We start from the raw sequence: 49,772 nt of genomic DNA, 5'->3' as shown, positions 1-49,772 counted from the left end.
GTCCGAGACCCGGCCCGAGACCCGACCCGAGGCCCGCCCGTGACCGACACCCCCATCCGCCTGCTGCTGGCCGACGACCACCCCGTCGTACGGGCCGGTCTGCGCGCCGTACTGGAAACCGAACCCGGCCTCGTCGTCATGGCTGAAGCCGCCACCGCCGAGGAAGCCGTCACCCGCGCCGCAGAAGGCGACATCGACGTCGTGCTGATGGACCTGCAGTTCGGCAAGGGCATGGGAGGTGCCGAAGCCACCGCCCGGATCACCGCCCGGCCGGGAGCCCCGCGCGTGCTGATCGTCACCACCTACGACTCCGACGCCGACACCCTGCCCGCCATCGAAGCCGGCGCCACCGGCTACCTCCTGAAGGACGCCCCGCCCGAGGACCTGGCCGCCGCCGTACGCACCGCGGCCACCGGACGCACCACGCTGGCGCCCACGGTCGCCGACCGGCTGATGAACCGGCTCCGCACCCCCGGCACCGCCCTGACCCGGCGAGAGACGGAAGTCCTCACCCTGGTCGCCGACGGCCTGTCCAATCAGGCCATCGGCGAGCGGCTCCACCTGACCGAAGGCACCGTCAAGTCCCACCTGGCCCGCGTCTACGCCAAACTCGACGTCGACTCCCGCACCGCCGCCGTCGCCACCGCCACCGACCTCGGCCTCATCCGCCGCTGACCGCGCCGGCCGACCGCCTCACCGCGCCTCGTCTCGGAGATGCTCGGCGGGCCCCTGCCCGGCATCCACGACCCCCACGGCAAGCGCAAGGTGCAGGACCCCAGCGTTGGGCTCGGCCGCCGACCCGATCGGCAGGTCCAGACAGAAGGCACGGACGGCCAGGAACGGACCGGCGATGCGCTTGCGGGACCTGCCGCTCCGGCGGACGAGCAATCACCCTTTCCAAGCTTGGACGATCTCTTCGCTCAGCCGCAGGTCGGCCCGATCCGGATTGATCTCTTCAGTGATCTTCCAGAAGTACCGGACCAGGTTGCCCACCAAGTTGTCCGGGGTGCCGTAGTCGACGTCGACGGCGCGGCGGCGGATGCGGTCGACCATCAGGTCGCGGATCTCGCGGATCTCGCGGATCTCGCGGTTGCGCAGCTGGCGCCGGTCGACCAGGCCGGCGCGGCCCGATGACGGTTCTCGACTCCGCTCCGCACGAGGTTCTGGACCCCTACCGGACCTGCGCGTTCGCCACCTTGGGCAAGGACGGGAACCCGCCGGCCCGGCCGACGGGCGTCGCACGCCGCGACGAGTTCGCCCCGCAGATCTTCGTCGGCGACCGCGCTCAGTGCACCGACACGGTCATGGCGCGTCGGCGAGGGGCCGAGGAGTACTGGCGCAGGCTCTACGCCGCTCGCCTCTTCGAAGCCCAAGAGGCCGGCGCCGGCGAACGCGGGCTCAGGAGATCGCGGCGGAGGCGCCCCAGGAGGTGCCATGTCGGCCCGGCCGTCGTGCAGCAACCGTGTCTGCTCGCCCGGCCCGCACAGTACGACGTCCACGGCGACGGCGCCGGGCTCGGTGGCGTAGGTGTCGAGGAGTTTGGCCAGCAGTTCACCGGAGGCGGCCGCCTTCGCGGCCAGGACCACGGCGGGGCGGCCGGTCGCCGCGAGGGCGGCACGGCGGGTGCGCCGTTCGGCGGCCTCGACGGCGTCCAGCGCCGCTCGCGCCTCCCGCAGCAGCACCGCCCCGGGACGGAGACCCGCGCCCTCACCCCGCCCCGAACTGGTCGGTGAGTGCTCCTGGCCTTACGCGGCGATGCAGTTGTGACTGAGCGCGGTAGTCGGCCCGTCCGGCCAAGTCCGCGCTCAGGGGGTTGCCTGCCGTCACAGGGCGGGTCTGTCGGTGACGTGCGTAGGTCAGGCGAGGCGAGCCACGATGGCGCGGCAGGTGTCCTGCAGGTCTTCGTCGTTCGCGGTGCTTCTGAAGCGGCCGCTGCGGCGGGTCAGCGTGAGTTCTGTTCGGATGCGGGGGAGGGCCGGTGCGGCAGCGTGGCCCATGCGGTTCAGGCAGGCCAGGACGTGGTTGGAGGTCGCGTCGTTGTTCTCCCAGGCTCCGAGCAGTGTCTGGACGACGGCAGGGTTCTCGGCATCACCGCCGATGTCCCACAGCGCGGCTGCGGCGTGGACGCGGGTCCACTCGTAGTTGGCAGTCAGCATCTGCCGGAGTCGCGGAAGCACTGTCGCGGCGGGCGGACCGATCCGACCGAGAACGTCGGCCGCCTCATGACGGCGATAGGTGTCGAGCAGGTCGTGGAGCCGAGGCACCACGTTCTCCGGGTCGGCTTCGAGTTCCCACAGAGCGGCCGTGGCAGCCATGCGGAGATCGACGTCCTGCGCGTCGGCCAGAGGGCGCACCACCTTCAGGGCGGATGCGGCCGCGACACCGAAGGAGGCGAGAGCGTCCAGGGTGGACGCGGCGATCCGCCACTCCTCGTGACGGACTGCGGCGGTGACGGCGTCTGTGATCGCGGGGACGGCTGCCGGGTCCCCTTGTTCGGCAAGGGCGGACACCAGGGCGCCGACGCCCGTCCCGGCCCACGGCTGGGAGAAGTCGACGTTCGCGAGACGCCCGGTCAACCGCGGTACGAGTTCACCGGCGGCCGGGCGCATGCAACCGGCGACCTGCACGGCACGCCAGGCGTCGACATCGCCGTCCAGAGCCGTCAGCAGGCCGGGCAGGGCCCGCGGGTCACCCAGGCGTGCCAATGCCAGCACGGCTTCCTGGTGGGCGCGACGCAGGAGCGGCTTCGGCGTCGCCCACACGTCCGGACCATGCGCCGCGCGGTGTTCGGCCACGTAGGAGGCGAGGGCTTCGCGGGCGGGCTCGGCGACAGGCGCCAAGGTTCCGAGGCTCTCGGCCGCCGCGGCGGCGGTGTACGGATCATCGGGAAGGAGGCACTGCGCGAGAGCCGTGACGAGTTCGCGGTGCTCACCGCGCCAGGCCAGGATCAGGTCCTGGGCCATGCGGATCGCGTCGTAGCGGGTGGCGGGGTCCGGGCTGCGGAGCTGCGCGGTGAGCAGGGTCGTGCGTTCGGGCACGCGGGAATCGAGCACCGCGTGGAAGGTGCGGAGCAAGGACGTGGTCGGAGCATGGATACGGTTGTGTCGCTCGAGGTCCTCGAAGGCAGCGGCCACGTGCGGCGGGACATTCTGGGCCGGCGGGGGTTCGGCGGCTGTCGTGCACGCGCATTCTGCGGAATCTGACCGGCGTGCTTCGTCGCCGGGCACGTTCTCTGGTGGCGCCGTGAGTCGGCGCAGGAGGGCGATCGCCGTCGGTACGGCGTCGCTTCCCATGTCCTGCGGGGCGCAGCGGGCCCGGTGGACGAGGGCGGCGAGCGGGATGTCGGGGGACAGCGTCGGATCGTCGGCCAGAGTGTCGAGCCAGGCCATGGCGGCGGCCTGCGCGGCGGGCAACCGGAGCGCGAGGTCAGCCATCGTCCGGACGACCAGCAGCCGTTCCACAATCCCGCTCTCGGCCGGCAGGCGGCCGCGCAGTATCCCCACCGCGCGGTCGCCGTCGTCGAGGAAGAGGCCGAGGCCCTCGATCGCCGCCCGGCGTACGGACGGTTCCGGGTCCGCTGCGTAGCGGACGAAGAGGTCGGTGCTTTCGCGCATCAGCGCCACGCTGTCCGCGTGGGCTGTCGACTCGGTTCCGTCCGGCGAGATGTAGACGGCGTCGACGTCGCGATCCATGGATTCGCGTCCGATGCTGACCAGGAGCTCGATGATCGAGGCACGGTCGGGGGTCGCGGCATCCTGGGCCATGTGGAACAGGAACGGCAGGCTCGCCACGGTGCACGGGTACACGTCGCCCTGGTGGTGAGCCGCGCTGTAGAAGTGGCTGAGGGCCTTGTCCCGGAGCTCAGGGCCGCCTGAGGTCATGTCCCTCAGCCACACGGGGACGTCGTCGGCCGGACCGTACGCATGGCTCATCGACGACCAGTCGACGCTGTCAAGTTCGTTGATCATGGACGGCACTATGACGGCCGGCACTGACATCGAGGCTCCCTGCCGCCTCGGAGCAGTCGAGCAGAGAGGGTCTCTCGCCTGGAGCGCAGACACGTACGAAGTTCCTGAAGGCCATCCGATGCGCTCACCTGAGTCAACGAGAACGCTCATGGACCAACTGCAGCGCTCCGTCCCAGGAGTACTTGCACACGCGGTCCGCGTATGAGCCCGTCCACGGTGAGGAGGGTGCACGACGACACGTTCCGGAAGGTCGAGATGTGGTGCAGGACCTGATCGACGCGGCTTCGGAGTCCCCACAGCCGTAACCGTGCCGAGCTGACAACGTCAGGCCCAGCGGGATAGGTGAGGCGCTGGCGGGTGTCGGAGTCACGGTTTAGGTCGGCCAAGGCATCGTGTGGAGATGCGGTGCGTCCGGATGATTCCTGCGGCGCGCGGCGGTCGTTGGTGGCGAGCCGGTCGCCAAGGAGGACCTCCACCTGGATACCCAGGACCATCGGCCAGGTGTGTCCTCAGCATGATCAGCCGTTCCGAGGCCAGCCGTCATAATCTTCGTTCAGGAAGTCCAGGACATCCTGCATCGACGGCCTCTCCGCGGGTTCAGGTCTCAGCGACCAGTGAATTAGCGCGGACACCGGAGGCGGGAAGATCGCGTCCCTGAAGGCGGGCGGGTCGGGCACGTTCGTCGCCAGGAAGCGCAGCACCTGATACTGGGTGTTGTCGAGAGTGCGTTCGTCGCTGCGTGTCAGGCCGCTCCCCGCCACGACAGCTGTGACGGCGAACGAGTACACGTCGTTCTTGGTCGTCACCGTGCCGCCGAATCTTTCCGGAGCCATGTACCCGATGGTTCCCTCCGGTTCGTGCGCTCCCGTCTTCTGGGTGAGTCCGAAGTCTCCGATCACCCATCGCTCGCCCAGACGCAGAATGTTCGCGGGTTTGATGTCTCCGTGGACGAGTCTCTGCTTGTGCAGCTCCAACAGGCCGACCGCTACGTCTCGCATCATGGAGACGAGTTCGGATCCTTGAAGCGGTTGCTCGTTGACCAGGTCGCGCAGCGAAAGCTCCGCGAGTGCCGTGCAGATGTAGTTCCATCCCGCGAGTTTCCCGTCGCGCTGGGTGCCTGCGCAGCGGTACGGGAGCAGGCTCGGAGAATCGAGCCGTGCCATGATGGCCGCCTCGCGCGAGAAGTACACGTACCGCTTGTCGGTCTGGGGTGGCTGTAGTTTCACAGCCACCCGTCCCAGCGAACCGCCGAATGCGAACTCTTCGGCTTCCCACACCACGTTGAGGGAACCGCGTCCTACCTCCCTCAGCAGGCGATACCGCCCGTCCACGACCTCCCCTACGAGGTCCAGTGCGGGGATGTCCTCCCGGCGCATCAGCGTCGCGGAGCCGTTCTTGGAGGGGAGGCCGACGAAGGTGTGCGGGTTCGGGGCGGCTCGTCTCACGCCTGGCGGCGCGGCGATGCGGCCCCACATCGCGTCCGCTTTGGGCCAGCAGTTTTCCAGCAGCTCCCATAGGAGGGCCATGGCATGGCGGCAGGCCGTCGGCTGCATCACGGCGTCCTGCCCCGGAGCCTTGTCGACCAGACGGTCCGACACCCCTCGTACCACCACGGCCTTCGTTCCAGCAGGCCAGAAAGTCGCACCGCTCAGGAATCCCAGGCCCTCCATCTCGACGGCGTGCGCGTCGTCGAAGGCCTGACGCAAGTAGTCGTACAGGGCGGAGCGATTTCCCGTGTGGATCTTCTCCCCGGCCGCGATCGGAGCGACATGCGCTTCGGGCGTCGGCCCTTCGAGACCGTTGTCGGGAACTTTCCGCAGCCAGGCGCGTTGGGCCGCCACTCTGAACGCCAGCTGCGTGGTGTGCGGGTCCGTCACCTCTATGGACGGCCGTCCCAGCAGGCCATGGTCCGTCTGCTTCCCGGACTCATATCCGTAGACTTTGGTCGCGTACACGACGTCGCCCAGCCGGACATCGGACTTGAGGCTTCCGGCCGTGCCCACGAATGCGATGAGCTCCGGGCGCAGCTCCTGGACGGCATGACTCGCCTGGAGCGCGGCCGCGATATTGCCCTGCCCGATACAGGTGACCCACACCTCCCACTCACCTGCCTCCACGCCCAAGTACCCGACCGTGTAAGGCGCGCCGGACGCCGAACTCTCGTTCTCCGGCCGGCTCAAGAACTCCTGCACGGTCCGGTATTCGACGAGTGCGGCAGTCAGAATGACAACGCGCGGGACACCCATTCCGTCTCGGGTGACCCAGAGATCGTCCTCGGGTCGTCCGACGACACTGCCACGGCCGTCTCGAAGCAACTCGGGGGCGCGGCCGAAGGGGAGAGAACGTTCGTCGTGGGCCAAAGAGAACCTCTCTCCCCTGGATACCTCAGGCATGGGTATGCGTCCGCGGCAGCGATCCAACCGAGGCTAACGGCTGCCCAAGGACATGTCCCGCTTTCGACCGGGAATGCCTCCTGGAGCTTCAGGCTCCGAGTTGGGCATGGGGCGGGGTGATCTGACTGATGCGGAGTGGGAACGGCCGCGGCTGTTCCTGCCGGTGAGCCATGGGCGTTGTGGCCGGTGGCGGTATCAGCGGCAGGTGATCGACAGGATTCTGCACCGGGTGCGGACCGGGGTGCACTGGCGGGGTCTTCCCGAGCGTTTCGGGCCGTGGAAGACCGTCCACGAACGCCACCGGCTGTGGTCGGCCGACGGCACGTGGGAGCGTCCGCTGGAACAGGTCCAGGCCGCTGCCGATGTCGCAGGCGAGATCGATTGGGAGATCTCGGTGTACTCCACCATCGTGCGAGCCCATCAGCACGCGGCCGGTGCCCGCACCGAGCATCCGCCGACACCTGCATCGAAGGGGGCCGAGACGGCAGAACATCAGGGCGAAACGCCGTGGCAGAGTCTGCTCGCCCGGCTGGTGGAGGTGGTGCAGGAGGTGAGGGACTGGGCCGCTCGCGGGGAGGGTTCACCTTCCCAGCAGAGTACTGGGTTCACCTGCGGATCACGAACCCCCGTTTCTCCTGCCGCGGACCGAGGCGGCTGATGCGGCCAGTTGCGCATCATCGAGTTGCCCGCGTCGATCCGCCGCAACGCCGAGCAGCTCTGCGTGCTCGACACCACGAAGAGGAAGGACCAGCGGTGCACCCTGGAACGCGCCAGGGCCCTGATCGTCCGCCCGTTCCATGTCAGTTGCTCGATCGCGGGAGTCTGGCGGCTGCTGCACCGCCACGGCTGGTCCTGGCAGAGCCCCTCCCGTCGAGCGCTCGAACGCGACGAACACGCAGTCGAGCTCTGGAAGAAGGACGTGTGGCCGCAGGTGGAAGCACCGCGGCGGCGCTCGGGGCCTGGATCGTCTTCGAAGACGAAGTTTTCGCCGTAGGTTTCGCGGCGCCCGGTGTACCGCTGGAATGGACGCCACTGGCGGTGCTCGGCATTGGCGTGCTCGACACAGATTCGCGCCGAGGACTGGCGGCGCTTGGCCTCGTGCCAGCCGTAATACTCGGTCAGGGGCCTGTTGCCGTCAGCGGTGCCTTCGGCTTCCTCGGCGGGGCCGAGACCTGGCCGGGGAACTCGCTGGCCAGGCCCCGATATCCCCTGTCGACCGCGGCTTTCACGCCGGGGTGCTGATGGAACTGCTCGGCGATGCCCTCGTTGCGCACCGCGGTCTGGTCGTGCATCCGGCCGGGCCGGAGGGCCCCGGAGAACAGGGTGCGGCCCTGGCCATCACTGAGCGTGGTGGTCTTGATCGTGTTCTGGTTGCGCTTGCCCGACACGAACGAGCGTCGGCTCGGTCTGCCCGCTTGTGGGCGGCGGACCTGGGTCTCGGTCCCGTCGATCCTGAGCGTGACCCGCTCCGCTTCGGCGTAGGCGAACACGTCCTCCAGTGTGCGCAGCCGCAGCCCCGGCTGGCCCGGGCCAGTGAATCCGCGCTCGGCGAGCAACGGACGGATCCCCACGATCGCCCGGCCGATCGTGGAGGAGCCGACCTCGTCGATCACCCCCAGGGCCGCGTGGGTGAGCCCGGTCCGCAGATGAACCAGCGTGACCAGCAGCCGGTCTACGAAAGCCAGCCCGTACTTGGGCCCGGCCCCCGCCTCTCGACGGCGCGAGGCCCCGCGTCGGTCACAGCGCTCGGACTCGCACCGCGCCTCCCAGCGTGATGCGAGCTCGACCGCGAGGGCACCCAGGTGCTCCGCCGACATACCGCAGAAGTCGTAGTCGGACATGGCTGCACGGGCCTGACCAACGTTCACGCCTGGACAACATAGTGGTCCAGCTGCGCATCACCGTCTGTCTGCGGGGCGCGATCAGGCGGACTGCCACAGCTCGACCCGGTTGCCCTCGGGATCGGTGACCCAGCCGAACCGGCCGACACCTTCCATGTCCTGGATGTCCTCGGACACGTCCGCTCCCTTGGCACGCAGTTGCGCGAGCATCGCATCCAGATCGCGGACCCGGAAGTTGAGCATGGTCTGCTGGGTCCGGGACCCGAAGTAGTCGGTCCCGGACTCGAACGTCGCGAACACCGTCGGCCCGGCTGCCTGACGCCACAGGCCGTGCTCGTCAGCGTCCAAGCCCAGGCAGTCGCGGTACCACGCGTTCAGGGCCTTCGGGTCGGCAGCCCGCACGAAGTAGCCACCAATTCCAAGTACACGTTCCATTTCCATGCCGCCATCCTGCCAGGACGGCGATTGGGCCCGGCCCCGCACCACACCATCACCCGCTTCAATCGCGGGGCAAGTCGTAAGCCGACAAGTTCAGTGGGCGCGGACCTCCCGCGCACCAGCAGCCGGCCGATTCTGCGTGAAGACTGAAAGCCGCATTGTTCTGTAGGCCACAATCACCGAAACAGAAGCCGGAGTGACCTCCCGAAGAGGGACTGCCAAACGAGCAGTACAACTGGGGTAGTTGAGGGTTACTGTCGGGCTACCGGGTCTATTCGCAGTGCACCGGGCCTTCAGCCCGGTGGTGAAGCGAATCTGAGAACTGCTCTGACTTCGGCTGTGTGCTCGGATCCGCACTGTTGACTTCAGCCCGGGTCGGAGTGGCCGGTTCTGCTGCTCGATGTACTGCTTCACGATGCTGAGAGGCGCGCCGCGGACCGAGCCGGCGAAGTACGAGCCGGACCAGAGGCGCTGTGCCCGCCAGTAGTGGCGGACGAGGTCGGGTAACTCCTGGCGGAGTCTGCGCGAGGACACGCCTTTGAGGGAGTTCACCAGTCTGGACACGGCGACCTTCGGCGGGAAGTTCACCAGCAGGTGGACATGGTTGGCCTCGCCGTTGAACTCGACCAGCTCCGACTCGAAGTCCTCGCACACGGCTTGCATGATCTCCTCGCAGCGCGTCAGGTGCCGGTCGGCGACATGCATGCGGAAGACAAGGAGTTCCGCAGCAGATGAAGCCGTAAGGATTCAACATGGTGTTTTGCTGTCTCCTATGACGGATGCGAGTACGTCGGCGGCCGTGGCGAAGCGTCGTTCGGCGAGATTCGGAACGTATGTGTCCTGTTCAAGGAGGGGGCGGACGTCCTTGATGGCGTTCCGGCTGGTGCGGCGACTGACACCGAACAAGTCCGCCACGGCTTGCTGATCGCATATCTCTCGCTGGGAAAGGAGCGTCGCCAGGATCCTGTCGGCGTCGGTGATCTTTTGACGGAAGACGCCACCACGGGTTCCCGGGCGTCGATCACCACCCCGTTGGTGATGCCTGCGTTGGTCGAGCGCGGCTTGGCAGGGCACGGTGATCCGGTCGATCAGCGCCTGGAAGTCCGATGGTGATCACGGCCGGTGCTCTGAGGCGGGCCCGATGCCAGCCTCAGAGCACCGCAGTGGCGCTGGGCGCGGAGGTTCAGGCTCGAAGCTGCATGTACTCGAAGACGGAGCCGTCCGGGTGACGAGCGACGACCCTGGTGCCGTTGGGGACTTCGTTGGGCGCTTCGAGGATCTCGGCGCCCGCCCTGCCGAGGGCTTCGAGAACGGGCGCCAGGGAGCCGACGATGACGGTTCCGTTCTGCCAGACGTATTTCTCAAGCGGCCCGGAGTAGAGAAGGAAGGGCCCGACGAGTGCCAGCTCAAGATCACGGTACGGGAATCGGCGGACTTCCGTCTCTCCGGTCAATTCCTGGTACAGAGGGATCGCATCCTCAAGGTTTTCTACCTCGACGTTCGCGACCATTGCGTGGATGTTGCTGCTCATAGTGGTACTTCCTCTTTGGTTACGGTTCTGGACGGCAGTACCGCCGGTGCACCATTGGCGTGCGGCGGCAGATCTGATTACCTGATGGTGGGCAGGGGCTGCTCGCGGGCGTATAGCGGAGCCAGGCGGCCACTGCTCGATATCCGTGGGGCTCTGAGTCGGTCCCGTAGGGCCCTGGTGTGCCCGCGACGACCGCATGTGTGGTCATGAACACGAGGCCATTCGCGTGGGCTACAGCCCGGCCGGCGCTTGCCGGATCCAGCGTTGCGGGAACCGCATACCGGGGCATAAGTGCCTCGGTCTCACGATCAGCAAAACACATATGGACGATCGGGTCAAGAATGGGCTGGCGCTGTCGCACAGGTCACCTTCAGGGTCACCCCCGGGCACCGCTCGCGCGATGATGCCTGGCGCAGAGCGGGGGAGACTCCGTCTGACTCGACTCCTTCATGGGCCGCGCACGGGGGCGGGCTCGGCTCACGTCTCCCGGACGTCCGCGGCTACTCCGACCGGACGCGACCAGGCCACCTGGATCACTCACGGGAGGGGGAGTGCGGTTCGCCCTACGGCCGCGGGCGGGAGCGCCGGTACGGGTCGGCCACAGTGCGCTGCTCGTGCGCGGAGTGGCAGCGGCACGCGCTCAGGGGCGCTGCCCGAGCGCTCCCGCCACTGCTCATGGGCTGAATCGTGCGCCGCGGGAGAAACCGCGTTCACGGCAGCGAGCCTCAATGGTGGAAGGGCGTGCGCAGCCGTCCCGGAGCCGGGGAACGAGACGGCTACGAGGTGCGCCGTCGATCCGTGAGGCGCGGGCCTGCTTTCTACCGGTCAGCAAGAAGCCGCAGCCCCTGTCCCTCCTCCGCTGATCCAACAGGCGGCACCTACGCAGAGGGAGGCGGTGGCGCCGCCGAGGGGAGGAACTGGTGACGTGCCATGGCCATTAGCGTCCGTATCGCGATGGCTCCCACGAGTGCGGTCGCGGCGGCCAGGAGGAGGTAGGAGAGAACAAGTTCGCCGGGAGGGTGGCCGGTGCTGGTCCAGTGGAGTCCGGTGGTTGCCACCGTCGTCCAGGAGAAGGTGAAAGCCCAGAAGCCAGGTGTGAACTTCAGGCGGAGAAACAAGGGGAGTAGCCGTACCTGGGCGAGGACCATCAGCAGGCAGTAGCCGGCGAGCACAGCCGAGAGCCGGTCGATACGGTCGTGGTTGAGGGCGAAGCAGGCGACGCTTGCCATGGAGGCGGGTACTACCTCGATGGCGAGCGTCGGCGTGAGGCCCTGCGGCATCGGAGGCCGGAAGAAGAGCCGGGCCAGGATCATGGAGCCCAGGACGACCCACGAGATGATGCCCAGCCCGAACATGACTTCGGCCACGCGCTCCTGCCCGACCTGCACAGCACTGAAGGCGGCAACGAGACCACCGCCGGTAGCGGGCAGAAAGTAACCCGGGTGAAGCTGGTCCAACTCGAGTGGGCCGTATATCCATTGCCCGGTATACCAGCCGCCTGTGAGCAGCGTCAGGACGATGAGGACGTCCACCACGATGCGGCCGACGTCGGGGGCGTACGGGGCTATGCCCTGCGCCGCGAGGAGCATCGGCGTGATGACCGCCAGTGAGCCGAATGGGCTTCCGACGCTGTCCAGCATGTCGGCCACGAAGGCTCCCCGGACAGACGCTGCGTATCGCAGGTACAGCAGAAGCGTCACGCACCAGACGACCGCAGCGAGCGCGACCAGGGCACGGCCCACGCCGATCGGCACGTGGCCTTCATGGGCTGCTGTGAGCCAGGTGCCGGCCAGGCCTGCGAGGCCCAGAGATATTCCGAAGAAGGCGAGAGGTATGCGCGGCGCGGCCATATCCAAAACCTCTGGTTCCCAGGATCATGTCGGGCTTCGCTGGCGGTGGTCGTACGGGACCCGGCCAGGCGAGGACGGCCCCCACGACGCGTCCGCCGTCGCAGAATCCCGCCCCGAATCCGTTGGTTCTATCGAGTCTGCATCGACACGAGCTGCACCGCTCGCGCAGTGCGGTGCAGCTCGGGGCATTTACGAAAGGCAGAAGCCAACGCTGTGCGGGATGCCGGTTGGAGGCTGGTCATACACACTTGGTTCTGGGAGGCGTCCAGCCCCGATCGGTAGGCTCTCCGGCTTCTGGGACGGCGCGGGTGACGGTGGCGGGCGACACCGAACGGCACAGCGAGGACACGCCGCACCGTGCGGGAGACTGTGCCGCCGATGAACGGGCGTGGCCGCAAGGCGGCCGACGCAGACGAGTCGGTGGCGTTCAGGCCTCCGCGGCCCGATTCCCTGCTGTCACGTACCAACTTGTCAGAGTTCGAGGTCGGTCAGAACCAGGACTCGCTCGTAGGTGTAGTCCTCCATCGCGAACTTCACGCCCTCGCGGCCTACGCCCGACTGCTTGGCGCCGCCGTAAGGCATCTGGTCGGCGCGGTAGGACGGAACGTCACCGATGATCACGCCGCCGACCTCGAGGGCGCGGTGGGCGCGGAAAGCGGCCTGCACGTTGCGGGTGAACACGCCCGCGTGGAGGCCGTATTTGGAATCGTTGACTGCGGCGAACGCTTCCGCCTGGCCGTCCACCTTCGTCACGGTCAGGACCGGGCCGAACACTTCCTCGCAGGCGAGGGTGGTGTCCGTCGGGACGCTGGTGAGCACGGTGGGTGCGTACGACGCGCCTTCGCGTGTGCCACCAGTGTGGAGTTTGGCGCCTGATGTCACTGCCTCGTCGACCCATGACTCGACACGCACGGCGGCTCCTTCGCTGACGAGCGGGCCGACGTCTGTGGCGGCATCCGACGGGTCACCGGTCACCTGGGCCTCGACGGCGGCGACGATGCGCGGCAGCAGCCGGTCGTACACGGACGCGTCCGCGATCACCCGCTGCACGGAGATGCAGGACTGGCCGCCTTGGTAGTTCGAGAAGGTGGCGATCCGGGTCGCGGCCCAGTCCAGGTCCTCGTCGCTCGCCCAGTCGGCGAGGACGACCGCCGCGCCGTTGCCGCCCAGTTCCAGGGTGCAGTGCTTGCGGGGGACCGAGTCCATGATCGTGTAGCCGACCTTCTCGGAACCGGTGAAGGAGATCACGGGCAGGCGCTCGTCCTGGACGAGGGCGGGCATACGGTCGTTGTCGACCGGCAGGATCGACCATGAGCCGGCCGGCAGGTCGGTCTCGGCCAGCACCTCGCCGAGGAGCAGCGCGGAAAGAGGAGTGTTCGGAGCGGGCTTGAGGATGATCGGCACACCGGCGGCGATGGCGGGAGCCACCTTGTGGGCGCCCTGGTTCAGCGGGAAGTTGAACGGGGTGATGCCGAGGACCACGCCCTTGGTGAAGCGGCGGGTCAGGGCGAGACGCCCCCGGCCGCCTGCGTCGGTGTCCAGGCGCTGGGCATCGCCGCTGTTGAAGCGGCGGGCCTCTTCAGAAGCGAAGCGGAAGACGGAGACGGCCCGGCCGACCTCGCTGCGTGCCCACTTGATCGGCTTGCCGTTCTCGGCAGAGATCAGCTGAGCTATCTCCTCAGTCCGCTCAGCAAGGCGCTTGGCCACATGGTCCAGGGCGGCGGCCCGAAGGTGCGCCGGAGAGGCGGCAAATTCGTCGCGCACCGCGTAGGCGGCGGCGACAGCCTCTTCAACCTGTGCGTCGGTCGGCACAGAAACCGTTCCGACCAGGCGGTTGTCCCACGGAGAAGTCACATCGAGGGTGCTGTTGCCTTCGGCCGGGCGTCCTGCGAGCCAGAAGGAATGGACAGAAGTCATGCGTGTGCTCCGGCTTTTCGTGATAGCGGATTTCGAACGGCGGTTCATTCACCGTAGGGGTCTGCCCAGGTGCATTGGCTTGTTCGGCTTGTCAGAGTGGGCGGTTGGCGCACTCCTGTTTGGCGTGAAGGGGTTCCAGGTTGCGTCTGCTCGGCCGACCTGTTGACCGGGCACTCTGGACGGGCCATCCGTGGCTGCCGCCGTCGGGCAGTGGTGCTGTCGTCGTCGGAGCGCACGAGCACGTCTTCAGGGAAGGCCCTTTCTGCGGGCTCGCATCAGACGCCTCGGCCGTAGCCGGCACGAGATGTCGTCCAGGCGATGGCGTGGCGTGCCGGACGAGGGCACACCTATGACGACGTCCGGGCCGGGTGGGGCGCGGCGTGGCGGCGAGGGGCTGTTCCGTCGCAGCCGTGGGCGCCGGACCCGGTGTCCGGGCGGCCGGCGGCCACGTCGCTCCTCTCAGGGGCTGGCCTATCTGAAAGTAGGGGTGCCCTGATGGGCGGGAGCGCCTGCACCACACCAGTCCGTCAGGGCCCGTCGGACGTCCTCGGCCCGGCGTTGCGGGTGCCCCTCGGAGGTGGCCCATGCGATGTATGCGTCCGGCCTGACCAGTACGGCCTTTCTTGTCAGGCATGGCGCGGACACGAACCCGACCTCGCCGGCCCAGCTTTTGGTCACCTCGGCGGGGAGGGGCGCATCTGCGGCGGTGACGAGCACGAAGCGCCGGGTGCGCAGAGCCTCGTACAGCCGTCTTCCGTCGGTCAGCGGCAGGTCGGGAACGCGCTTGCCGACAAGCGGGGGCGCGCCACTTGGAGCGGCGTAGGCGATGTCGATACCGGAGATCGCCCGGGCCGCCCTCTGGGCCACGGGCGGAATGCGCAGCACCGTGCGGGCGAAGAGGTCGCGGAATCCGCACATCGCCTTTGGTGTCGTCAGTACCCCGCGCAGGAGTGCGCCGCTCATCCGGAGTACCCGGCGGCCCACCGGATGCCGCTCGGCCTGATAGGTGTCGAGCAGAGCGTCCGGAGCCCGGCCGCGCAGGACGGCCGCTAGTTTCCAGCTGAGGTTGACTGAGTCCTGGATGCTGGTGTTGAGGCCCATCCCGCCGGCAGGTGAGTGCACGTGCGCGGCGTCGCCGACGAGAAACACCCGGCCTACGCGGTAACGGGGGCACTGGCGTTCATCGCTGTGGAACCGGGAGAGCCAGCGTGCGTCCCGCATGCCGAAGTCGTTCCCGAGCGCCCGCTGGGCGACTGTGCGGATCTCGTCCAGATCGACGGGAGTGTTGTCAGGCATGTCGTGGCGACGGTTCCAGGCCATGACGCGGAACCAGCCGTCGCCGAAGGGGACGACGATGGCGAAGGCGTCCCCTACCGCACCGACGGTGGGAGGTTTTCTCGGCGGCTCGGCCAGGCGTACGTCGGCAAGCATCATCGACCGAACCGCGGACCGGCCGGGAAAGGGCAGGCCGAGGGACTCACGCACCTTGCTGTTTCGGCCGTCAGCGCCTACCACGTAGGCAGCGCGCAGGGTTTGCACCGTGCCGTCCGCGGCGCGTACCTCGACGTCGACGCCCGTGGAGTCCTGCCGGAGGCCGGTCGCCTCGCAGCCGCTCTTGATGTCCACCCCGTGGGTGAGGGCGCGGGAGCGGAGCAGCCGCTCGGTGTTGTACTGCGGTGTCACCAGGACGTGCGGGTAGCGGGTCGGCAGCCGCGACAGGTCGATCTGCAAGAACTGCAGGACCGGATTGCGCAGCCCGGTCTTGAGCAAGTCGTCGGCGATTCCACGGGCGTCGAGTTGCTCCATCGTCCGGGCGTGCACGGCGAACGCCCGGGTGAGCTTCGACTCCCCTTCGCGGCGCTCCACCACGGTGCAGGCGATCCCCGCCTCGGCCAGATCGCCCGCGAGCATCAGTCCCGCGGGGCCTGCCCCCACGATCAGCACGCCTTCGTCGGAGCCCATGTGCGTCCTCCGCATCGATCGACATGAAATTCAGGTGTAGGGCCGCCTCGGCGGTCTTGACGGATGAGCGAGGTCCGCCGGTCAAGCGCGCGATTCGACGGTCCTCACTGCGTGCTCCCGGTAATGATCCTCAGGTCGCCGATGCGCGCGTGGCGGTGAGGAACTCGTCGACTGTGAGCGTCGCATGTGAGATGAACGGATACCGCAAAATCATCGCGTCGTAGGCGTCCCGGCCCCCAACTGCCGCAGTCGCATCGGTGAACGTAGTCACGTGGAAGCCGTGCTCCATGCAGCTGCGGGCGGTCGACTCCACACACATGGTCCCCACCATGCCGGCGATGGCGATGTACTCCGTGTTGTGCTGGCGGAGCTGGACCTCCAGGTCAGTGTTGGCCAGGACGTCGATGTTCTTGTGCGGTGTGATCACGATTTCGTCGTCTTGGGGCGACAGTTCGGGGTGGAATTCGGCCCCCCAACTCCCCTCTACGAAGAGGCGGTTGTCAAACATCTCGTGGTGGACACCGGAGACGTGCTTCCACGAGGTGTAGTCCGCCTCGGTGTAGGACATGGGTGCGAAGAAGACGGGAAAGCCCTGCTCGCGCGCACCCGCCAGCAGGCGCTTGAGGTTCTCGAACGTTCCGATCCGCTCGAACTCCTCCTTGAAGGTGAGGTAGGCCTTCCCGTCCTCAGAGAAGACATCGTTCATGGTGTCGATGAGGAGCAGGCCGACCCGCCCCGGCACGTAGCGGTGAGCAGACATTCACCCTCCTCGATTTTTGGAGTCCTGCACTTGTCTGCCGGCTGATGAGAACCTCAGCGATATGCAGGGGTGACGATTCTCCCTGGGGTCTTTGCGCGTGTCTTCAGCCGGGCTGGACGACACGGCGGAATGGCACACCGCCATGTCGTTCACCCGCGGGCGAACTCCAACAGGTCGGCGTAGAAACGGTCGGCGAAGACGGGGACCGTCGCCAGACCGTGTGCGGCGCCCGCATGCAGCTTGAACGTGGCGAGTCACGCGTGCCGATCAGCGAAGCCAGGCCGTCGGCGGAGGTGTCGAGGTCGTTGTCCTCCCAGGGCTGCCCCGAGCGTCCGCCCCCATGCCGGTCGTGGGCGATGGCACGGAATCCGTTGTCCGCCACGAAGTTGAGCTGAGGGTCCCACGGGTCGGCGGTCAGCGGCCGGCCGTCGCTGAACACGATCGGCTGACCCGACCCCCAGTCCTGGTAGAAGATATCGGTTCCGTCTTCGGTCATGACGAAAGGCACGGCGCGGTTCCTTCCCATCGTCACCGGGAATTCCGGTCGAACCCGCGACGGACGGATTTCCCTCGGCGGCTGATTCCCTTGGGGAATACGATCGGATGGTGCACGTCGAAGCAAACGCTACCTGAGAGGCGCCGGATTGGCGCGCCGTGAATTCCCGGGTATCGGCCCCGGCTGCAGGACGGACGCAGCCGGGCACCTCTGCGACTTCACCGGCGCACCGCTCCAGGACGGGGAATTATTCAGATCTGGTTCAGGCCACCGTCGACGTAGAGCTCGGTCCCGGTGACGAAACTGCTCTGGTCGGACGCGAGGAAGAGCGCTGCCGCAGCCGCCTCGGCGGGCTCGCCCATCCGGCCGAGAGGGACCTGCTGCGCGAAGAAGGCGCGGAGCGACTTGGCCTCCTCCTCGTTGGGTGCCAGGCCGGTGATTCCCGGGGTCTTGATCGGTCCGGGCACCAGGGTGTTGACGCGGATGCCGCGGCCGCGCAGCTCGTTGGCCCAGGTGCGGGAGAAGGAGCGGACGGCGGCCTTCGAGGCGGCGTAGACGCCGAACGCCTCTCCGCCGGTGGTGGCGGCGGTGGAACCGGTCAAGATCACCGAGGCGCCGTCATTGAGGAGCGGCAGTGCCTTCTGTACGGTGAACAGCGTCCCGCGGACGTTGGTGTTGAACGTGTCGTCGAAGTGCTGCTCCGTCACCTCCTCCAGGGTTGCGAATTCCCCGCCGCCCGCGTTCGCGAAGAGCACGTCGATGCGGCGTCCCTGCTCGGCGACGACCGCGAAGAGCCGGTCGAGGTCGGCCGGATTCGCTACGTCTCCGCGGACAGCGGTGACGTTCGAGCCGATCTCGGCCGCTGCCGCGTCCAGCGCATCCTGACGCCGGCCGGTGATGATCACGTGGGCGCCCTCAGCGGCGAAGCGCTGCGCTGCGGCCAGTCCGATGCCGCTGTTCGCCCCGGTGACCACTGCCACTTTGCCTGCGAGTACTTCCGTCATGACGTGCCACTCCTCGATGGTTGTTGACTGCTTCGTCCATAACGTTAACTGTTATGGACGAACGAGTCAAATAAGTGTAGGATCAGCTCATGGCACGACCGCGGAAATTCGACGAGCAGCAGGTACTGGACACCGCCCGGGAGCAGTTCTGGGCGGGCGGGTACGCCGCCACGCGCATGGACGACATCGCCGCGGCGACGGGCCTGGGCAAGGGCAGCCTGTACGGCGCGTTCGGCGGGAAGCAGGAGCTGTTCCACCGCGTGTTCGACGAGTACTGTCGCGCGATCGTCGACACCACCGCCCAGCAGCTGCGCGGTGACGACAAGAACGCGTACGCGCGGCTGTCCGCTTACGTCCACGCGGTGGCCGCGGCTACCGCCGCAGATACCGCCCAGCGCGGATGCCTCCTGGCCAAGGGCGCTGCCGAGCTGACCGAACACGACGAGAAGGTGGCCAAGCGGGCGCATACGGCCATCGAGGCACTGCGCACGCTGCTGGAGGACGACATCGCCGCCTGCCAGCGCAACGGCGACCTCGCCGCGGACGCGGACCCCGGGGCCCTGGCCGCGCTGGTGCTCGCCGTGCTGCGCGGCATCGAAGCACTGGGCAAGGCCGGAGCGAACGAAGAGACGCTGACGGGCATAGCCCGCACCGCCCTCGCCGTACTGCCCCGCCCCACGGACTGACGGCCCGAGGACAGCAACGCCATGGTGGACATCCCCGTTCATGTCTGAACCGGGAAGGGCGCCCGTCAGCAATGTCGTGATGCTGACCTGATCACGGCGGCCCCTCGACACCTGACCCTGTTCACACCAACTCGTGGGCGAGGCCAGACAGCCCTCACTCCGACAACGGCTGCAGGCAGAACACTGCTGATCAGCCGCCAGACCGCCATCGGGATCACGCAGGGCGCGAACTGCCTGGTTGCCTGGTGTGGGGGTCCGTTGGGCCGGCACAGGGCTGCGGGGGCTGCGGAGGCTGAGGAACGCGGCGGCCGCGACATCGTGGCCGCCGCGTTCCGCCGCCCAGATCCGGGACGGCTGTCGCCCTGGGTGCCGTGTTTCTACTTGCCGCCGACCGGGTCCGTCGACGCGTAGAGCGCCTCGCGCAGGGTCGCCGTCGTCTGGGCGACCGCCTCCTTATTGGCCCGGGTGTCACGCAGTGCGTTCAGCATCATGAAGTCGTGGGTGACTGCGCTGTAGTGCGTCGAGGTCACCTGGACCCCCGCCGACCTGAGCTTGGCGGCATAGGAGTCGGCCGCGTCCAGCAGCACGTCGGAGTCGGTGATCACCAAGGCCGGGGGCAGGCCGCGCAGCTGCTGGACGGTCGCCTTCAGCGGCGAGGCCAGCGGGTTGGCGCGGTCGGCGGCCTTCGGCGCGTAGGCGTTCCAGAACCACTTCATGGCCGGCCGGGTCAGCCAGCAGTTCTCCGCGAAGCGCTGGTACGACGCCGTGTCGAAGTCGGCGTCGGTGACCGGGTAGAGCAAGACCTGCTGACGGAAGTGCGGGCCACCGCGCTGCTTGGCCATCATCGTGACCGCGGCGGTCATGTCGCCGCCGACCGAGTCACCGGCGACGGCCAGCCGGCTGGAATCCAGGTTGATATCGGCGCCGTGAGCACCCACCCACTTGGCGACGGCGTACGCCTGCTCGATCGGGACCGGGAACTGGGCCTCGGGGGAGGGCGTGTAGTCGACGAAGACGACCTCGGCGCGGGCGCCGTCGGCGAGTTCGCGGACGAGGCGCTCGTGGGTCTTGAAGTTGCCGAGGACCCAGCCGCCGCCGTGGATGTAGACGATGCCGGGCAGCATCCCCTTGACGCCCGCGGGGCGCACGATGTGCACGTTGACCGGGCCCGTCGGGCCGCCCGGCACGGTGCGCTGGCTGATCTGCGCGGGCAGCATCGGGACGGGACCCGCCTGGAGCTTGTTCAGCACGTCACGGGCGGCCGGGTACGACAGGTCGTACAGAGGCTTGCCGCCGGCGGCCGCGAGCTGGTCCAGGAAGTCCTGGTCGATCTTCTCCAGCTTCTGCGGCGGGTTGCCGCACGCCACGTACTTGGCGTCCGCGGCCACCGCCGCCATGCCCTGGACGGTGCCCGGGGCCGCACCGTCACGGACGGTGCCGCAGGCGCTCATCGTGGTCGCCGTCGCGGTCAGGAGTGCCGCCACGGCGAGGTGGCGCAGGCGGCGGGCGCCGGGCACGGTGCGTATCACTCCCATGTCTGCTGCTCTCATGTCTGCGTATTCCCTACGTGATGGAGTCGACCCCTCCGTAATCGTTGCTGGTCCGTATGGCGTACACCATCAGGGTTGGGCCAGACGGGATGCCGGCCACGTCAGCCGCGAACGCCCCGCTCGGGCGGTCGCCGCATGCGGTCGACCCGTCCTCCTCGGTCGCACAACAGCCCCTGGGAGCCGTACAGGCGAGGGTCGACAGCGCCTGGAACCAGATGGCGTGGGATCCACTCGGCGAGTCCGGCGTCAGGAGGCGCTCGCACCATCGGATGGGGCCGGGGCGCCGGGTGCGTAGCGGGCGCGCATGGTGCGGCTGGCGGCGGGGCCGGCGGTGAACACGGGAGGCGGCCGGCGATCGTGCTGGAGTCGTAACAAGCGCCGGGTTCCGCGCCGGCGGTTTCGCAACATACCCTCCTCACCACTGCGGCCCTGCACCCCGGTGCGGGGCCGTTCTTGTATCCCCCTGCGACGGATATCCCGTGGCCGCTTCGGTGGCTGCGGCGGCTTGCGGCTCCTGGGTGCCGATCGAGCACGTTGCTCTGCGACCGGCCGGACGTTTTTGTGCCGGACGCATCTCACTGCATTGGAGGGCAGCGGCCATGACCACGCTCGACACCACCACGACTGCTGAGCATGACTCCTACGCAGCCGGCACCTGCCTGAGCCGGGAAGTCAGCGGCAGCTTCTTGCCGGGAGAAGACATACCGGTGCGGATCACGAACGCCACGAGCGCAGGACGTCGCGTGCCCGTGCTGGCAGTCGCAGGCGGCACCGCCTCGGGCAAGTCGACCCTTGCAGAAGCGATTGTGGTCCACCGGCCCGGGGCTGTGGCCCTTGTCCACCTCGACGATTTCTACGTGCCCGCGCACGATCCGCAGCGCGGGATGCGCACGCTGAGCGCCACGGGTGCACAAACGCTGGACTGGAACCATCCCGGTTCCATCGACGAGGACGCAGCGGCTGCCGCGGTTGACGCAGCGGCTACCAGCGGACGGTACCGCCTGGTTGTGGTCGAGGGCTTGTTCGCCCTTGGTCTTCCCAAAATCGCTGATCAGGCCACCTGGGGGATCTACGTCGATGCGCCCGATGACGTGCGCCTGGCCAGGAAGCTGTTGCGCAAGATCGAGATTCAGTGCCAGGACCCGGCGATCTCTCTGCGTAACTACCTGAACAGCGGCCGCGAACGCCACACGGACTTCGTCGCCCCCTCCCGGGCCCGGGCGGATCTCGTACTCGACGGGATGATGCCGACGGCGGACCTGCTGACCGCGGTCGACAACCTGGTCGGCCCGCATCTTGCGTTCGCCCGCTGAACCACGGGATTGGTGTGGGGCTCGGCAGCTTTTCCATCTTGCTGAGCCCGGGGCGTGCTGCATGGTCGGGCCATGGCGCTGGCCCAGAGCACGAAACCGCTGCTTCGACGAGGGGCGTCGCTTTGGATGACCCGTACTCCGCGCGGCTGCCGGCCCGTCCCCTGCATCAGGGGACGGGCCGCTGTACGTTCCGGCATTCCGCCCTGGACCAAGGTCGGCCGGTGCTTTTGCCAGGTCACGCCGTTCCGGTGTCTCGCCCAAGGACGCAGCCGGTCGTCGGTGGAGGGAGCACTCGTCATGCCCGAGCCCCACGCGGCTGCCCGCACCTCAGCCAACTACCACCCTGTCGCATACAAGCCGTACTCCCCAGGCCCCGGAACCCAGGAGATCAACACCACCTTCACCCTTCACCCTGTCCGGGCTCCGGCCGTCGAGGGGAGAGAGCCGACCCGCGAGCCGTCACCGACAGCCGACGTGAACGGGCGCTTGACCGGGCGGCCCGTGAGGGGCGGCTGCGCCCGGTCATCGGTGGTCGTCTCCTTCGCGGGGGCCGCCGGTGGCGGGTGCGCCGTACCGGGCGGGGTCGGCGTCGAACGCGGCGGCGCACCGGGCAGAGCAGAAGTAGCGGGTGCTGTGGTCGGTCTGCCGGTGGTCCACGGATGCCGCTTTATCCACCTGCATGCCGCATACCGGGTCCGTGACTGTTCCGTCGTCGGTCCGGGAAGTGGGGTCGTACTCCGTGCCTGCCGACTCGGCACCTGTCGAGACGGCCGTGCTCCTGGCAGCCGGGGCCCGGTCGGCGGCGGACTCGACGCGGGGCTGGACGCGAGCGGGCCGGATGTCGGGCAGCGGCTGGGTGTGCCAGCGGCGCAGCCGGGAGGAGTTGGTGACGACCGACAGCGAGCTGAGTGCCATGGCTGCCGCGGCGATGACCGGGCTGAGCCGGATGCCCCACAGCGGGTACAGGGCGCCGGCGGCGAGGGGGATGCCGACGGCGTTGTAGAGCAGGGCGAAGAACAGGTTCTGCCGGATGTTGCGCATCGTGGCCCGCGAGAGCCGGATCGCGGTGACGACCCCGCCGAGCGAGCCGGAGATCAAGGTGATGTCGGCGGCTTCGATGGCAACGTCGGTGCCGGTGCCGATGGCCAGGCCGACGTCGGCGGCGGCCAGGGCGGGGGCGTCGTTGATGCCGTCGCCGACCATGCCGACGGTCCGGCCCTCGCCCCGCAGACGCTGGATCTCGTCGGCCTTGTGCTCGGGCAGCACCTCGGCGAGCACCCGTCCGATGCCGACCTGCGCGGCGATCGCGGCGGCGGTGCGGGCGTTGTCCCCGGTGAGCATGACGACATCGACATCCATCTGCTGTAGGGCCGCGATGGCGGCCGCGGAGTCCTCCTTGACGGTGTCGGCCACTGCGAGCACACCGGCGGGCCGTCGGTCCACCGCGGCAAGGACGGGAGTCTTGCCCCCGGCCGACAGATCGGCGGCCACGGGAGCCAGGGCGGTGGTGTCGATGCCGACGTCGCCCAGCAGCCGGGCCGTGCCGACCAGCACGGCGTGCCCGTCAACGGTGGCCTGGACGCCCTTGCCGGTGACCGAGTCGAAGCCGGTCGCCGCCACCGGGTGGTGACCGCGGTCGCGCGCGCCGGCGACGATGGCCTGCGCGAGCGGATGTTCGCTGTCTGCCTCGGCTGCGGCCACCAGGCGCAGCAGGGCGGTCTCGTCGAATCCGCCGACCGGGTGGACGTCGGTCAGGACGGGCTTGCCCGCGGTCACCGTGCCGGTCTTGTCCAGCACGACGGTGTCCAGCTTGTGCGCTGTTTCCAGGGCTTCGGCCGAGCGGATCAGGATGCCGGCCCGGGCGCCCTTGCCGGTGCCGACCATCACCGACAGCGGCGTGGCCAGGCCCAGTGCGCACGGGCAGGCGATGATCAGCACGGCGACCGCGGAGACGAGCGCCAGGGTCAGCGCGGGTGGGGGGCCCAGGGTGAACCAGAGTGCGAAGGTGCCGATCGCGACCGCGATCACCGCGGGCACGAAGTACGCGGACACCGCGTCGGCGAGCCGCTGGATGGGAGCCTTGGACGCCTGGGCTTGCTGCACCAGGCGGATGATCTGGGCGAGTACGGTGTCGGCGCCGACCTTGGCGGCCCGCACTCGCAGGGACCCGGTGCCGTTGACGGTGGCGCCGATGACTGTGTCCCCCGTGTGCTTGGCGACCGGCATCGGCTCGCCGGTGACCATGGATTCGTCGACCGCGGAGGAGCCGGACAGGACCGCGGCGTCCACCGGGATCTTCTCGCCCGGCCGGATGACGAGCTCGTCTCCGACCACGACGTCCTCGATGGGGACCTCGCGCTCGGTTCCGTCCCGCACGACGTGTGCGGTGCGGGCCTGCAGGCCCAGCAGGGCGCGGATGGCCTCGCCCGTGCCGGCTTTCGCCCGGGCTTCCATCAGCCGCCCGAGCAGGATCAGGGTCAGGATGACACCGACGGCCTCGAAATAGACCTCCCGTACGTCCTTCGGAAGCAGCCCGGGAGCGAGGGTGACCAGGAGGCTGTAACCGTAGGCCGCCGACGTGCCGAGAGTGATCAGGGAGTTCATGTCGGCGGCCCGGTGCCGCAGGGTCAGCCAGCCCGTCACGTGGATCGGCCACCCGGTGTAGAACATCACCGGCGTGATCAGTGCCAGCTGCACCCAGTGGTTGAGCATCCAGCCGGGCACCCATGTGGCGCCGAACAGTTCGTACGCCATCACCGCGAACAGCACCGGAGCGGTGAGCACGGCGCCCACCGCCACCCTGCGGGTGAGGTCTTTGATCTCCGCCTGCCGCTCGGCGGCGTCCGCGGCCTCCGACTCGGCCGCCGTGCGCTCCGCACCTGCCGACGGCCCGCCCGTGGCAGGTGGAGGAGCAGGCGGAGGTGCGGCGGTGGCGGCATGCACGTCCGATGTGGGTGCTGTCGAATCGTCCGCGGGTTCGACCAGCAGCGTGCCGTGGATCATGTTCATCCCGCAGGTGAAGCCGAAGGAGCCCGGTCGGTCCGGGTTCAGCCGCACGGTGGTACGGGTGTGGGCGGGCAGACCCGCACCGACCTTCAGATCGGGGAAGACCACGCGGGAGGTGCATTCGCCGGCTTCCTGCCGGTCGAAGACCAGTTCCACCGGCATGTCCTGGCGGACCTTGATCAGATCGGGGCTGTAGCCGCCCCGCACCGTCACATCCACTCGCTGTACCCCGCCTTCCAGGCGGGCGGCACCGGCACGGCGCGGGCCGAAGAAGTACCAGCCCAGCGCGCCGATCAGCACGGCCGATACCAGGACGACGGTGATGTCCAGGACACCCATGGGCAGCTCGCCTCCCTTGCTGCTTCCCCCTCTCCAGCCTGCGCCCGATCCGCCTCTGCCGAGCAGGTGAGGTGCGGTCCACCGGTGATCCGTGACGGTTCCCGCAACGAAAGGACGATCCGTGACGGTTTCCGCAACGAAAGTCCTGGCCGCTCAGGGACGGCCGGGACTTTCTGTTTCCGCCACGCCCCGTACATCGGGCCAGGGCTCGCACGGCTGGATACGCCGGGAGCCTCCTTGCCGATCCCCTTGATGTCGTCGGACAACCGCTGTCTGCGCAGTTCAAGCCCGATGGGCCGCAGGTCGCGCCACTACTGGCCATTCCCGCCGTCCGGTAGGAAGCACAGGCTTGCAGCGATGCCCACGGCGGTATGGCGCCGCGGTCGCCGCTGCTGGTAGCTACTTGAGGCGCCGAGCGGGCAGGGTGACGGTGTGGAGCAGGTGTTCCAGCGGTCCGCGCCGGAAGTGACGGGTCCATACGCTTGCCGTCAGCAGCGCGGCTGCGATGAAGGCCAGCAGCACCGGCAGCGCGGACATGCTCTCGTCCTCGACCGCGGGCACGGACCAGACCTCGGTCAAGAGCCAGAGGGCGACGATGTGAGCGACGTAGGCGGTCAGGGCCGTCATGCCGACGGCAGAGACGGGGGCCGCCAGCCGGGAGAGCCGAGGCATCCGGTCCGCGACCGTCAGGCAGCCGGCCACCACCATGAGGGCGACGCCCGTGTTGCCGAGGACGGAGAAGGTGGTCTGGCTGTGCGGGGCGGCCACCAGAAGCCAGGCGAGTGGGGTGCCGCCCTCGGGCTCACCGACCGTGTCGGACCACCAGGCCGACGACGCCGGACCGCTGTTCGTGGCCGCGGCGATGGTGGTGAGTGCGTGCGGGACGAGGCGCAGCGCCAGCCAGGAGCCGCCGTAGCCGAGGACGGCCAATGCCCCGCCGATCAGGGCGAGCCGGGACCGGATCCCGGGTCGGGTCAGGTCGAGACGGGCCACGGCCATTCCGGCGATCACGAAGGGAGCCCACGTCAGCACCGGGTATGCACCGGTGAACAACAGCTCCACAATGCCGTCCGTGCCACTGATCCAAGCCAAGGGATCATGGGCGATGATGGCGCCCGACCAATCCCCGTCCTCGAACGACTTCCGTGCGGCGTAAAGGAGTTGGGGCAGGGCGAGTGCGCCGGCGGCAGCGATGAGCGCGAGCGTCGCGGCACGTGACCGGTACAGCGGGAGAACGGTCAGGAAGAGCAGGCCGTAGAAGCTGAGAATCACGTCGACCTGGGTGTCCAGGGCGGTCAGTGCGTATCCGAGCGCCATGAGTACGACGGCGCGGATCATGATCCTGGCTGCGGCCTGCCGTCCCGCGCGGCCGGGCCGGGGCTGTGGGCGGCCGGTGATGATGACCAGGGAGAACCCCGCCAGCACCGCGAACAGGGCGGAGGAGCGGCCACGGGCGGACTCCAGCAGGAAGCCGACGGGACCGCCGACCGCGACGTCGGGACCGACGTGAGCTGAGTACATGCCGAGGACCGCGAGACCGCGGGCCAGGTCGATGCCGACCAGCCGTCCGGCCGTCGGGGCGCAGGACGCCGACTCCGGCAGTACCGCTTGCGGCACTGCCGGAGTTGTTTTGTGTGTCATGCCTTCAGGGTCTGCGCGCAGCGCGGCACGGCCCATCCGGCGACCGTCCGAAGCCCACCGGCCGACAGGCCGGAACCGAACCGCCCTGTCGACGGCCAGCCGGATCCGGACCGCACGTCGCAGATGCCTCCCCGTCGGCGCGACACCCAGGTCAAGGTGAAGAGTGGAGCGCATGTGATCCGAGTACTGGTGGTCGACGACGAAGCTCTCGTCCGTACGGGCTTCACCCACATCCTCAACGCCTCGGACGGCATCCGGGCCGTGGCGGCGGTTTCCGGCGGCCTGGCCGTCCGGACCGTGCGGGAGTTACGTCCCGATATCGTCCTTCTCGACATCCGGATGCCCGATGTGGACGGACTGACCGTCCTGGCCGAGCTCCGCTGTATGCCGGATCCACCAGTGGTGGCCATGCTGACGACGTTCGACGCCGACGAACACGTCGATGCCGCACTGCGGTCCGGTGCCGCCGGTTTCCTCCTCAAGGACACCGATCCTCAGCAACTGCCCCACCTGATCCGCGCTTTGTCCGAGGGCGCAACCGTGCTTTCCGCACAGGTCACCCGCACCGTGGTGGACGCCTACCTCGGCCGCAGCGCCCGCGAACCCTACGCCATCCGTCTTGTCGCCCGGCTGAGCGGGCGTGAGCGCGGGGTCCTCGCCTTGATGGCCGAAGGGCTCTCCAACATGGACATCGGTGACCGGCTCCACCTGAGCACCGGAACGATCAAAGGCCACGTCAGCGCCGTGTTCGAAAAGCTACAGGTCGACAACCGCGTCCAGGCCGTACTGCTGGCCGAGCGTGCGGGTTTGCTCGGCCCGTCCGGGAACGGCGCGACCCGGTGAACCCACGGCATCCGCCTGCCCTGTCACCGGACCTCCGGTTGCGGTCACTGTCCCTCCGCAGAAGGAGGCCGGTCATGAACAAGCGCAACTACGGACTGTATGCACTGGCTGCCGCGATCGTCATCGCCACCGTTCTGATGGTCGGCCCGCCGCTGGAGAACCTGAGCCGGCTCGCCCTCCTCGGCGCCTGCCCCTTGATGACGTTCTTCATGATGCGCGCCATGCACGGCCAGGACACGCATGGCGATCAGCATCGCGGCGACCGGAACGAAAACCCGCTGCACAAGCGCGACCAGCCCACTGGCCCCAGCCGGCCCTGATCCGCGCCCGGGACCCGGGGGCAGGGGTGGAAGCCATGGCCGCCGTGATCGCCGCGCCTGCCCGGGCCGAGATTCCGGCGGTGTCGGTCGACGACATCACCCGGCTGGTCGGGACTTCGGAACGGCACTCGGACAACGGTGTGATCCGGCGTGCGGCCGCCCCGGTGACCTCTTGCCGTGGCGCATCTCGGCGAGCGCCGCGTCGGCGTGCCGGTGACCCCGTCGAGCCAGTCGTCCAGGAGAACCACCCATTCGTCTTCGTGCGACAGCGATTCCCTGGGGTCCTCGACGATCAGGGGCGCGTACAGGCCCCGACTGAGACGGCCGGATCTCTTGCTCCATCAGGTGGGACGTAGCCCAGGGCTTCAGCGCAGTCGTTTGACGTCCGGTTCGTGACGATCGGGCGGCTTGGCGAGGTTGCGGGGACGTGACCGGCACGGGCTTCCAAGATCATGGAGCTCTCGACGCTCTGTGATCAGAGGGGAAGACCGTGCCTGCCGACGCATCATCGGCGTCCCGCCGAAGACGCGTACCTTGCCGGGGAGGTGCCTATGGATGCGGTGAAGTCGCGGGTGAAGTGTGCTTGATCGGCGTAGCCCAGTTCGGCGGCGAGAGCGGACCAGTCCTGCGGGTCGGTGGCCGCACGTGCGGCGGCTTCCTGCATGCGGGCTCGCCGGATCACCCACTTGGGTCGGATGCCGACGTATTCGGCGAACAGCCTCTGCAGCTGGCGCACGCTCATGTCGGCGATCGCGGCCAGCTGGGACACCCGTAGAACAGCAGGGTCGGTGCTGATCGTTTCGACCAGTCCGGCCGCCTTGTCGATGGCAGGGTCGGGCGTGGGCCGGAAGTCGCGCAGGAGCGTGGCTGCGAGGCGGAGCGCGGTGGGTACGCAGGGTTCGGTGATGATGGAGTCTGCTGCTGCCCGCGCTGCCGGGCCGAAGATCTCTTCGATGTCCAGGACTCGGTCGGTGAGGGTGGACACCGGGGCAGTGAGGAAGGGGCGGAAGCCGCCGGGTCGGAATCGCAGGCCGAGGGCCCGGCCGGTGCCAGAGATCTCTCTGGTGAACGTGTCGCTGACGACGCCTGTGATGTGGGCCTGCCCGCCGGTGGTGAAGGTGAGGTGGACCACTGGGTGAGTAAGGACTTGCTGCCGGTGTGGTTTGGTCAGGTCCCAGTGGAGGATCCAGTACCCGTCCAGGAATGGGGTCAGATCCGCCGGAGCCGGCTCGTGGTCGAGTCGGAACCGCTCAGCCGCGGTGCGCGGATGGAGGATGGCCCGCTGTCGCGTTTGTTCAATACCCGTCATTGTCGTCCTGTCTACCGTGTCTGACGGCAACCGGGGAAGGGATGACGTGGAGACGAGATCTGTGATGGCCCGAGCCTCCGAATCGGCGGTGGACATCGTCCGAGGGGTCGGGCCGGACGCGTTCGGCGGGCGCACACCGTGTCCGGAGCTGAAGGTCGGTGCACTCCTGAATCACCTGATTTTCTTCACCGGCGTGCGGGGGCACGCCGCGGGACTGAAGCAGCCGCCGCAGGCTCCGAATGAAGTGGCGGAGGGGCATGACTTCACCGCGGAGCCGGATTGGGCCGAGGCGTATGCCGCCCGGTCGGCGGCGACCGCCGCCGTCTGGAGCGCTCCGGAGGCGTGGGCCGGCGAGACGGCGCTGACCGGGAGCGGGCGGATGCCGGCCCGCTTCATCGGTGGGATCGTACTGGGGGAGTGGCTGCTGCACGGCTGGGACTTGGCGGTGGCCACCGGGCAGAAGATGAACGTGGACGACGAACTCGCGGCAGCACTGTACGAGGACATCGCCGGCAAGGCCGAGATGGCCAGGCAGTACGGGGTGTTCGGCCCTGAGGTCAGCGTGCCGCCGACCGCGCCGCTGTTTGACCGCGCTCTGGGACTGGCGGGCCGTGACCCGTCATGGAAGCGCCCGACTGACCACATGTGAAGGGGCGCAAGCAGCCCCTTGTGGCGCTGCGGATCGCAACCCGCTATCCCTGCTGTGCGCGGGGCGCAGCGGCCGTCAGCGACTGGGACGTCCTCGTCGAGCAGAGAGGCGCTGCATCTCGGCGAGAAATGGTCGCTGCTGACCCTGCGCGACGCCATGAACGGCATCCGGCGCTTCGACGGCTTGCGTCGGCACGTGGGGCTGTCGGAAGCGGTCCTGGCCGATCGGTTGCGCAAGCTGGCCCTGGCAGGAATCCTGGACACCGCCCCTGATCGTGAGCCCGGAAGCCGCACCCGCCGTGAATATCGGCTCACCCGCAAGGGCTGGGACCTCTGGCCGGCGATGATCGCCCTCAAGCAGTGGGGCGACCAGTACACGGCAGACCCGGAGGGCCCTCCGCTGGAGGTCCTGCACCGCGAGTGCGAGTCCGTGCAAGCCGCCGTCGTGTGCCCTGCCGGACACGGACCGCTTGCCCCGCAGCAGGCGTACACACGTCCCGGCGCCTCAGCGCGGCCCGTGGACTGACAGGCTCGGCAGACTGGGACATCGGGTTCATGAACTTCCGGCCCGCGTCGTGGAGTTCGAGGACCTCTCGGACAGGAACACGGGCGCACCCGAGCGCGCCGAGTCCCTGATCTTCACCCTGACCCGCCTGGAAGACGAGCTCCGACCTTGGCGCCAGCGGCGAGGTCACCACGTCACCCTGGTCGCGACCACCTGCCCAAGACAGCCGCAACCAGCCCAACCCCAAGAGCCAGAAGGGCCCTACTGGGCTGCGGCAGGTCCTGACACCGTCCAGCCCGGCGCCTGGGGGTGCGGCGTCCGATCGCCGGGGCGGAGCTCGTCGCCGCAGGCGGAGCAGGTGACAACCGCGGCCAGCTCGTGACCGCAGTGGTGCTCGATCACCATGGGGCGATCACCTTCCGCCCGGAGATGGCGGTCGCCCCATGCCATGAGAGCCATCAGGACCGGGTCCAGCTCCAGGCCGGCCGCCGTGGCCCGGTACTCGAAGCGCTGCGGGCGCTCGCTGTACTTGCTCTTCGTCAGGATCCCGCCCTCCACCAGTCGCTTCAGCCGCGCCGCGAGGACATCACGCGGGGCGCCGGTATTGCGCACGATCTGGTCGAAGCGCCCGTTGCCGAGGAGGACCTCGCGCAAGACGAGCAGGGAGTACTTCTCGCCGACGAGGGCCAGAGTGTCGGCGATGGAGCAGGGGCGCGGATCTTTGGTGGCGGCCATGCCTCCCAGTCTAAAGGTGGGTTTGTTTTTCAAACTCATAGAGCTATGGTGGATCCAGATTCCCAACTCACCAGTAACGTCGCCTCGGTATCACCGGGCAAGGAGGCCGCTACCATGCGTGACGCCGTGATCGTGGAAGCCGTACGGACCCCGGTGGGCAAGGGCAAGCCCAACGGTGCCCTGGCCCATGTCCACCCCGTAGAACTCCTCGCACACACCCTGCGCACCCTCGTCGAGCGCTCCGGCATCGACCCGGCGCTCATCGACGACGTGATCGGCGGCACCGTCGACCAGGTCGGCGAGCAGGCCATGAACACCACCCGGTACGCCGTGCTGTCCGCGGGCTTTCCGGAGACCGTGCCCGCGACCACCGTGGACCGGCAGTGCGGCTCCTCCCAGCAGGCCGTGCACTTCGCCGCGCAGGGTGTGCTGTCGGGTGCGTACGACATCGTCGTGGCCTGCGGCGTGGAGTCCATGAGCCGTGTGCCCATGTGGTCGAACGTGCCCGTCGGCAAGGACCCCTTCGGGCCCGGAGTCGCCGCGCGCTACCCGGACGGCCTCGTCCCCCAGGGCATCAGTGCCGAGCTGATCGCCGCGAAGTGGTCGCTCACCCGGGAGCAGATGGACGCCTTCGCCGTGTCCTCGCACCACAAGGCCGGGGCCGCTTGGGACGCCGGCCTGTTCAACGCCGAGACGGCACCGCTGGAGGGCCTCACACGCGACGAGTCAATGCGGCCGTCCAGCACCCCCGAGATCCTCGCCGGTCTCAAGCCCGCCTACTACGACCCCAGCTTTGCGGAGCGGTTCCCGCAGATCGGCTGGAACATCACCGCCGCCAACGCGAGCCCGATCAATGACGGTGCTTCGGCGGTGCTCATCACCAGCAGTGAGACCGCGGAGCGCCTCGGCCTGCGTCCACTCGCTCGGCTGCACAGCTTCGCGGTCACGGGTTCCGACCCCGTCCTCATGCTCACCGGAGTCATTCCCGCCACCGAGAAGGTGCTTCACAAGGCGGGTCTGACGATCGATGAGATCGACCTCTTCGAGGTGAACGAAGCCTTCTCCAGCGTCGTCCTGGCCTGGCAGCAGGAGACGGGCGCCGACCTCGCCAAGGTCAACGTGCACGGAGGCGCAATCGCCATCGGCCACCCGCTGGGCGCGAGCGGGACCCGGCTGACGACCACCCTCGTGCACGCGCTCCGCGCGCAGGGAGCACGGTACGGCCTGCAGACGATGTGCGAGGCGGGCGGACTCGCCAACGCGATGATCCTTGAGGCGGTCTAGCTACTTGCCCCTGAAAAAGGGTTTGGGCTGGTGACGGGGCCGGCCCTGGAGGACGGCGCTGTGCCGCTGGCCTGTCGGCAGCCTGTCCCTCATCAGCTGAGGACGGTCATCCGCTGGAGGTTGTGGGCGAAGATCCCCAGTCCGGCCCAGGTCTGGGCGTCGGCCAAGCGGCGCAGGCGCGTGCGACGGAAACCGAAGCCGCGCTTGAGGTGACTGATGCGGGCCTCGATGTCGACTCTCCAGTTGCGCATCCGACGGGGTGGGCGGCTCTGTTCGTACTCACGCCGTGCCTGGCCAGGCTTCCCTGCGCGTTGCAGGCTGATCCGCTGGACACCGAGTTCAGCCGGGGCCGGATCGCCGCGGTGCCGAAGCCGCGGTCGGCGACGACGGTGCCGGGCGGGCGGCGAGGGATGTAGCGCGCTCCACCGAAGGAACCAGTTGCGGCGCATCGGCCGGATTCCCGCGCTGGACCTGGTGGCCGACGATGAAGCCGCGTTCGTCCTCGGTCACAAGCGCGGTGTAGCCGAAGTGGGCGGGATGCTGGCTTGCCCTTGCTGGATCGGCCGGGCGGCGGGGTCGGCCAACGAGACCAGCCGGTAGGGAATGGTTCGGATGCCCGCCAGCCGCAAGGCGGTCTGCTCCAGCAGTCGGCAGGTGCCCGCCGCGGTCACGGAAGCGGGTGCGCCTGGTTGTTCCGGACGCCTTGATCCGCCCCACCAGCCGGCCCAGTTTACGTACCCCGTGTTCGAGCAGGTCGGCGTCCGTGGGGTGGTCGATGTCTGCTTCCAGCACGGTCGTGTCGATGCGCAGCTTGCGGCATCGAAGCAGCTTGCCCGGCAGGGCCGCGTTCAGTTCTTCCACCGTCTGCGGTCCACTGCGGCGAACCAGCTTGATCAGCGTGGTCGGGTGCGGCACCGGGGAAGTCAGCGGGATGCGGCAGAACCGGCGCCAGCTCAACGAGTCCGCGACCTCACGGCACAGGGGGCCAGGGACGGCCAGGGCGTCCCACACGATGAGCAGGGCCGGATGTGTCTCCGACAACCGCCGCGCCCGACCCGGCGCCGACGCCGCGCGGGACTGCGCCGCCTCGAACGCGATCCGGCCGTCGATCACGACGACGGCGTCACCGTCGAGGACCACGCCCGGCGGTAGCTCCATTCCGGCGAGCGCGATGTCCATCCGGGAGGACGTCACTTCCCGCCCAGACCGCGCCTGGAGCCGTACCGTGTCCGCCGTCTGCCGCAACACTGTCCGATGGCCGCCGTTCTCCAGACTTTGCCATGTCCATGAGGCGTGAGCCCCTCGATACGGACTGAGGTGCGTGTGGGTGCCTCGGCCTTGCTGCCCACCAGCGGGGCAGAGGCGGCCAGGCCCTCGTCGAGTTCGCGACTGGAGCAGTCGTGACGGCCGCGTCCGCGAGCAGACGCCGGGAATCAAACTCAATTCCGCGAACACATAACATAATGATCTGCACCTATTGTGACTTTTTATGCGATGACGCTCGCCCTGGTGTCAGGCTGGTAGGCGGGGCGGATGGAAGGGACTGCGGTCGTGAGTGATGGGCAGAGCGGACTTCCCCGGTTGCTGACGGCAGCGGAGACGGCGGCGCCGGTGGATGCCGTCGGCGTGATCGCGGAGGACCTGCGACGGCGCTTCGAGGCCACGAAGGTCTCTTTCCTCATCGTGGACCTGACAGGGAAGGCGGTGGCACGGCTGTCGACCGCCCCTGCGGAGGATGGGCGGAAGGTGGAGCGGATCCCCTTGTTCGGCAGTGTCTACGAGGAGGTGATCCGTACACAGCGGCTGTATCAGGAGGCGACCGGTCAGGGGCAGAGGGTGATCGTGCCGGTCACCAACCGGGGGGATGCGATCGGGCTGCTGGAACTGCTCCTGCCGGTCGATCCCGGCAAGGACGTCCTTGACGAGGTCGGGGAAGCCGCCCACATCCTGGCCTACATCGTGATCGCCAACGGGCGCTTCACCGATTTTTACACCTGGGGCAAACGCACCAGACCGCCCACCCTGGCAGCAGAGATCCAGTACCAGCTGCTCCCCTCGTCGCTGTCGTGCGAGGCCGCGCAGTTCACGCTGTGCGGGAGCCTGGAACCCTCCGAAGACCTCAGCGGCGACACCTTCGACTACACCCTGGACCGGGACACACTGCATGTGTCGGTGACCGATCCCATGGGCCACGACATCGATGCCGCACTGGCCGCCACGGTCCTGGTGAGCGCCCTGCGCGGCGCCCGCCGCGCAGGAGCCGGCCTGGCCGAACAGGCACACCGGGCCGACCAGGCACTCGTCGACCACGGCCACGGGCACGCAACCGGGCAGCTGCTGCGCATCAATCTCCACACCGGGCAGGCTCAGTTCGTCAACGCCGGACACCCCTGGCCACTGCGCATGCGTCAAGGCACCGTGGAGGTGGTCGCCTGCGAGGTCGACCATCCCTTCGGGATGTCCGAGTTCGCGACCCACCCCTACCGCGTTCAGGACCTCGATCTGCGCCATGGTGACCGTCTGCTCATCTTCACCGACGGCATGATCGAACGGCACGGGGAGAAGGTCGATCTGCGCGCCCTGCTGGAGCGCACCCGAGGCCTGCACCCGCGGGAGACCGCGTTGATGCTGACATCCGCAGTCCGGGACGCTGCCCACGGCCGACTCGAAGACGACGCCACCGTGATGTGTCTGGACTGGCACGGCCCCCAGGAGACCCAACGACACGTCAGCTCCGGCGCGGACGTCCAACAAGCCTCAGCCAGCCGCACGAAGCAGCAGCCGTGATCCGAGTGCTCTGCTGGACGGTGCCGGGCTGCCGCCAAGTAGCTCTCGCGTCGCACCGCCTCGTGGAAGCCTGGGTTCTTGCCCTTCCTCAGCCGCTGCGGGCGCCCCCGGGACGTCCCCGGATGAGACATCACGAGGCGTCTGGAGAACCGTCGAGTTTGATCTCACACCACCAGCCCGGCCCCGTCGGCAGCGCAGGTGCTGGTTGGGCAAGTGCGACATCGACGGGGAACTCCACGTCACAAGGCTGGAGCGGATCACTTCCGTCCGCCTGTCGAAACAGAGCGAGGACAGTGGGCCGATCGTGATGGGCACAGGACGCCGCAGCGTGTTTGACCTCGTCCGCAAAGACGAGCGATGTCGATCGCGGGATGTCGCAACCGAACACTCTCCCAGCGGCATGTAGGAGGCATGAGGCGACAACTCCCCGATCGGCTGGTCCTTGCTGGCCTACGCGCTCGCCGCGCCACAAAGCGCACCAGGACCGAACTGGCGAAGCGCCGGGCGCGCGTCCGGCGAAGGGAACGTGCCCAGCGTGGGCCATGAGAGCTTTGATCGTGGCTGGCGCCCTTGTGGCGCTTGGCGCCCTGCCCTGGTTGGTTTGGCGCGGCTTGTACTTCATTGACAGCCAGTACATCGACGATACCGAACTGGCCAAGGGGTCTGCAGCCCTCGAGACCGGCCTTCGTACCGCTGTAGTTGCGTGCGTGGTGAAGTGTGGGCCTCTGACAACTCCGAAAGCGGGCAGCGATTCTTCCGATGACCGCACAGTCCGCTTGTCCTGAGCGTGGCGGTCCCGAGACCGCCTCGGTCCTGGATGTCTCGCTGTTTAAGCCTTCTCTCGCCGAAGCGGTCTTCAGGGACGTGACCCCGATGCAGGTCTCTCGGTCGGCCGCGTGGGCTGCCGCGTCGGTGACGCAGACAGTGCTGACGGAGATCATCGACGGAGCGAGGAAAGCGGCGGCGGAAGAGGCCCGGAAGAAGCTGATTCCCGGGGACCTTCTCTCGGCGATCGACCGGAACGTCGAGCTCGAGGTGGGGACCAAGTGGTACGACCACGGCCCGACGTTTCAAGGCCTGACCGGTGTCCTGTACGACGCCGAGGATGTCATGGTGCCTTCTCGTAAGCGCAGCAGGTCGCGCAAACCGAGTGCCGTGGTCGGCGCCCACAGGTTCGAGGCCGGGGTCAAGAAGCTTCTGTGGAGCCGGGGGACGACGGCCGTCCCGGCGATGGTCCGCGACTTGGACGCAATCGCGAGCGTGTTCCTGACGGACCTCGCCCGGGACGCGGCCATGGTCGTCCGCGAGGGTGGGGTCAAACGTTTCGGTACGGTCACCCTAGTGATGTCGGGCGAACCGGCCCCACTCCCGTTCCTCAAGGATTCCCTCCGGGCCCTGTCCGCCCGCAGGGGGACGGGCGGACCATCGGCAGGGATGACATCCTGGCCGCCACCAGGATGCAGTTGTTCCGCGGCAACCTCAGGCAACGAGCCCTCACCGAAGCACGCGAGGCGACACAGAACACTTCGGCCGGCTGAGCGGGTGCGACCCACATCGCCGCCTCACCCTCATCTGCTACCGCAGACTCGCCAAATGAGATGGTAGTGAACGTCGTCGTCCGCCTGCGAGGTGACCGGCACCGCTCGAGCTTGCCATGGCCTGCACGGAACACTTTGGGCTGGCCACGCCCGGGGCCGATACGCTCGGGACAAGATCGCCAGGCTGGCACTATAGGGTGCGGGCATGACGAGCGCTCTCCCGCCCTTCATAGCGGAGGCAGCTGCCCTGTCTGTCGCTGGAGTTGGGCTATGCCGGTACCAGTTGGGTGCCTCCTTGATCGGTGCGGGAGCGGATGCCACCGTCGTCATCGTCGAGGCTGGGGATGATCCCGGAGTCAGCGGCGTGCAGGATGCCGTGAAGGTACTTCTGCACGGGGAGGTGGTGCCGGAGCTCGATAGTCGAATCGATCAACTCCCGGCTCCGCAAAGCCATCCGCAACCGCGGCCACTTCCCTTCGGAACAAGCCGCGTTGAAGGTTCTCTGCCTCGCAGTCGGCGAGCAGATCAACCCCAAAGCGCGCGACGCGAACCACGTCGCCGCACACTGGGAATTGGCACTGAACCAGTTCTCACTCTTCTTCGAGGACCGGCTCAGCATCCAATGAAACCAACCGACTTACACAAGATCACTGACACGCCCTGGTCTCTTCGCCCAGGTCGAGGTAGTGGCCCGGCGATCCGGACACGGCGCGGTGCTGGACACATGGGGTGAGGACTTGCACCTGATGCGACCACAGTAGGAGCGCGGTCACCGACCTCATGGCGGGGACCAGTTGTTGCGCGGCCGTCGTATCGTTCCGTGATTGGACGCTGGGCCTGGTGGTAGCGATGCCAGGCTCAGCGTGCGGTGTGCTCGGATTTGGCAAAGTTGATCAGCGCTGCTTGCGGCTGGCGATGTAGTCGAGCCAGTCCCGCTTGGCGTATCCGGTCCAGCGGGTGGAGTTGCTGATGCTGGTGCCGGTGAAGTCGGCGAGGACGGATGCTGGCAGGTCGGTGGCCAGCGCGAGACGAGCGCTGTTACGGCTTGCGAGGGGTGCGATGCCGTGTCGGCGGAGCTTCAAGTAGAGGTAGGTAGCTCCGAGAGCACGGGCGGGCTCCTGCCCGGGAACAGCCATGGTGTTGTGCTGGCCGTCTGATCGAGCTGCCAGCGTTTCTGGCGCTGGTCGCGCAATGCGCGAACCAGCTGGGCGACTTCGGGCGGCAGCGGAAGACGATGACCGCCGAGGTTGAGCGCCACCACCGTGTCGTCGTCGATGACGTCGTGCACGGTGAGTTCGAGCAGTCTGGTGTACTGCAGCCCGAAAAGGAGTGCCAGGGCGCCGGCCGTACGGACATCGAGAGGCAGCGCATCGTCGCCGAGACACCGCTGCAGGTGTTCGGCCTGGTCCTCGTCCGTGCTGAAGACGCTGGGTGCGGCGACAGGGGCCCTGGGGACTACGAGCTCGCCGACCAGGCCCCGGCCTCTCGCCCAGGTGACGAAGGAACGCACTTCACGACGTTTCTCAGGCCCTTCCTCCAGCCGCGTCTCGAGTTCTGGCTGTGTGAGCTCCCCGAGAGGGATGCTGCGCTCGTCGAGCCGGTCGAGCCGTTCCAGGGCTCGGCGCAGTCGCGATCGCATCTGGTGCTGCGTGCAGGCGCGTAGCGGGCGGTGCCGGTGGGTCCGGCGGATGCGGTGCAGCAGATGCCAATGGGTGAAAGGGGTGAGCACCTTGCGCTGCGGGAGCGGTGCCTGCGCTGTACACGATCTTTCAGGCGGACCCCTGATGGGGGCGGTACTACGGAGACGGTACGGTCGAGCCTCGGAGGATGAGCCTGCTGGTCAGCATGACTTGGTGGTCCTGGGGGCTCCCGCCCTCGATGATCGCGCGCAGGGCCCTGCCCGCCGCGTCGCCGAGTTCGCGAGCGGGGAGGCTCACGCTGGTGAGGCTCGGGCTCAGATGGCGCGAGTACGGGAGGTCGTCGAAGCCGGCGACTGCGAGTGCGTCGGGGACGCTCACGCCGGCCGCGCGGGCGGCTGCAAGGATCCCGTATGCGTGGGTGTCGGTGCAGCCGACCGCAGCGCTGACGCCGGCTGCCTGCCATGCGGGCCAGGCTTTCGCGAAGGCGCCGGCGGCATCGTCGACCGTGGTGAGCGAGCTGGCCCGATGGCAGGGCTCGAGCCCCAGATCCGCTGCCGTGTCGCAGAACGCCTCGCGCCGAACCCGGAACGTCTCCACCTCGACGACGCTGTCGAGGTAGGCGACGCGCCGGTGGCCGAGGTCCGCGAGATGGCGGGCCAATTCGGCTGCGCCGCCCGCTACGTCGAGGTTCACGGTGGGCCAGGCGGTGCTGAGCCCGGGGGCGTCCAGCAGAACGGCCCGTGTTCCGGCGGGAAGGCTCGCGACCAGTTCCGCGTTCGGGGCGTCGATGAGCAAGCCGGCCGGGCGCTGCGAGATCAGGCGGGGGATGCTCGCAGGGTCGGTCGGGCTGCCGGGGTCGCCCACGGACAACAGCAGCTCGTACCGATCACCGAGCGCCGCCCGGACGGCGGAGATCAGCTCGGCGTAGAAGGGGTTGGTGATGTCCGTCGCGATGAGTACGACCACGGGGCTGAACCCCTTGGAGAGGGAGCTGCCGGCACTGTCCACCACGTAACCCAGGTGTGCGACTGCCCGCTCGACCTTCTCCCTGTTCGCGGCAGAGACACGCCCGCGCGCTTTTCCGCTGACCACGAGTGAGACGGTGGCGGTCGAGACCCCTGCCTCGCGCGCGACCATCGCCGCCGTCACGCGAGGAGGTCCGCCGTTCGCGGGGCGGGGCGCACTGCCGTCAGCCGTATCCATGCGCCGCATTGTATCGGGGCGTCCTGACCTGCGCCGTCGCGAAGTTAAACGCTTGACGTCAAACGCTTGACGTGAATTTGCGCCGGTGTCACAGTGATGTGACCCCCCTGGCTGCCTGTGGCAGCCCCTGTCCCCGACGACGTGGAGCAGCGCGATGCCCCTTTCCCCGAACGAATCCAGTCCGCGAAAGATCATCCTGGACTGCGACCCCGGCCACGACGACGCCGTGGCACTCCTTCTGGCCCACGGAAACCCGGGCATCGAGCTGCTCGCCGTGACGACCGTGGTCGGCAATCAGACACTGGAGAAGGTCACACGCAACGCGCTGTCCGTGGCTGCCGTGGCCGGTATCACCGGGGTCCCGTTCGCAGCCGGCTGTTCCCGCCCGCTGGTCCGCCCGATCGAGATCGCGCCGGACATCCACGGCGATTCGGGTCTCGACGGGCCCGACCTTCGCAAGCCGACGTTCGAGCTCGATCCGCGTCACGCCGTCGACCTCATCATCGACACGGTCATGGCCCACGAGCCCGGAACCGTGACCCTCGTCCCCACGGCGGGACTGACGAACATCGCGATGGCCGCCCGCAAGGAGCCGCGGATCGTCGAGCGGGTCCGCGAGGTCGTCCTGATGGGCGGCGGATACCACGTGGGCAACTGGAGCGCCGTCGCCGAGTTCAACATCAAGATCGACCCCGAGGCAGCTCACATCGTCTTCAACGAGTCCTGGCCTGTGGTCATGGTCGGCCTCGACCTCACGCATCAGGCCCTCGCGACGCCGGACGTGGTCGAGCGTTTCGCCGCCATCGGCACGGGTCCCGCGAAGTTCGTCGTCGAGCTGATGGACTTCTTCGCGGCGACGTACAAGGACGCCCAGGGCTTCGACCACCCGCCCGTGCACGATCCGTGCGCCGTCGCCTACGTCATCGACGCCACGGTCATGACCACCAAGCGCGTCCCCGTGGACATCGAACTCACCGGCACGCACACCCTCGGCATGACGGTCGCCGACTTCCGTGCCCCGGCACCGGAGGACTGCAACACCTCGGTGGCCGTCGAGCTGGACCGGGAGCGGTTCTGGGACCTCGTCGTCGACGCCGTGAAGAACATCGGCGAGCCGTCCTCGGAGGTGTCGGCAGCATGAGCGTGCAGACGACCCCGAGCACCGGAACGTCGGTGACGAGAACCGGGGCCCTGACCGTAGCGCTCCTTGCGGCGTGCGTGGCCTTCCAGCTGAACGCATCGATGCTCAGCCCCGCGCTGGTGTCGATGCAGCGCGAGCTGCACACCGACCAGGCCGTGATCGACCTGTCCCAGACATGGTTCTTCACAGCCGCAGCGCTCTTCTCCCTGTTCCTGCCGCGGCTGAGCGACATCGTGGGCCGCAAGCGCATCCTCGTCGGGATGATGGTGCTCATGGCCGCGGGCTCCGTGATCGCTGCCGTGGCCCCCAACGTGAGCTGGCTCTTCGTGGGGCGCATCATCCAGGGTGTGTCCGGTCCCACGGTCCCGCTGTGCCTCCTGATGCTCCGGTCCGCCACGCAGGATCCGCGACGCTACGGGGCGCTTCTGGGCGTCATCACCGCCGTCAACGGCGGCGTGGCCGGGATCGACTCGTTCATCGGCGGCTACTTCACCGAGCACTTCGGCTTCCGCAGTCTCTTCTGGATCATGACGGTCCTCGCCGTCGTCGCCGCCGTCCTCGTCTCGGCCATGGCACCCGAGTCCCGCCCGGCAGCCGGCACGTCGATGGACTGGGCCGGGGTGTTCTGCATCGTCGTCGCCGTCGGCGCCGTACTTGTCGCGCTCAACCAGGCAGCCGGTCTCGTCGGCGCGTTCGACATCGGCACGCTCCTCGTCTCGGTACTGCTGGTCGCCCTTGGCGCCGCGGCCTTCGCCGGCTTCTGGGCAGTCGAGAAGCGGGCGGCCCAGCCCATGGTCGAGATCGTGCACCTCCGCCAGCGCGCGACGTGGGCTCCGCTGCTGACGACCGTGATGACCATGACCGGCATCTTCGCAGTGATCAACGGGATCGTGCCCGCCTATGTCCAGGCTGCTGCGCCCGGCTTCGCGGTCGGCCCCACGGAAATGTCTTTGATCATCCTCACCCCCTACGCCCTGCTCGGCTGGGTGGTCGGCCCGTTCAGCGGCCGCCTCGCACCCGTGCTCGGCTACGGAAACATGCTGCGGATCGGTCTGATCGGAAGTCTCGTGGCGCTGGCGGTCATCGCGTTCCTGGGGCTGTCGAGCCTTCCCGTCATGGTGGTGGGCACAGCACTCCTGGGCATCGCGTACGCGGGCACCGCGAACATCATGCTCAACGGGCTCGGTATCGTCCTCTCCCCGAAGGCCAACCCCGGCTTTCTGCCCGGCATGAACGCCGGCGCGTTCAATCTCGGCGCCGGCCTGAGCTTCCTCGTCCTGCCCGCAGTCCGCCAGGCCACGGAGTCGCTCGGTGACACCCGTACCTCGTACCTGATCGTCGTCCTGGCCGGCTTCGTCGTCACCCTTGCGGCACTTGCCGCGTCGTTCCTCATCCCGCGCCCGGCGGAAGCCGAAACGCTGCGCTGACCTGCAACACCGTCGGATTGCCCACGCGGATCCGACACCTCCGACCCTGAAACGGCCGGATGTCCGTGGAGCCCTGGGCACCGATCGCACCGGAGCCCAGGGCGCAGATGATGGCCGGTCCTCTCTCAGGGCAGCAGGGAACCATCCCAGCGGCCGGCGCTCGCTTCGCAGGCAGAGCGAGCCGAGGCCCAGGAGCGGACATCCAGGCCGACGCCGGCGGCTTCGACCTCCACCACGGCGCTCCCGAGTTCTCCAAGGACGAGGACGAGGACGTGGCCGAGGCCCGGGGCACTCACCCAGGTGGCAGGCCGGCTGCTCCGGGGAGCGCTCGCAGAGCGGCCCGCGCCAGCCGGAGTGCTGCCCGGCACCCATCGCATTGATTGATCGAACGGAAAACACCATCACATGGACACGACAGCCTCTTCCCACACCACGGACACCGTATGTGTGGTCGGTTCCATCAACGCGGACCTGAGCGTCGTCACGGAGCACCTGCCCCAGCCGGGACAGACCGTCCGCGGCGGCGGACTGGTGGTCGGCTCCGGCGGCAAGTCGGCCAACCAGGCGGTGGCTGCGTCCCGCCTCGGCGCATCCGTGAGCATGGTGGGTGCGGTCGGCCACGACGAGCACGGCGGAATCCTGCGCGACGCGCTCGAGCGGGATGGGATCGACATCACCCGGGTGCGGTCCTTCTCGGACGTCGCCACCGGCACGGCGTTGATCACCATCGACCGCGAAGGCGAGAACACCATCGTCGTCTCCCCGGGAGCCAACGGCGTGCTGGGCGAGCGCGACGTCGAACTCGCCCAGGAGACCATCGCCCGGGCAGCGGTACTCGGCCTCGCCTTCGAAGTCGACGACCGGGTGGTCCTCACCGCGGCTCGGATCGCCCACAGCTCCGGAGGCCGGGTCGTGCTCAACCCCTCGCCTTATCGCACACCGCATCCGGACCTGCTGGCCATGGTCGACCTGCTGGTGGTCAACGAACTCGAACTCGCCGACATGGTGGGGGCCGACGTGACCGCAAAGCCGTGGGAAGACATCTGCCGTGCGCTGTTCGAACGCTTCGGTATCCGCAGCACGGTGGTGACCGCGGGAGCGCGCGGCGCGGTGGTGCTGAGCCATGGCGACGGCACCGGCCCCGACGCCCAGGCCCACGTCGTCCCCATCGCCGCGATCACCGTCGACGCCGTCGACACCACCGGTTGCGGGGACGCCTTCCTCGGAGCGGTACTCGCGGGGCTGGCCGACGGCCGTACCGTCGTCGACGCCGCGCACAAGGCAGCAGCGGTCGCCGCCTATGCCGCCACCCGCCGCGGAGCCCAGAGCTCCTACCCGACCGACGCCGAAGTGCAAGCCCTGCTCGGCTCACTCGACCACGACGCTGCCCCTGCCTGGGCACACTGATCCGGCGACTGACCTGACACTCAGGAACAGGTAGATCCTTTTCACGGAAGACGCGCCCGCGGTAGACAGTCCGTGGCCCGGTGCAGGACCTCGCTCTCCTGCTCCAGCAGCTTGATCCGACGACGCGAAGTGGCAAGCGCATCAGGTGGGACAGCAAGCTGGTGCAGGGGCAGGTTGCGGAGACCGGTCGCGCGGGCGGCCCGGATACGGTCTTCGGCCCGGGCTCGCAGCCGGTGACGGAGTTCGAGCCCGGAGATCGGCTGGTCGGGGGTGTTGGTCGCGAAGCACGTGATTCGCATGCCGTCCGCGTCCGTGATCCTCAGCTGGGACCCGGGACGCGGCCGCTCCTTTCGGACGATAAGCCGCATGCCTTCGGCCAGCCGTCCAGCAGCCTGCCGGTGAGATCGGCGACCCATACGCCGTCGCGGACCGTGCCGTCGGCCTCAACGGCTGGCGTCCAGGCCGAGGCCGGGATCTGCAGAAGGTGCTGGTGGATGGTGCCGGTGATCACTATGCCGACCGAGTAGGACAGCCATCGGCTAGGTTTCGCGAGCCAGGACACAAAGTTGTGGGTGTCGCCGGTGGAGTCCGTGCGGATCAGCGTCTGTCGCCCTCGCCGGTACTTCTTCGGCAGCTGGGCGAGGGCTAGTTGGGCGGTGGTGATGGATGAGGTCGATTCCGACGGAGCACGTTTCCGCCGGACGAACCACGATGATGTGGCCTTCGTCGGCCAGGTCAGTGAATACCTCGCCTGATTCAGCGGACCACGTGGCGAGCCATGCTGGGCCAACGGGCACGTCCGGTTCGGCGGGCGGGCGGGGACGGGAAGACCGGTACTGGAAACGGTGCACGGCGTCCCGTCCCCGACCCAACATCTCCCACTGCCCGGCGACGGGACTTCAGCCCTCTTCCAGGTGATCAACCAGAGGTATCTGAAGTCGAGCACGATTCTCACGACCAATGTCGGTATTGCCAAAGCGCACATGTTCCGGCGAGCCTGTGTCAGGCAGCGCCGAAACGAGGAACCCGGAGGTGCCACGCGCGTTCGTGGGTCGCCGTGATAGTCGGTACCCGCAGGACGGGTGGACGTGGAACGCTGTCCCTCATGAGCGAGTCCACCCCCTATGACCTCGACCGAGCCGCATACACCCGCGAGGCACGGGCGCGACTCGTGCTCGCGGACAACGCCACGGAGGTGGCTGACGCCGCCAGCGGTCTGGTCAGTACCCGAAACGATGACGACACAGGATTGGGTGGTCGAGTCAGCCAAGCGCGGCAGCTCATCGAACTGGCTGAGCACACTTTGAAATCGGCTGTCGTCTACGAGGTCGAGCGGGGCAGCTCCTGGGCGCAGATCGCCGCCTACTTGGAGATCAGCGCCGAAGAGGCCGAAGAGCGGTACGCCGCTGATGTCCAAAGGTGGAACCGGGCTTTCGAGGAGCCCTACCGTCTGGATGAGACGGGGCGCAAACGCATCCCGCAGCTACCCACCGCGGCCTACGACCCGTCCTGGGCTTGCACTCAGCTGGACCGGTGGGCCTTCGTCCGGCACGTCGGAATCGATGACAGAGAGGCCGTCAGCGCCGGCCTCGCCATGAGCGAGACCACGGCCGAGAGGGCTGCGCCAGAGGAAAGGAACTGAACGATGGCAGTATCAGGGCTTGACCCTGAGAGGGGTGCCCGGATCTCGGCCTTGACTGATGAGCTCCGCCAGCTGATGACGTCTGGGACCGAGATGTCGGCCATCCAGTCCCTCCTGAGTGCGCGGAACGTCGGGGGGATGGACTCCATCATCGTCACCCGAGAACTGCTCGGTGCCGGCACGGGAGACCTTGCGTTGGCAAAGACCCTGGTGCTGGCGACTCCGTCGCGGCATGCCGAGCGGCAACAGCATCAGCGGCTCGTTGACGACCTGCTCGTCGCGCTCGACGAGATTGACTTCCATGCCTAGCGTCCCCGCCCCGGCGGATTCGCATGATTGTCGCAACGTTGCAGGCTCAGAGTGTCAGAGCCTCAGTGAACGCTTGGGCGGGGGTCTGCCAACTCAGCTTCTTGCGGGGTGCGGCCTGCGCGCGGCCGGGGTGTCGGTGAAGGTCATAGACAAACAAGAGGGGCCGGCTGCGACTTCGCGAGCCATTGGCCTGCAGCCGCGAGGTTCGGAGGTCCTCGATCGACTCGGCGCTCTGGACCGTTTGCCGGAGCGGTCGGTTCAGGTGGCGGAGTTCGTCACGCACCTAAACGGTCGGAGTCTGCTCCGCTTGGCAGTCGATGCCAACGGGACGTTGGCGAGTTACCCCGTGCTGGTCAATTCGCAGGCGGAGGTGGAGGCGCATCTGCGGCACCGACTGGCTGCACTGGGCGTTGAGGTGGAGTGGGGGCAGGAACTCCTCGAGGCAACTCGGCAACTCGGGATGCTCTCGCCGACACAGCCTTCGCGGGCTCGACGGCCCCGTACCCGGACACGTTCTCACTGGTCATCGATGCATCTTCCATGATCGGGAGTTACAGCGAACGTCTTACAGTCCCCGCACGGGACCTCCGGGAACGACGAAGGACCGCCAGACGGGCGATCCTTGCGACACGAATTCGAATATGCCTGAATATAGGCTCATTTTTAGGGATCATATGAAGTCAGGGATGGCCCGCCTTAACCCCCGTCGTGGCGGGTCATCCCTGCGTTCCAGGGCCAGCGCATCTCGAGCTGGTCGAGTTCGGCACGGCGTTTACCTGGCAGGCAGCGGCAACTGCCCGCCTCTCGGCGACGCGTCGAGGAGCGCCAGCCACAGACAGGCGCTCCTCACGGTGTTGGCGTTGTAGAGCCCGATGTTCTAGCCGATCAGTGGTGGGTGGAGCGGCGGGGGAGTCATGCACACGAGTTCGACGCGGCCTGAACCGCGGACATGGTGACGAACGCTGGAGTCGTCGCAGAACGCTATCGCGGATCTGTTTGCCGGCTCGTAGGGCGGCCAGGTCGTGGAAGACGTAGCCCGGTCCCGCCAGAGCGGATCCGGGACCGGGCTACGGCTGAGGACTCTGGAGCGGGCAGCGCAAGCCGGAGCCCTCAGCGCTCGCGTTTCAGGTTCGGGCCCGTGTACGCGATTCATGGTGAAACGATCTCCAGAGCTGACGGACACGCTCCGAGCAGGTGGAGGCCACAGTGAGAACGCGCGCTGTTCGCTCCTGCATCGGCCAGCCGACCATGCCGCGTGGCTCCGCTTGACACCCGCCGTCTGGCGAGGCTGCGCTCCTCTCAGGTGTGGCCGGTTTAGCGAACGGTGGCCTGGACTGGCTGGTCAGGCTGCCTGACTGGTGGTCGTGGGGCGGTCGTCGAGAACGATGGTGGTGACCTGGGCGCCGTCGAGCCGGGTGCGCGTGGTGTCGGTGACGGCCATCCGGGCGCGTTGGTAAACAGCGCACGCCAGCGCCCAGGTCGCCACGTCTTTGTCTACCGAAGCGTGGTCGTCGCTGACCTTGCGCTTGGTGACCAGGACTGCCAGGACGGAGCGGCCGGACAGAGACGTCTCGATCATTCCGTCGTCGAGGTCGTTGATCCGATCGGGGAGGCGGAAGTGGGGGTGCTGGGAAGTCTGTTCGATCAGGAACGACCAGGTGTCCCGATGGCAGATCACGCGGGCCGAAGCGATGGCTGCGGCCCGCAGCACGCTTTCCAAATGCTGAGCGCGGTCCTCCTCACGCTGCCGTTCGGCATCCCCCGAGGCCGGGGCCGCTGAGCCTGCCGAAGGCTCTGCCGAGGTGGCGTCAACCGCTGGAGAGACCTGCGTAGCGGATGCTGGCGCGGTGACGACCTCCGGCAGCCCGTCCCGGGCCCGCTGTTCTTCCTCGCCGTCACTGACCGGGCCAGGGATCTCATTCACTGCCTCTTCCCTCCACCCGTCACCCGCTTCGACGTCCGCCACATCCAGCGGCCGCGGTTCGCGCTCCACAAGCTCCAAAGACGACCCACGCTCCGCGACGCGCGCCGGGTCCGCCGCACCCAGGATGTGCGAGAAGGCCTGCGCGAGCTCCCGCCGCAAGGCCTCAACGCCAGTACGCGCATCCGCCAGATCGGTAAGCATCTTCTCCTGGCGGCGCCGCAGCTCCCGGTTCTCCTCACGTAGCCCTGCGGTGCCCTGCTGAACCGTCTCCAGCACCTTGCGGCGCAGGTCTTCCTGGTCCTTGCGCAATCCCGTCAGTCCGGTCGAAGAGTCGTGCACCGCCTGTCGTATGTCGCCGAGCTCGCCCAGAATCCTCTCGAAGTCCCGCCGTGCCACGCAGCCCCCTCGCAGTTGACCAGTCAACCAGCCCATCCCTCCCCATACAGGCATCAGCTAACGCGGCGGTTTCCGGCCCCCCTCGTCCATGGACTGCCGGGCAGTCAAGGCCAGGGGACACTTCCCCAACGAGCAGGCCGCCCCCTGCTGGAGATCCATCAGGCTGCGCACCCGCGCCGCGAGGTCGCCCATGTCCGTGGTGACCTCGCCCGCCGCGGTGGTCCAGTTGCCCGGCATGAAGTCCACACCGGTCACCGGCACCGGACCGACCGGGATCGCCGCACGCTGGGGAAGAGGTAGGCGCATCAGGCCGCCACTTTTCCGATAGGACTGGCCATGGCGTAGCAGGGGCTGGGGCAGGTGAGCCGGCGTCGGCCGGTGACCTGCGGCTTGGGGAACTGCGGCGCCGCTGATGGGCGGGCAGGGGCTTTGCATGTGACGGGCACGATGTGTCTCCTGTTGACGGATGGTGAGTTTCTGCGCTGCGGTGGGGCTTCGCGCGGCGCCTGCTGCTCAGGCTTGAGGCGGTGTGCCTGCCCGGTGACGGGCGAGTGCGAGGTCGTCGAGGCTGACGACGGTGTAGGCGCGCAGTCGGCGGACGAGCTGGGAGGCGAGGTACCAGCGCAGACCGGGATGTCCGTAGGGCAGCGCCTCCCGGTCGTCGGTGGGTAAGGCGTGCAGGCCGCCGTGGGTGTACTGGTAGGGGGTGCCGATGACACCGGAGAGCGGGGCGCTCTGGGTGAGGAACACGGTGGGCCGGCTCTGAAGGTGCGGGCACTGCTCGGCCGCGGTCCGGGCGTGCCGGACGCATACCGGCGGCTGCGCGGTGCGCACGCCGGCTCCGGCGGGCTGTGCTTCGTGGGGGCCGGCGAGGAAGAGGTAGCCGTGGTCGGTGCGGGCGGGCTGGGCGCAGACCTGGCAGCGCAGCTGCTCCATGCATTCGCGCTGCCGTGAGGGGTGCACCATCCGCCACCGCGGCCGTCCGGTGGGCAGGTTGTCGGGGCCGATGTTCTGGGAGCAGCGTCCCCACAGCACGCCGCGCAGGTCACGGTCCCCGTTCTGCTCGTTGCGGTAGGCGAGTTGAAGACGGCCGTCGGGGCCCTGGGTGCCGTGCAGGGAGGCGAGCAGGTCGGGGTGTTCGCCTTCACGGCCAGTGATGTAGGGCACCAGCCGGGTGGTACTCGGGTCGGCGGGACGGGCAGGCATACGAACGAATCCTCATTTAGTGGATGACGGAACTGGAGCAGCAGCCGCTGGGGCCGGGCCGGGAACGGCACCCCGCCGCGGATGCTGCGCCTGGTGCCGGTGTGGGTGCTGCGCCCGGTGCGGTTGTGGCCGCTCTGGGTTGGGGCCCGCCCCGAGGCTCGACCTGTCCAGGGTTGGGGCTCGGGGCGGGTGCTGTAGCCCCGTCCCGCCGGAGTCCTTCCTGGCCGTCCGGCGGGACGGGAGATTCGGGGTGGGTGCGACCCTGACCCTGCGGTCGCCGTGGGGCCCCGGCATGGTCCGGAGCAGTAGGCAGAGCGTGGTGGCTGGTCAGCGATGGCGGCGGACAGTGTTCGCGCAGCGGGCGTGGATGTGGCCGGCGCGTGCTGCGCCGCCGCTGGGGCTGATGTGGTCGTAGGGGATGGTCTGGTCGCCGGGGTGGAAGGGCTGATCGCAGGCCAGACACATCGCCACCCCCGCCAGGGCGTCGTGGTGGTCGCACAGCGCGGCCAGGGCCCGCGCGAGGCGGCGCGCGTGGACGAGCAGGCCGTGCCGGTCGAGTGCGGGCTGAGCACTGAGTCGCTTACGGGCCCTGGCGGTGCAGGCGAGGGCGACGTAGCGAGGCACGTCCTCGGCCGGCCGCAGGGCGGCCGCCTGTTCGACCTGAGTGATGAGCAGTCGGGTGTGCGTGCGCAGGAAGTCGGTGAGCGCTGCCAGTTCGTCGTTGGTGAGGGGGAGGGCTTGTTGGTGGGGGAGGAGCAGGCCGATGTTCCAGCGGATCGTGGCAGTGTCGACCGGGTGCGTGCCGGTGGAGGG

The 49,772-nt window shown here is 68.3% G+C and carries 39 protein-coding genes and 10 pseudogenes; 20 read left to right on the top strand and 29 right to left on the bottom strand.

The window, feature by feature from the left end:
- Nucleotides 1-39: 39 nt before the first annotated feature.
- Nucleotides 40-675: a response regulator gene (locus tag FNH09_RS13625; RefSeq protein ID WP_162468536.1), complete on the top strand. Its 636-nt coding sequence runs from the start codon at nucleotides 40-42 to the stop codon at nucleotides 673-675.
- Nucleotides 676-903: 228 nt separating this feature from the next.
- Nucleotides 904-1,134, top strand: a complete 231-nt coding sequence (locus FNH09_RS47055) for a hypothetical protein (RefSeq protein WP_162468530.1) — start codon at nucleotides 904-906, stop codon at nucleotides 1,132-1,134.
- Nucleotides 1,135-1,430: 296 nt separating this feature from the next.
- Here the strand turns inward: FNH09_RS47055 and FNH09_RS48465 are convergent.
- From FNH09_RS48465 to FNH09_RS13610, 3 genes and pseudogenes are all read right to left on the bottom strand, one after another.
- Nucleotides 1,431-1,688 (bottom strand): annotated as a pseudogene (locus FNH09_RS48465) (LysR family transcriptional regulator); the annotation flags it as partial.
- Nucleotides 1,689-1,856: 168 nt separating this feature from the next.
- Nucleotides 1,857-3,968: a HEAT repeat domain-containing protein gene (locus FNH09_RS13615; RefSeq protein WP_152887535.1), complete on the bottom strand. Its 2,112-nt coding sequence runs from the start codon at nucleotides 3,966-3,968 to the stop codon at nucleotides 1,857-1,859.
- 518 nt (nucleotides 3,969-4,486) lie between these two features.
- Nucleotides 4,487-6,328 carry a protein kinase domain-containing protein gene (locus FNH09_RS13610; RefSeq protein WP_162468535.1) on the bottom strand — a complete coding sequence of 614 codons (1,842 nt, stop codon included), beginning with the start codon at nucleotides 6,326-6,328 and terminating at the stop codon, nucleotides 4,487-4,489.
- A 139-nt stretch (nucleotides 6,329-6,467) separates the two neighbouring features.
- Between FNH09_RS13610 and FNH09_RS48460 the strand changes: the two are divergent.
- Both FNH09_RS48460 and FNH09_RS13600 read left to right on the top strand, forming a co-directional pair.
- Nucleotides 6,468-6,946 (top strand): annotated as a pseudogene (locus tag FNH09_RS48460) (transposase); the annotation flags it as partial.
- A 160-nt stretch (nucleotides 6,947-7,106) separates the two neighbouring features.
- Nucleotides 7,107-7,342: pseudogene (locus FNH09_RS13600) on the top strand (helix-turn-helix domain-containing protein); the annotation flags it as partial.
- Nucleotides 7,343-7,479: 137 nt separating this feature from the next.
- Here FNH09_RS13600 and FNH09_RS13595 read toward each other — a convergent pair.
- The 11 genes and pseudogenes from FNH09_RS13595 to FNH09_RS13545 all read right to left on the bottom strand — a co-directional run bounded on the left by FNH09_RS13595 (nucleotide 7,480) and on the right by FNH09_RS13545 (nucleotide 18,160).
- Entirely contained in the window at nucleotides 7,480-8,229 is a 750-nt protein-coding gene (locus FNH09_RS13595) for a transposase family protein (RefSeq protein ID WP_338017561.1), read from the bottom strand.
- Between the two features lie 54 nt (nucleotides 8,230-8,283).
- Nucleotides 8,284-8,637: a VOC family protein gene (locus FNH09_RS13590; RefSeq protein ID WP_152887547.1), complete on the bottom strand. Its 354-nt coding sequence runs from the start codon at nucleotides 8,635-8,637 to the stop codon at nucleotides 8,284-8,286.
- 384 nt (nucleotides 8,638-9,021) lie between these two features.
- A pseudogene (gene tnpA / locus FNH09_RS13585) lies at nucleotides 9,022-9,324 on the bottom strand (IS200/IS605 family transposase); the annotation flags it as partial.
- A gap of 63 nt (nucleotides 9,325-9,387) precedes the next feature.
- Nucleotides 9,388-9,744, bottom strand: a pseudogene (locus FNH09_RS50145) (ISAzo13 family transposase); the annotation flags it as partial.
- Nucleotides 9,745-9,823: 79 nt separating this feature from the next.
- Nucleotides 9,824-10,171 carry a VOC family protein gene (locus tag FNH09_RS13575; protein ID WP_152887527.1) on the bottom strand — a complete coding sequence of 116 codons (348 nt, stop codon included), beginning with the start codon at nucleotides 10,169-10,171 and terminating at the stop codon, nucleotides 9,824-9,826.
- A gap of 878 nt (nucleotides 10,172-11,049) precedes the next feature.
- Nucleotides 11,050-12,021: an SLAC1 family transporter gene (locus tag FNH09_RS13570; protein ID WP_152887525.1), complete on the bottom strand. Its 972-nt coding sequence runs from the start codon at nucleotides 12,019-12,021 to the stop codon at nucleotides 11,050-11,052.
- Between the two features lie 471 nt (nucleotides 12,022-12,492).
- Nucleotides 12,493-13,938, bottom strand: coding sequence for an aldehyde dehydrogenase family protein (locus tag FNH09_RS13565; protein ID WP_152887522.1), 1,446 nt, complete (start codon nucleotides 13,936-13,938; stop codon nucleotides 12,493-12,495).
- A 471-nt stretch (nucleotides 13,939-14,409) separates the two neighbouring features.
- A complete protein-coding gene (locus tag FNH09_RS13560) occupies nucleotides 14,410-15,900 on the bottom strand; it encodes an FAD-dependent monooxygenase (protein ID WP_152887520.1) in 1,491 nt (496 codons plus the stop codon).
- A gap of 130 nt (nucleotides 15,901-16,030) precedes the next feature.
- The gene (locus tag FNH09_RS13555; protein ID WP_152887518.1) at nucleotides 16,031-16,660 is read right to left on the bottom strand and encodes a cysteine hydrolase family protein; all 630 of its coding nucleotides are present in this window, start codon (nucleotides 16,658-16,660) and stop codon (nucleotides 16,031-16,033) included.
- Nucleotides 16,661-16,913: 253 nt separating this feature from the next.
- Nucleotides 16,914-17,186: pseudogene (locus FNH09_RS13550) on the bottom strand (alpha/beta fold hydrolase); the annotation flags it as partial.
- A 221-nt stretch (nucleotides 17,187-17,407) separates the two neighbouring features.
- Nucleotides 17,408-18,160, bottom strand: a complete 753-nt coding sequence (locus FNH09_RS13545) for an SDR family oxidoreductase (protein ID WP_152887516.1) — start codon at nucleotides 18,158-18,160, stop codon at nucleotides 17,408-17,410.
- A gap of 89 nt (nucleotides 18,161-18,249) precedes the next feature.
- On the opposite strand from FNH09_RS13545, the gene FNH09_RS13540 reads away from it, so the two are divergent.
- Nucleotides 18,250-18,846: a TetR/AcrR family transcriptional regulator gene (locus FNH09_RS13540; RefSeq protein ID WP_152887514.1), complete on the top strand. Its 597-nt coding sequence runs from the start codon at nucleotides 18,250-18,252 to the stop codon at nucleotides 18,844-18,846.
- Nucleotides 18,847-19,223: 377 nt separating this feature from the next.
- Here the strand turns inward: FNH09_RS13540 and FNH09_RS13530 are convergent, their stop codons facing one another.
- Nucleotides 19,224-20,396 carry an alpha/beta hydrolase gene (locus FNH09_RS13530; RefSeq protein WP_238426656.1) on the bottom strand — a complete coding sequence of 391 codons (1,173 nt, stop codon included), beginning with the start codon at nucleotides 20,394-20,396 and terminating at the stop codon, nucleotides 19,224-19,226.
- A gap of 599 nt (nucleotides 20,397-20,995) precedes the next feature.
- Between FNH09_RS13530 and FNH09_RS13525 the strand changes: the two genes are divergently transcribed.
- The gene (locus FNH09_RS13525) at nucleotides 20,996-21,709 is read left to right on the top strand and encodes a uridine kinase family protein (RefSeq protein ID WP_152887512.1); all 714 of its coding nucleotides are present in this window, start codon (nucleotides 20,996-20,998) and stop codon (nucleotides 21,707-21,709) included.
- Nucleotides 21,710-22,231: 522 nt separating this feature from the next.
- Here the strand turns inward: FNH09_RS13525 and FNH09_RS13520 are convergent.
- Complete coding sequence (locus FNH09_RS13520) at nucleotides 22,232-25,054, bottom strand: heavy metal translocating P-type ATPase (RefSeq protein WP_152887510.1); 2,823 nt, start codon at nucleotides 25,052-25,054, stop codon at nucleotides 22,232-22,234.
- Between the two features lie 399 nt (nucleotides 25,055-25,453).
- The gene (locus tag FNH09_RS13515) at nucleotides 25,454-26,695 is read right to left on the bottom strand and encodes a DUF418 domain-containing protein (protein ID WP_152887508.1); all 1,242 of its coding nucleotides are present in this window, start codon (nucleotides 26,693-26,695) and stop codon (nucleotides 25,454-25,456) included.
- A gap of 174 nt (nucleotides 26,696-26,869) precedes the next feature.
- Here FNH09_RS13515 and FNH09_RS13510 point away from each other — a divergent pair, with 174 nt between their 5' ends.
- Both FNH09_RS13510 and FNH09_RS13505 read left to right on the top strand, forming a co-directional pair.
- On the top strand, nucleotides 26,870-27,538 hold the full coding sequence (locus FNH09_RS13510) for a response regulator (RefSeq protein ID WP_162468533.1): 669 nt from the start codon (nucleotides 26,870-26,872) through the stop codon (nucleotides 27,536-27,538).
- A 74-nt stretch (nucleotides 27,539-27,612) separates the two neighbouring features.
- Nucleotides 27,613-27,858, top strand: coding sequence for a DUF2933 domain-containing protein (locus tag FNH09_RS13505; RefSeq protein ID WP_152887506.1), 246 nt, complete (start codon nucleotides 27,613-27,615; stop codon nucleotides 27,856-27,858).
- A 505-nt stretch (nucleotides 27,859-28,363) separates the two neighbouring features.
- On the opposite strand, the gene FNH09_RS13500 is transcribed toward FNH09_RS13505, so the two are convergent.
- Nucleotides 28,364-29,263: a helix-turn-helix domain-containing protein gene (locus tag FNH09_RS13500; protein WP_238426655.1), complete on the bottom strand. Its 900-nt coding sequence runs from the start codon at nucleotides 29,261-29,263 to the stop codon at nucleotides 28,364-28,366.
- On the opposite strand from FNH09_RS13500, the gene FNH09_RS13495 reads away from it, so the two are divergent.
- Together FNH09_RS13495 and FNH09_RS13490 are read left to right on the top strand one after the other, a co-directional pair.
- Nucleotides 29,256-29,816 (top strand): TIGR03086 family metal-binding protein, encoded by a 561-nt coding sequence (locus FNH09_RS13495; RefSeq protein WP_162468532.1) that lies wholly within the window; start codon nucleotides 29,256-29,258, stop codon nucleotides 29,814-29,816. The genes FNH09_RS13500 and FNH09_RS13495 overlap by 8 nt on opposite strands.
- Before the next feature lie 111 nt (nucleotides 29,817-29,927).
- On the top strand, nucleotides 29,928-30,341 hold the full coding sequence (locus FNH09_RS13490; RefSeq protein ID WP_238426657.1) for a winged helix-turn-helix transcriptional regulator: 414 nt from the start codon (nucleotides 29,928-29,930) through the stop codon (nucleotides 30,339-30,341).
- Nucleotides 30,342-30,581: 240 nt separating this feature from the next.
- Here FNH09_RS13490 and FNH09_RS13485 read toward each other — a convergent pair whose 3' ends face one another.
- Nucleotides 30,582-31,055, bottom strand: a complete 474-nt coding sequence (locus FNH09_RS13485; protein ID WP_152887500.1) for a winged helix-turn-helix transcriptional regulator — start codon at nucleotides 31,053-31,055, stop codon at nucleotides 30,582-30,584.
- A 114-nt stretch (nucleotides 31,056-31,169) separates the two neighbouring features.
- On the opposite strand from FNH09_RS13485, the gene FNH09_RS13480 reads away from it, so the two are divergent.
- On the top strand, nucleotides 31,170-32,339 hold the full coding sequence (locus FNH09_RS13480; protein WP_152887498.1) for a thiolase family protein: 1,170 nt from the start codon (nucleotides 31,170-31,172) through the stop codon (nucleotides 32,337-32,339).
- Between the two features lie 92 nt (nucleotides 32,340-32,431).
- On the opposite strand, the pseudogene FNH09_RS13475 reads toward FNH09_RS13480, so the two are convergent.
- A pseudogene (locus FNH09_RS13475) lies at nucleotides 32,432-33,320 on the bottom strand (transposase); the annotation flags it as partial.
- Between the two features lie 630 nt (nucleotides 33,321-33,950).
- On the opposite strand from FNH09_RS13475, the gene FNH09_RS13465 reads away from it, so the two are divergent.
- Both FNH09_RS13465 and FNH09_RS13455 read left to right on the top strand, forming a co-directional pair.
- Nucleotides 33,951-35,126: a SpoIIE family protein phosphatase gene (locus FNH09_RS13465; protein ID WP_162468538.1), complete on the top strand. Its 1,176-nt coding sequence runs from the start codon at nucleotides 33,951-33,953 to the stop codon at nucleotides 35,124-35,126.
- A 759-nt stretch (nucleotides 35,127-35,885) separates the two neighbouring features.
- Nucleotides 35,886-36,664 (top strand): annotated as a pseudogene (locus FNH09_RS13455) (hypothetical protein).
- A 268-nt stretch (nucleotides 36,665-36,932) separates the two neighbouring features.
- On the opposite strand, the gene FNH09_RS46680 reads toward FNH09_RS13455, so the two are convergent.
- Nucleotides 36,933-37,097, bottom strand: coding sequence for a hypothetical protein (locus tag FNH09_RS46680; protein ID WP_156110815.1), 165 nt, complete (start codon nucleotides 37,095-37,097; stop codon nucleotides 36,933-36,935).
- On the opposite strand from FNH09_RS46680, the pseudogene FNH09_RS50140 reads away from it, so the two are divergent.
- A pseudogene (locus tag FNH09_RS50140) lies at nucleotides 37,075-37,290 on the top strand (transposase); the annotation flags it as partial. The gene FNH09_RS46680 and the pseudogene FNH09_RS50140 sit on opposite strands and share 23 nt — an antisense overlap.
- A gap of 267 nt (nucleotides 37,291-37,557) precedes the next feature.
- Here FNH09_RS50140 and FNH09_RS48455 read toward each other — a convergent pair.
- The 3 genes from FNH09_RS48455 to FNH09_RS13440 form a co-directional block, all read right to left on the bottom strand.
- Complete coding sequence (locus tag FNH09_RS48455; RefSeq protein ID WP_238426653.1) at nucleotides 37,558-37,746, bottom strand: hypothetical protein; 189 nt, start codon at nucleotides 37,744-37,746, stop codon at nucleotides 37,558-37,560.
- Nucleotides 37,743-38,393 (bottom strand): hypothetical protein, encoded by a 651-nt coding sequence (locus FNH09_RS13445; RefSeq protein ID WP_238426652.1) that lies wholly within the window; start codon nucleotides 38,391-38,393, stop codon nucleotides 37,743-37,745. Before FNH09_RS13445 ends, FNH09_RS48455 begins: the two co-directional genes overlap by 4 nt.
- Before the next feature lie 67 nt (nucleotides 38,394-38,460).
- Nucleotides 38,461-39,507, bottom strand: a complete 1,047-nt coding sequence (locus FNH09_RS13440; protein WP_202919662.1) for a LacI family DNA-binding transcriptional regulator — start codon at nucleotides 39,505-39,507, stop codon at nucleotides 38,461-38,463.
- Between the two features lie 154 nt (nucleotides 39,508-39,661).
- Between FNH09_RS13440 and uriH the strand changes: the two genes are divergently transcribed.
- The 3 genes from uriH (at nucleotide 39,662) to FNH09_RS13425 (ending at nucleotide 43,482) form a co-directional block, all read left to right on the top strand.
- The gene (gene uriH / locus FNH09_RS13435) at nucleotides 39,662-40,648 is read left to right on the top strand and encodes a uridine-preferring nucleoside hydrolase UriH (RefSeq protein WP_152887492.1); all 987 of its coding nucleotides are present in this window, start codon (nucleotides 39,662-39,664) and stop codon (nucleotides 40,646-40,648) included.
- The gene (gene uriT, locus FNH09_RS13430) at nucleotides 40,645-42,075 is read left to right on the top strand and encodes a uridine transporter UriT (protein WP_152887490.1); all 1,431 of its coding nucleotides are present in this window, start codon (nucleotides 40,645-40,647) and stop codon (nucleotides 42,073-42,075) included. Before uriH ends, uriT begins: the two co-directional genes overlap by 4 nt.
- A gap of 405 nt (nucleotides 42,076-42,480) precedes the next feature.
- Nucleotides 42,481-43,482, top strand: coding sequence for a ribokinase (locus FNH09_RS13425; protein ID WP_152887488.1), 1,002 nt, complete (start codon nucleotides 42,481-42,483; stop codon nucleotides 43,480-43,482).
- 152 nt (nucleotides 43,483-43,634) lie between these two features.
- Here FNH09_RS13425 and FNH09_RS13420 read toward each other — a convergent pair.
- Nucleotides 43,635-44,146 (bottom strand): annotated as a pseudogene (locus FNH09_RS13420) (transposase); the annotation flags it as partial.
- Between the two features lie 441 nt (nucleotides 44,147-44,587).
- On the opposite strand from FNH09_RS13420, the gene FNH09_RS13410 reads away from it, so the two are divergent.
- From FNH09_RS13410 to FNH09_RS13400, 3 genes are all read left to right on the top strand, one after another.
- Nucleotides 44,588-45,124: a hypothetical protein gene (locus tag FNH09_RS13410; RefSeq protein WP_152887486.1), complete on the top strand. Its 537-nt coding sequence runs from the start codon at nucleotides 44,588-44,590 to the stop codon at nucleotides 45,122-45,124.
- A 138-nt stretch (nucleotides 45,125-45,262) separates the two neighbouring features.
- Nucleotides 45,263-45,433: a hypothetical protein gene (locus FNH09_RS13405; RefSeq protein ID WP_238426651.1), complete on the top strand. Its 171-nt coding sequence runs from the start codon at nucleotides 45,263-45,265 to the stop codon at nucleotides 45,431-45,433.
- Nucleotides 45,357-45,977, top strand: a complete 621-nt coding sequence (locus tag FNH09_RS13400; RefSeq protein ID WP_338017560.1) for an FAD-dependent oxidoreductase — start codon at nucleotides 45,357-45,359, stop codon at nucleotides 45,975-45,977. The genes FNH09_RS13405 and FNH09_RS13400 overlap by 77 nt, the downstream gene beginning before the upstream one ends.
- A gap of 798 nt (nucleotides 45,978-46,775) precedes the next feature.
- On the opposite strand, the gene FNH09_RS13395 is transcribed toward FNH09_RS13400, so the two are convergent.
- The 4 genes from FNH09_RS13395 to FNH09_RS47050 all read right to left on the bottom strand — a co-directional run.
- A complete protein-coding gene (locus tag FNH09_RS13395; RefSeq protein ID WP_152887481.1) occupies nucleotides 46,776-47,753 on the bottom strand; it encodes a hypothetical protein in 978 nt (325 codons plus the stop codon).
- Between the two features lie 57 nt (nucleotides 47,754-47,810).
- Entirely contained in the window at nucleotides 47,811-48,059 is a 249-nt protein-coding gene (locus FNH09_RS13390) for a hypothetical protein (RefSeq protein ID WP_152887478.1), read from the bottom strand.
- A 207-nt stretch (nucleotides 48,060-48,266) separates the two neighbouring features.
- The gene (locus FNH09_RS13385) at nucleotides 48,267-48,959 is read right to left on the bottom strand and encodes a hypothetical protein (protein ID WP_152887476.1); all 693 of its coding nucleotides are present in this window, start codon (nucleotides 48,957-48,959) and stop codon (nucleotides 48,267-48,269) included.
- Between the two features lie 327 nt (nucleotides 48,960-49,286).
- Nucleotides 49,287-49,772: DUF6415 family natural product biosynthesis protein (locus FNH09_RS47050; protein WP_162468531.1), on the bottom strand; the 486-nt coding region annotated here is incomplete at its 5' end.

Source organism: Streptomyces adustus (assembly GCF_009377175.1).
In the GTDB taxonomy this organism is placed as follows: domain Bacteria; phylum Actinomycetota; class Actinomycetes; order Streptomycetales; family Streptomycetaceae; genus Streptomyces; species Streptomyces adustus.
The sequence above is the reverse complement of the archived record's forward strand: the minus strand, read 5'-3'. Positions and strand labels throughout refer to the sequence as shown.

Coding starts and splice junctions, on each gene's coding strand:
- FNH09_RS13425 (WP_152887488.1), top strand. CDS start 42,481: ATGGACACGACAGCCTCTTCCCACACCACGGACACCGTATGTGTGGTC.
- FNH09_RS13515 (WP_152887508.1), bottom strand. CDS start 26,695: ATGACACACAAAACAACTCCGGCAGTGCCGCAAGCGGTACTGCCGGAG.
- FNH09_RS13590 (WP_152887547.1), bottom strand. CDS start 8,637: ATGGAACGTGTACTTGGAATTGGTGGCTACTTCGTGCGGGCTGCCGAC.
- FNH09_RS13530 (WP_238426656.1), bottom strand. CDS start 20,396: ATGAGAGCAGCAGACATGGGAGTGATACGCACCGTGCCCGGCGCCCGC.
- FNH09_RS13525 (WP_152887512.1), top strand. CDS start 20,996: ATGACCACGCTCGACACCACCACGACTGCTGAGCATGACTCCTACGCA.
- FNH09_RS13555 (WP_152887518.1), bottom strand. CDS start 16,660: ATGTCTGCTCACCGCTACGTGCCGGGGCGGGTCGGCCTGCTCCTCATC.
- uriT (WP_152887490.1), top strand. CDS start 40,645: ATGAGCGTGCAGACGACCCCGAGCACCGGAACGTCGGTGACGAGAACC.
- FNH09_RS13400 (WP_338017560.1), top strand. CDS start 45,357: ATGCCGAGCGGCAACAGCATCAGCGGCTCGTTGACGACCTGCTCGTCG.
- FNH09_RS13390 (WP_152887478.1), bottom strand. CDS start 48,059: ATGCGCCTACCTCTTCCCCAGCGTGCGGCGATCCCGGTCGGTCCGGTG.
- FNH09_RS13540 (WP_152887514.1), top strand. CDS start 18,250: ATGGCACGACCGCGGAAATTCGACGAGCAGCAGGTACTGGACACCGCC.
- FNH09_RS13480 (WP_152887498.1), top strand. CDS start 31,170: ATGCGTGACGCCGTGATCGTGGAAGCCGTACGGACCCCGGTGGGCAAG.
- FNH09_RS13575 (WP_152887527.1), bottom strand. CDS start 10,171: ATGAGCAGCAACATCCACGCAATGGTCGCGAACGTCGAGGTAGAAAAC.
- uriH (WP_152887492.1), top strand. CDS start 39,662: ATGCCCCTTTCCCCGAACGAATCCAGTCCGCGAAAGATCATCCTGGAC.
- FNH09_RS13615 (WP_152887535.1), bottom strand. CDS start 3,968: ATGATCAACGAACTTGACAGCGTCGACTGGTCGTCGATGAGCCATGCG.
- FNH09_RS13440 (WP_202919662.1), bottom strand. CDS start 39,507: ATGGATACGGCTGACGGCAGTGCGCCCCGCCCCGCGAACGGCGGACCT.
- FNH09_RS13485 (WP_152887500.1), bottom strand. CDS start 31,055: ATGGCCGCCACCAAAGATCCGCGCCCCTGCTCCATCGCCGACACTCTG.
- FNH09_RS13505 (WP_152887506.1), top strand. CDS start 27,613: ATGAACAAGCGCAACTACGGACTGTATGCACTGGCTGCCGCGATCGTC.
- FNH09_RS13565 (WP_152887522.1), bottom strand. CDS start 13,938: ATGACTTCTGTCCATTCCTTCTGGCTCGCAGGACGCCCGGCCGAAGGC.
- FNH09_RS13570 (WP_152887525.1), bottom strand. CDS start 12,021: ATGGCCGCGCCGCGCATACCTCTCGCCTTCTTCGGAATATCTCTGGGC.
- FNH09_RS13545 (WP_152887516.1), bottom strand. CDS start 18,160: ATGACGGAAGTACTCGCAGGCAAAGTGGCAGTGGTCACCGGGGCGAAC.
- FNH09_RS13500 (WP_238426655.1), bottom strand. CDS start 29,263: ATGTCCACCGCCGATTCGGAGGCTCGGGCCATCACAGATCTCGTCTCC.
- FNH09_RS13520 (WP_152887510.1), bottom strand. CDS start 25,054: ATGGGTGTCCTGGACATCACCGTCGTCCTGGTATCGGCCGTGCTGATC.
- FNH09_RS13405 (WP_238426651.1), top strand. CDS start 45,263: ATGGACTCCATCATCGTCACCCGAGAACTGCTCGGTGCCGGCACGGGA.
- FNH09_RS13560 (WP_152887520.1), bottom strand. CDS start 15,900: ATGGGCTCCGACGAAGGCGTGCTGATCGTGGGGGCAGGCCCCGCGGGA.
- FNH09_RS13410 (WP_152887486.1), top strand. CDS start 44,588: ATGAGCGAGTCCACCCCCTATGACCTCGACCGAGCCGCATACACCCGC.
- FNH09_RS13385 (WP_152887476.1), bottom strand. CDS start 48,959: ATGCCTGCCCGTCCCGCCGACCCGAGTACCACCCGGCTGGTGCCCTAC.